Consider the following 55425-nt stretch of genomic DNA (forward strand, 5'->3'; position numbering starts at 1 on the left):
ATTTCTACTCACGTCCAAGGGCTCGGCCGGTGTGGCGGGAGCAGGGTTTGTGACACTTGCGGCCACCCTCACTACCATTCACTCGATACCGCTGGTGGGGCTAGTGTTGCTGCTGGGCATTGACCGCTTCCTCAACGAGGCGCGAGCCGTGACCAACCTGATCGGTAACGGCATCGGCACCATCGCCATCGCCAAATGGGACAAGTCGTTCGATGTCGAAGCGTGCGAGCGGGAAATCGCCGCCATGAAGCAGGACAAGGCAGCGCGCAAGTCGCTGCTGGTGCACAAGTAATTCGCCAAGCGTGCGGTGTTCCTCTGTTGGCGATCCGGATCGCTGACAGAGGCACTGATCGATACCGTATTGGATTCCCCAGGTTGACACTCGAATCGGACGTCGACGTGATCATCTTGTCGATTCCTTTCGCCCTGATTTGAAGCAGACGCTGAGCCAGGTTCCTGAGCAACTCGTGGTCATCGACACCTCCAATTACTATCCGCAGCGCTTGCTGCGTGCAGCCTTCCGGACTCATGGCGTCAACAACCCGGGACACCGGCTTACTGCACCGAACTGACTTTGCCGGAACTGAAGCAGGCGCTCGAAGCTGCGGACAAGGCCCGCGCGCCGCTGAACCGTGATGCCTTGATGGCCCGATTCATGGCGCCAAACAGTGAGTTCACCCGCGAGCAGATGGTTGCGATCAATCGGGAAATGACTGCCTGATTAGCCAGCCGACACCTTCAGGTCTGAAGTCGATGAACTTCAACGACCATCCCCTCCGAAACATCCGGGGCACGAAAGTAGTTGGTGATCAGATCGAACTCGGCGTCGGTCGCCGCGAACTCATGCTCGGCGCGTGCATTGCGCTGATGCAGTCGGCGCCGGCAGGTGTCATCGTCGACTTCGAGGTAGTGCAGCCGATGAGCAACCTGCGCCGCGTCTGCGAGGCCGCGCAGCCATTGCCGGTCAGTCGGGGTGTTGGCCGGGAAATCCAGCACCACGGCAACTCCCGCAGCGAGCATGTCCGTTACCAGCGGGCCGAGAACCTGACGGATCTGCTTCGCATGGCGGACGTAGTCGGCAACCGAATTGATCTGCTCAGGGTAAAGCCTGGCCAGCCAGTGATCTTCGCTGAGCAGGATGGCTGAGTGTTCAGCCTGTAATGATCGGGCCAGCGTGGATTTTCCGGCAGCGATTTTGCCGCACAAGAGATGGAGCACAGGTGTTGGCATCGGACAGGTCCTTCTTCCGAGGTGGGTATCACACAGATACAGGCTTGGCGAAATGGGGTGACTGGCCGAACGATTCAATCAACAGTTCGGCCAGGGCGTGAATCTTGCGCGCCGGATGCGGCCCGGGTGGGCGGACCACGTAGGCGCCGGCGGGCGGCGGTGGGAATCGGGTCATGATCGGCACCAGCGCACCGGAGATGACATGTTCATAAGTCAGGCAATCCGGCAGATAGGCGACACCCAGCCCCGCTCTTGCCGCCGCGACCAGCGCCACCCCGTTGTCCGCCTTGAAGCGGCCTTGCGGACGCACCGAGATAACCTTGTCGCCATCCATGAATTGCCACGTTTCGGTCGCTTGCATCAGCGCTTCGTGGTCGCCCAGCGCCTGCGGCGATTCGGGTTCGCCGTGGGCTTTTAGGTAATCGGGGCTGGCGACGAGTTTGGTGAAAATCGGCCCGATGCCTCTGGCGATCAGGTTGGAGTCGGGTAGATAGCCAACGCGGATCGCACAGTCATAACCTTCGGCAATCAGGTCAACGAAGCGATCGCTGTAGCAGGTCTGTATTTGCAGCTGCGGATGACGACGAGCCATTTCCGCGAGCATGGGCGCGAAGTGGGTCGGCCCGAAGGACAGCGGCGCGGCGATTCTCAAACGCCCACGGAGAGCGCCGGAAGGCAATATCGTTTCCTTCGCCAGGTCGATTTCGGCACAGACCCGGGCGGCATGCTCGCGGAAGGCTGTTCCGGCCTCGGTAAGCGCCGCGCCACGTGTCGTGCGCGCCAGCAATTGAATGCCCAACTCGGCCTCCAGCCTCGCGAGCCTGCGGCTGACAATCGATTTGGACACGCCCAGCCGGATCGCAGCAGACGATATACCGCCTGCATCAGCGACCTCTACAAAGGTTTGCAGCTCTTCGATATCCAAATCGGCGTTCCTCAAAGTGCGACACAGCAACGCACGGGATGCTACTACTGCGACGAGTCCCGCAACAGCACAATCCTGCTTTCGGACAACTCGGCAAACGGCCGTGGTCCGGAATGAAGTGATCCTCCCGCGCCAGCGAAAGCGGTGAGCGCCCGCCAAGTCATCAAGCGGACTTTCACGTTTCGCTACGCGTAAAAAGACAACTAGAAGCAGGAGCAACACATGACAAGCGAAACGATCCGCAACCCGCACACCGATCAACTCCTGTCGCCGGAAAACGCGGCGCTGATCATCATCGACTACCAACCGATCCAGGTGTCTTCGATCCGCTCCATGCCGCGCGATGAGTTGGTGTTCAACATCACCAGCGTGGCCAAGGCGGCCGTCAACTACAACCTGCCCATCGTGCACTCGACGGTCAACGTTGCGACCGGGCGCAACAAGCCGCCGATTCAGCCATTGCAGGATGTGCTGGGGCATCTGCCGACCTACGACCGGACTTCGATCAACAGCTGGGAAGACGTCGAGTTCAAACAAGCGGTCAAGGCCATGGGCCGACGCAAATTGATCATGACCGCGCTGTGGACTGAGGCGTGCCTGACCTTCCCGGTGCTGGATGCGATCCAGGAAGGTTATGAAGTCTACGTGCCGGTCGATGCGGTCGGCGGTACCTCGGTTGCCGCGCATGAAGCCGCGTTGCGGCGGATGGAACAGGCAGGGGCAAAACTGATCAGCCGGGTGCAGATGTATTGCGAACTGCAGCGTGATTGGGCGCGTGAGGCCACTGTTCCGGGCTTCATGGGGGTGTTTGAAAACGCCGATGGTTTCAACGCAGAAAAGCACGCTTAAGCCAGTCGCAAGAGACGGTTCACGCCGTTGATAGGAAAAAGTGAGGCCTGTGATCAGGCCTCATTGGCGTTTTACCAACTCACCTGCAACGTTTCAACGCCGCGCCGTGCGCGTACTCACATCCACCCAGACCGCGAGCACCAGAATGCTGCCCTTGACGATCATCTGCCAGTAACTGTCGACGTCGAGCATCGACATGCCGTTATCCAGGCTGGTGATCACCAATGCGCCGAGGAGGGCGCCGTAGACGGTGCCGGAGCCGCCGCGCATGGAGGTACCGCCGATGAAGCAGGCGGCGATGGCGTCGAGTTCGCCCATGCTCCCGGCCGACGGTGAGCCGGCTGCGAGGCGTGCGGTGTTGACCACGCCGGCGAGGGCGCACATCACGCCCATGATGCCGAAGATCCACAGCTTGACCGCTTGCACATTGATCCCGGACAGGCGCGTCGCTTCCATGTTGCTGCCGACCGAATAGACCCGGCGGCCGAACACGGTCTGGCTGGTGACGTAGCTGAACACGCCGAGCAGAATCAGCAGCAGCAGGACCGGCACCGGAATGCCGTCATAGCTGTTGAGGGTCTGAACGAAACCAGCGAGCACCGCGCCGATCAACAGCACGCGCACAACATCACGCACCAGTGAATGCGCCGCCAGGCCATGCAGGGCGCGATTGCGCCGTTGTTTCCAGGTCAGAAAAATCGTCAGCACGAACAGCAGCACACCCAGGCCTGTGCCGATCGCGTGGGGCAGATAACCCTGGCCGACATACACCAGCTCCGGCGATACCGGGGCGATGGTAGTGCCGCCGGTGATCCCCAGCAGAATGCCGCGAAACGCGAGCATGCCACCGAGGCCGACGATAAATGACGGTATGCGCAGGTACGCAGCCATGTAGCCATTGGCAAGCCCGATGACCAACCCGCACAGGGCAACCAGGCTGAGATTCGCCAGCAGCGGAATGTGATAGACCACGTCGAGTATCGCCGCGAGCCCACCGAGCAGGCCGAGCAATGAGCCGACCGACAAATCGATCTCGCCGCTGATGATCACCAGCACCATGCCGCAGGCGAGAATTCCGGTAATCGACATCTGCCGCAGCAGGTTGGAGAGGTTGCGCGGGGTGAGGAAGCCGCCCTCGGTCTGCCAGCTGAAGAACAGCCAGATCAGCACCACGGCAAATACCAGCGCGAGCATCTTGTAGCGGGTGAAAAGTTGTTTGACCTGATTCATTTACGCGGTTTTCCGATCATTATTGTTATGGCTGCCCGGCTGGCTGAGGGCGGCGGCGAGCACCTGTTCCTGGGTCAGTTCATGGTTGACGAAATCGCCGCGCAACTGGCCTTCGCCGATCACCAGCACGCGGTCGGACACGCCGAGCACTTCGGCCAGTTCCGACGAAACCATGATGATCGACACACCCTCGGCGGCCAGCGCGCCCATCAGCTTGTAGATCTCATACTTGGCGCCGACGTCCACGCCTCGGGTCGGTTCGTCGAGAATCAGCACGCGCGGTTTCGCCAGGAGCATCTTGGCGAGTACGGCTTTCTGCTGGTTACCGCCCGACAAACTGGTGATCGGCAGGGACGGACTTGCGGTCTTCAGATGCAGGCGGGAGATTTCCCGGTCGATGCAGCCCAGTTCGGCTTCGGCATCGATGCGGGTCATTTTCGAATAGCTTTCGAGTACGGCGAGGGTGATGTTCTGGCCGACACCGAGGTCGGGAATGATGCCCTGGCGCTTACGATCCTCGGGCACCAGGCACAGGCCGGCGCGGATCGCTTTCAGCGGCGTGCGCGTGTCGATCGGTTGGCCGTGCAGCCAGACTTCGCCTTCGTGACGACCGGGATAGGCGCCGAACAGTGCGGTGACCAGTTCGGTACGGCCGGCGCCGACCAGTCCGGCGATACCGAGAATCTCGCCACGTTTGAGGCTGAAGGAAATGTCGTCGACCCGTTTGCGCTTGGGGTTGTCGACGTCGTAGCAGGTAATGTGGCGCGCCTCGAAAATCACTTCGCCAATCTCGTGCGGCTCGCTGGGATAAAGGTTGCTCATTCCGCGGCCGACCATTTGCGTGATGATCTGCGGGATGTCCATGTCGGCCATGGCGGTTGTGGCGATGTGTTTGCCGTCGCGGATCACCGAAATGGTGTCGCACACCGCGGCAACTTCATCGAGCTTGTGCGAGATGTAGACGCAAGCGACGCCCTTGGCCTTGAGGTCGCGGATGATGTCCAGCAGCACCTCGATTTCCGAACGGCTCAAGGCCGAGGAAGGCTCATCGAGGATCAGCAGACGCGCCTGTTTGTTCAGCGCCTTGGCGATTTCCACCAGTTGCTGATAACCGCCGCCGTATTGCGAAACCGGCAGCGAGACATTCATGTCCGGCACTTTCAGCTCACGCATCAAGGCTTCGGCACGGTGGATCATCGCCGGGTAGTTCATGCGCCCGCCGGGCAGCGTCAGCTCATGGCCCATGAAGATGTTCTCGGCCACCGACAGGTCGGGAACCAGGGTCAGTTCCTGATGAATGATGACGATGCCGGCGGCTTCGGTTTCGCTGATCGATTGCGCCCTGAGCGGTTGCCCGTCCCAAAGGATTTCACCGTCCCAGGTGCCATGGGGATAGACCGCCGAGAGGATCTTCATGAGCGTCGACTTGCCGGCACCATTCTCGCCACACAGGCCCACGCATTCACCGGGCCTGACCTTGATGTCGATGCCGTTGAGCGCTTTGACACCGCCGAAGGTTTTGACGATGCCGTTCATTTGCAGCAGATAGTCGGACATGGAAAAGGCTCGTATACCAAGGACTCACACACCAGACCTGTAGGAGTGAGCCTGCTCGCGATAGCGTCAGTTCAGATACTGCTCAGCTGGCTGACCCGCCGCCATCGCGAGCAGGCTCACTCCTACAAGGGTTTCGGACAAACCGTCCGGATCACTGCCCGGCGATCTGCGCCTTGGTGTAGAAACCGTCCTGTTCGAGCAAGTCGATGTTGTCCTTGGTCAGCGGGGTTGGCGTGAGCAGGATGGTGTCGACTTTTTTGCTGCCGTTGTCGTACTGCGAGGTGTAGGCCGGTTTCTCGTTGCGCGCCAGTTGCACGGAGAGCTTGGCTGCCTCGGAAGCGATGAGTTTCAGCGGCTTGTACACGGTCATGGTTTGCGTGCCGGCGATCACTCGTTTGACGGCTGCGAGGTCGGCGTCCTGACCGGAAATCGGCACTTTGCCGGCCAGTTGCTGCGCGGCCAGTGCCTGAATCGCGCCGCCGGCGGTGGCGTCGTTGGAGGCGACGATGCCGTCGATTTTGTTGTTGTTCCGGGTCAGGGCGTTTTCAACGATGCTCAGCGCTTCGGTCGGGTTCCACTCCTTGACCCACTGTTGGCCGACGATCTTGATATCGCCCTTGTCGATGGCCGGTTGCAGCACTTTCATCTGGCCTTCACGGAGGATCTTGGCGTTGTTGTCGGTGGGCGCACCACCTAACAGAAAGTAATTGCCCTTGGGCGCGGCTTTCAGCACGCCACCGGCCTGCATCTCACCGACCTTTTCGTTATCGAAGGAAATGTAGGCGTCGACGTCGGCGTTGAGGATCAGCCGGTCATAGGACACGACCTTGATCCCGGCTTTCTTCGCCTCGGCCACGGCGTTGGTCAACACGGTAGCGTTGAACGGCACGATGACGATCACGTCGACGCCGCGAGAGATAAGGTTTTCGATCTGCGAAATCTGCTTCTGCTCGTTGGCATCGGCTGATTGTACAAAGACCTTGGCGTCCATTTTTTCCGCCGCCGCGACGAAGTAATCGCGATCGCGCGACCAGCGTTCCAGACGCAGGTCATCAATGGAGAAACCGATTTTCGGGTGGGTAGCGTCAGCCATGACCGGCAGGGCCAACAACGCCAGGGCACTGGCCAACAGCGTACGTTTCAAGTTCTTCATGGTGGTGCGTCCTTTTATTTTTGTTGGAAAGACACGGCCTGACGATGAATCGGGCTGGTAGAACTGTAGAGAATCTGCCGACGCCGCAGGCACAGAATTGTCGTGCAATTGTCACAGCGTCGTGGCGTCGGCAGCGCTCCTTGGCGATCAGCGATAGAGGTAGCGATTGACGATGTTTTCGAGCATTTCCTGACGTCCACTGACGGCTTGCGGGTTCAACTCGTTGGTGAACGCGTGCTCGGCCAAAGACTCGAGATTGAAGTCGCCCGCCATGACCGCTTGCCCGAACGGCTGACGCCAGCCGGCGTAGCGTTGGTCCTTGAGGGTTTGCAGGTGATCGTTCTCAATCATCGCAGCGGCGCGTTCCAGCGACAGGGCGAGGACGTCCATAGCACCGACGTGGCCGTGGAACAGGTCGATCTCGTCGAGACTCTGACGGCGCACTTTGGAGTCGAAATTGAAGCCGCCATTCTTGAACCCGCCGGCCTTGAGGATTTCATAGGTGGCCAGGGTCATTTCCTCGACGCTGTTGGGGAACTGGTCGGTGTCCCAGCCGTTCTGCGGATCGCCACGGTTGGCGTCGATGCTGCCGAAAATCCCCAGCGAGGCGGCGGTGGCGATTTCGTGATGGAAGCTGTGACCGGCGAGGGTCGCGTGGTTGGCTTCGATGTTGACCTTGATTTCCTTTTCCAGACCGTACTGCTGGAGAAAGCCGAATACCGTGGCGCTGTCGTAATCGTACTGGTGCTTGGTCGGCTCCTGCGGCTTGGGCTCGATCAACAGGTCGCCGGTGAAACCGATCTCGTGCTTGTGCTCGACCACCATGCGCATGAAGCGCCCGAGTTGTTCGCGCTCGCGTTTCAGGTCGGTGTTGAGCAGGGTTTCGTAACCTTCGCGGCCACCCCACAGAACGTAGTTGGAACCCTTGAGGCGATGGGTCGCGTTCATCGCGCTGAACACTTGCGCGGCGGCGCAGGCGAACACTTCCGGATCGGGATTGCTCGCGGCACCGGCAGCAAAGCGTGGGTTGCTGAAGCAGTTGGCGGTGCCCCAGAGCAGCTTGATGCCACTCTGTTCCTGATGCTGTTCGAGGCGATCGACCATTTGCGCGAAGTGTTCGCGGTACTCCTTCAGCGAGTTGCCCTCGGGGGCGACGTCCGTGTCATGAAAGCAGTAGTAATCGATGCCCAGTTTGCTGAAAAACTCGAACGCCGCCTCAGCCTTGCCGATGGCCAGCTGCATCGGCTCGCCGCTGCCATGCCATGGGCGTTTGAAGGTGCCGGCGCCGAACACATCGGAGCCCGGCCAGACGAAGGTGTGCCAGTAGCAGGCGGCCATGCGCAGGTGTTCGCGCATCGGCTTGCCGAGGATCAGTTTATTGGCGTCGTAGTGACGGAAAGCGAGGGGCGAATCACTGTTCGGGCCTTCGTAGCGAACCGGCTCGATATTGGGGAAATACTGCATGGACCTTGTCCTTGTTGTTCTTGGCGGTGTCTCGATACTAGCAACGGCCCCGTGCCTGCTTATTATGAAAAGCCTCAACAGCGAGTGCGATTTTGCGTATTGAGCTTCAGCGGCTTCGCGCCTAGTCTGTGTCCATCGTCGCCGCGACAAGGCGGCCCGGAACAGTACAAAAAAATTTGAGACCGCTTTCGCGAGCAGGCTCGCTCCCACACTGAATGTGTGTCGTTCATAAAACCGTGGGAGCGAGCCTGCTCGCGAATGGCCTGACGCAAACTCCGGATCCTGAATGAAAAGCCTACCGCCCGTGCACCGCATCGCCCTGTTGTTCAACGGCAGCAAGATCTATGACCGTGGGATCATCAGCGGCATCGGCAACTACCTGAGCAGCACCCGCGCTTCCTGGGACTTGTTTCTGGAAGAGGATTTTCTCTGCCGCTTGAAGGGCATCGAGCGCTGGCAGGGTGACGGCATCATTGCCGACTTTGACGATCCGCTGATCGGCGAGGCGCTGGCCGACATTCACTTGCCGGTGGTGGCGGTGGGCGGCTCCTACGAGGATGCGCGCGCCTATCCGAAAGCGATTCCCTACGTCGCCACTGACAACAACGCATTGATCACTCTGGCGTACTCGCATCTGGTCGAGGCGGGGTTGCAGCGCTTTGCCTGTTTCAGTCTGCCGCAGGCGCAGGCCAATCGCTGGGCGCAGGAGCGGGAAAAAGCCTTCCGCAAACTGATGCAGCGCGACGGCCTGCACGCCGAGATCTATCGCGGCATGGGCACCAGCGCACCGCTGTGGGACAGCGCCGTCGAACAACTGATCGCCTGGCTGCACAGCCTGCCCAAACCGATCGGCATCATCGCCGTCAGCGACGCCCGCGCCCGGCAATTGCTGCAAGCCTGCCTGACCGCCGGCATTGCCGTGCCCGAGCAGGTCGCGCTGATCGGCATCGACAACGACCCGCTGACCCGCAGCCTGACTCGCGTGCCGCTGAGTTCGGTAATTCAGGGCACCGAAACCATGGGCCGCACCGCCGCGCAGTTGCTGCACCAGATGCTCCACGGCATGCCGTCCACCGGCACGCAAATCCTGATTCCGCCGGACGCGGTCAACGTACAGGTATCGAGTCTGCACCAACCGCTGGGCAATCCCTACGTCATGCAAGCGCTGCTGTTCATCCGTCAATATGCCTGTCAGGGCATCAAGACCGCGCAAGTGGCGGCGTATGTCGGCGTGTCGCGCTCATCGCTGGAAGCGCATTTCCGCGCCGAGCGCGGTTGCAGCGTGCATGACGAGATTCTGCGTTTCAAACTCGCAGCGGCCACCAGCGGCTTGAAGAATACCGATGCGGCGATTGCCGACATTGCCCAGGCCTGCGGCTTCAAATCGGCGCAATACCTGCACACGGTGTTCCGTCGCGAGTTCGGCTGCACGCCCCGCGAGTATCAGCAGGGCGGGGCGTAGCGCTGCAAATGGCTCACGCCAGCGCAGCGGCACTGGCTCTGGAGCGCCAGGCGAACGCCAGTACCATCAGCAGGCCCAGACCGGCCATCGCCGCGCCGGCCAGGGAAATCGCCGGGTAACCCAGGCCGGCGTTGATCACCGCGCCGCCCAGTGCTGCGCCGATGGCGTTGCCGAAGTTGAATGCACCGATGTTTACCGCCGAAGCCAGATTGGGCGCGTCCTTGGCCGCGTCCATCACGCGCATTTGCAGCGGTGGCACCAGGGCGAAGCTGGCGATGCCCCAGATCAGAATGGCCACTGCGGCCGGCAGTGGCCAGCGCATCAGCACAGTGAACGCCAGCAACACCACAATCAATGCGCTCAGCGACACGATCAGAGTCCGATCAATCGAACGGTCAGCGGCCTTGCCGCCCCACATGTTGCCCAAGGTCAAGCCGATCCCGAACAGCACCAGCATCGCCGTGATGAACGCGGCGGAGGCGTGGGTCTCGCTGCTGAGGATCGGCGCGATGTAGGTAAATACCGTGAACATGGCACTTGAACCGACCACTGTCAGGGCCAGTGCGGCCAACACCGGACCTCGGCCCAATACACGAATTTCCGCCAGCGCACCCGCGCCTTGCTCTGCTTTCAGATTGGGCAGGGCGAACCACAAGGCGATCATGGTCAGCACACCGAGGCCAGTGATGCCCCAGAACGCTGTGCGCCAGCCGAACAGCTCACCAAACCAGGCCGCCAGCGGCACACCGCCAATGGTCGCCAGGGTCAGGCCCATGAACATCGCGGCCACGGCGCCGGCGCGTTTTTCCGGCGCGACCACGCTGGCGGCGACCACAGAGCCAACCCCAAAGAATGCGCCGTGATTGAGCGAAGTGATCACTCGGGCGACCATCAGGCTGTAGTAATCGGTGGCCAGCGCCGACATCAGATTACCCAGGGTGAAAATCGCCATCAGGCCAATCAGCAGATAGCGCCGGGGAATTTTGCCGGTGGTCAGGGTCATCAGCGGCGCGCCGAGCAGTACGCCCAGGGCATAAGCGCTGACCAGCAACCCCGCAGCCGGAATGGAAACGCCGAGATCGGCAGCGATGCCGGGCAACATGCCCATCGGCGCGAATTCGGTGACGCCGATGCCAAAGGCGCCGACGGCGAGTGCAACAAGGGGTGGATTGATACGCATGGAAAGTCTCCTCATCTATGCCGCCAATGCTACGATCCATCGTTTTCAGGCGGTAGATGGCGATTTTGGCAATCACCTTTGCGTAAGAGGCACGAATGGACTTCAACGGCAGATCAGGGGAAATGAGCGTGTTCGTCACCGTGGCGCAGGAGGGCAGCCTTTCAGCGGCCGCGCGTGCGTTGGGCCTAACGCCTTCGGCGGTCAGCCGGATCATCGCCCGCGCCGAACAGCGACTCGGCACCCGCTTGCTGCTGCGCACCACCCGCGCGCTGACTTTTACCGCCGAGGGTGAGGCGTTCCTGCGCGGTGCCCGGCGGATTCTGGCCGACATGGACGAAGTCGAAGAGGCCATCACCGATCAAGGCGTACCCAAGGGCCGCTTGCGCGTCAGTGCCGCCCTTGGCCATGGACGGCTGGCCATTGTGCCGCTGGTCGCAGCCTTCACCACCCGTTACCCGAACATCGTCGTCGACCTCAGCCTCGGCGACGAAGTAGTCGACATCCTCGCTGGCCAGGCGGATGTCGCCATACGCTTCGGCCATCTGCCCGACAGCCCGTTGACCGCACGCCGGCTCGGCCACACCGGCCAGGTCGTGGTGGCATCGCCCGACTATCTGCAACGCCACGGCACGCCTGTCGAACCGGAAGACCTGCTCAAGCACAACTGCCTGCGCTTCAACTTCCGCCGCGCCGAAGCCAACTGGCCGTTCATCCGCGACGGCAAGGAGTTTGCCCTGAAGGTCAGCGGCAACATCGAATGCAGCAGCGGTGAAGCACTCGCCCAGTTCGCCAGACTCGGCGCCGGCATTGCGCGCATTGGCGAGTTCAGCGTCAGGGAAGACTTGCAGCGCGGCACGCTGATCCCGCTGCTGCAGGCCTGGAACGCCGGTGATGAGGAACCGATTCATGCGGTGTTCGTCGGCGGCGCGGCGATGCCGGTACGGGTGCGGTTGTTTGTGGATTTTTTGCTGGAGCAGCATCGGATGTAAGAGGTGGCATCTTTTCATCGGATCTGATTCTGTGCACGCAAATGCAATCATATTGCTATCATTTGCAGCTCTTCATTTTTCAGTCTGAATACAGTGAGTACCGATGTTTGTGAAAACGCTGAATGGATTGCTTGTCTTAGTGGTTTGCGGCGTGCTGGGCGCTTGCGGAAAAACAGACCGTTTTGCCGACGGCTGGGATCAAGGCGGCAACCTGCATGACGTGAGTCTGCGCGAGTGGGCCTTTGCAACCGATGCCAACCGGCTTGCCAGTGCTGCCGATTTTGTCCGGGAATTTATTCCGTCGTTGCCAGCAGTGTCTTTGCCGCTCGCGAGCGCCCTGGTTGAAAAGTGCCTGACCGAGAGCGCGCAAATCGCCGCTATCGAGGAAATTCGAGTGCGAAGCAGAATTGAACCCTGTATTGAATATGCTCAACAAACCGCCCAGAGCCTCTCGCAGGAATATGCCAAGCGCCAAGGTGTTTCCAGCCAGTAAACGGTCGCCAGCGAAGTATTGTCGAGTGTCGGCTCCCAGCTACAAAGGGCCACCGCAGAATGATGGACCACGATGTTCTTTACTGGGCGCCGAGCGAGGCAGGTTGTTGTTTTCACTCGACGAATCTGAGGCATGCAAAAGCGGTTTTGATACGCAGTTGCTTGATGGGTTCGATGCTTTCCTGAGATCCGATTTTTTTGACTACGCCCAGGCCGCAGTATTGTTGATTGAAGGTGAAGATCGGGAGAAGGCCAGCCTTGGGTTCAGTCCAGTAGCCCGACTTCAACGTATAGCTGGCCCCAGCCTGAGGGGTGAAAGAGAAGGGTATCTGGCAAAACTTTCCACCAACTGTTTGCCGGTAAGTCAAAACCAGCTCTTTGTCGACAGCTACCGGCGATTGGATAAAACCCTCGGTAAAGGGCAAAGGCGTGAAGCCCGCGTAACATCCCGATTCGTTGAAGGTCATCGCATCGAGGTTAGTGCCGCTTTCATATTTAAGCCTGACCGTCGCCGAGGGTTCATCCGGCCGGGGAAATTGATACTGTTTACCCTGAAACAGTGAAGTACAACCGCTCAGTGCCAATGCTCCAGCCAAAAGCGTCAAGCCAAATCTGCCATTCCCGTACATGTACTGCTCCTGGATACCATCGGACTTTTCAAAAGCAGATGATACCGAAAAGTGGCCACATGCTACTAAGCTTTACGAGGTTTCAGACAGCCCAAGATTTTCCCTCGCCCACTGCTCAGCCGTCGTGGCCTGAATCGCCCGCTGCTCATTGAACGTGCCCGCTTTCGGCCACGCCACACCTCGACCTTGGGCAAACACCGCGCGGTATTTTTTGATGTGGTGAGTGGGGTCTTTTTCCAGTTCCTGCATCAGGTGTGGCACTGTCCAGACGTTACGCTTGAAGGGCCGTCCGAGCACGCGTTCGAGAAGGCCCGCGACCTGTTCATAGGTCAGCGTGTCGCCCGACAGATACACGATCTCGTTGCGAAAACGCGGTTCGAAGAAAACGATTTTTGCGGTCAGCTTGCCGATGTCGTCCGGGGTCGTCAGCGTCACGCCGGTGTCCAGGCTGCCCAGGGCGTTAACGGTGTCGTTGTCGAAATCAACGACTTCAAATACTGGCTCAAACAGGAAGCTGGTAAACATGCCGGTCGAGATGATCACCCATTCGGTTTTGTCCTGCGCGCGCAGCAGTTCGCGCACGTCGAGCTGAGCATCGAACAGATCCTGCGGACTGCCCCGGCCGATCACTTCGAAGTCCACGCCAAACTGCCAGGGAAAGTAGCGTTTGATGCCCGACTTGAGCGCAGCAGTCGCCAGCTTCATCGGCGTCTCGCGACCAGCGACCATGCCGGCGCAGCCAATGACGGTATCGAACGGTGCGAAGACTTCGGCCAGTTCGTCGATTGAATCGTTGACCAGATCTGCCGCCACCATCTGCACGCCGAGACTGCGCAGTTCATCGATTTCGGCTTTCTTTTCCGGCACCTGACTGTTGATCGTCGAGGCCCTGAGCAGGACGCTGATCGTGCTGCCGGGCAAGCGCTTTGCTGCTCGCGCAAGGTTGCGCAAAACCGGCAGGCCGAGCTCGCCTGCGCCCAGGACGAGAATGGATTGCGCGGAAGGGTGGTTCGATTCGGTCATGATGTCTCCTGAGATCTGCATGTAAGATCGCCAAATGCTGGCACGATCGGGCAGCACTCAGAAGAAGGCACACGCGTGATACCAAGTGAAGAAATGACTGATCAGCAAGCGCTCAGTGAGGCAGAAGCGATCTGCCAGACGCTCAGACGAGACGATGATGGCGTGCGCCGCGAAGTGCTTGCACACGCCGGTAGTCGCTGGTCTTTGGGCATCCTGCATGCCTTGGGTGTCTACGGCACCATGCGTCACGCCGAGATCAAACGGCAGATGACCGGCGTGACTCAGCGCATGTTGACCAAAACCCTGCGTGCGCTTGAACGCGACGGCCTGCTGACCCGGCGCGAGCTCGACCAGGTGCCGCCGCACGTCGAGTACGAACTGACGCCATTGGGCATGGGATTGCTGGTGCGGATGTCGCCGATCTGGACTTGGGTGGTGGAAAACGTCGAGGGTTTCCGCGAAGCGCGACGCACCTTCGATAGCCAGATCGGCAAGAAACCCTCGTGGCAAATCCCTGTGCCGGCGCGGGACGATCCTGAAGCCTCAGACTGAGGTTTCGCGCTTCAGCTCAGCGGCACCGCGAATACGGCACTGGCGCGCGCGACCGTTCGCTCTCCGACGTGCAGACTGACGCCAGCAAACGCCAGTTGACGTCCCTTTTTGGAGTGTTCAAGACGCACTTCGAGCCATTCGTTGATTTGCACCGCACCGAGATAATCCAGGGTCATGCTCGCCGTGATCAACGGCTGCGGCGGATCGCTGGCAAAGGCCATGGCGTAACCCATCCCCACATCGGCCAAAGTCGCCAATACACCACCATGCAAAGTACCGCGTCCCTTGGCGTGGCGGGAGTCGGTCAGTAAACCCAGTTCCAATTGCAGCCCCTGACCCCTGGCGTAGATCGGGCCGAGCAGATCCAGCAACGGACTGCTGCGGGTGAATGGAGTGAAGCCTTCGGGAATGGCCGTGGTGTTCATGATCCCATCCTGATGCAGGTGGCTGACCTGTGTGATTGGGCGAGGAAACACAGAAGGGGGCAAGCACTATGCGGATGGGGAATTTGCTGCGATAAGTGCTGTACACGGAACTGACAAGCAAGGAGCTCCTGGGTGGATATTCAAATTCACATCGCGAGCGATGCGGATGCATCGGCTATCAGTGAAACGATCATCAAGACGCTCCGTGAGAGCAATGCCCGCGACTATCCTCCCGAAATCATTGATCGAGTGATTGAAAGTTTTTCGCCCTCGAAGATCCTTCGTTTTTTGACTGAGCGTCAGGTGCTGGTCGCTACGCTCGACAGTCAAATCGTCGCAACGGCAAGTCTCGATCGAGACGTTGTTCGAAGCGTTTTTGTCGACCCGGGCTTTCAAGGAATGGGTGTCGGAAGACAGCTGATGAAGAGCATACAATCACTCGCCATGGACGCAGGTTTCCACCTACTGCGCGTTCCTTCCTCAGTCACCGCAGAAGGCTTCTATGCTTCGCTCGGCTTCAAGAAAGTCAGAGATGAGTTTCATCAAGAAGAGCGCACGATCATCATGGCGAAAACGTTGGAGCGGTAGCGTTCACCTAACGGTTGTGCCTGCCGAATGAGGCTTCCATCGCTGCGCGGTCATGGTCGAGCAGCCAGGCATGGTGTCGTTGATAGAGCTGCGAAAGTTGCTCGGTGTTGGTCCCAACCACGTCCATGCCTCTGTCGTCATAGGGAAAGACCATGACTCGCTTGTGCAGATTGAACAGGTAGACAGCACAGTTCGCACGCGGTTGGATGTCGGCGAAATCCTTGGCCAATGCGCACCAGAGTAATGCTTGAATGCGGGCGGCAGACGCTTCGAAGGCGACGTTGACCCAGTATTCCGGCTCTTCCTCACTGAACCATTCCTCGTTATCTATTTCTTCGCTCCAGATGCACAGCGCTGATGGAGTGTCGATGCCAGCAGATTTAAGGGCGCGAAGAGTGCTGCGATGGGCGAATCGATTGCGACCGGAATGAATGCGCAGGCATGCGACAAACGATGCGTCCCCCTGGAAAATGTCGCCGCAGATGGTTATGGATTTGCGCATAGCGGTCAAAAATTGCTCGATCATTCCGCCCGTTTCGGAGAGTTCGAAACGCAATCCTCCGGGCCAGGAATAGAAAAGCGGGCGGGCGAATGCCTGGGGTCCAAATGCGTTTTCAATCTCAGCTCTCAGATTCACTTTCTTCCCTTCAATGTGGATTTCTGTGTGTTCAAGACGCGGGTGAAGTCAGTGCGAAGACACAAACGGCGACGCAGTCGCCGGTGCCGGCAGCGCATAGGCCTGTTTCATCCACGCCACTTCCGCTAGCGGTGTGCGGCCGAAGAGGCGTTTGAAGTCACGGCTGAATTGCGAGGCACTTTCGTAACCGACCAGAAATGCCGATTTTGCCGCGGTCAGGTCATTGCGCAGCATCAGCAATCGCGCCTGGTGCAATCGCGTCGACTTCAGGTACTGCATCGGCGAGGAGTCGGTGACCTTGCGAAAGTGCAGATGAAAATTCGGCACGCTCATCTGCGCTTCTTCCGCCAAGGCTTCTACGTCCAGATGCTGGTGATAGCAACTGTGAATCTTGTGGATGGCACGGGTCACTTTGCCGAACTGGCCTTGCTGGGCGATGGCGGCGCGCAGGGTGCCGCCCTGTTCGCCGGTGAGGATGCGGTAGTAGAGCTCACGCAGCATCGCCGGGCCGAGGATTCGCGCGTCGGCATCGTTGCTCATCACTTCAAGAAAGCGCAGGGTCGATTGGCGTAGCGGTTCGTCGAGAGGCGAGGCGTACATGCCCATCGGCTGGGACGTGGGGAAATCCCACAGCTCATCCACTGGCTGAATCAGCTCGGCAGCCAGGGCGAAATCCAGACGCACGTACACCGCGAGCATCGGCTCGGCTTCGCTGGCGTCGGTTTCCATGGTGAAGGGTACCGGTACTGACACCACCAGATAATGCTGAGCGTCGTAGACGTAGACTTCATCGCCGAGATAACCGCGTTTGCGCCCCTGACAGAGGATCACGATGCCCGGTTCGTACAACACCGGCGTGCGTGTCAGCGGACGGTTGGAACGCAGGAAACGCACATCGTCCAGCGGGCTGAGGTTGTAGCCTTCCAGCGGGGCGAGCTGGCTCATCAACTGGACCATGCGTGTTGTGAGCGGGTCTTTCGGTTTCGGCATGGGTTGTGGGTCTCCTCTTGTGAAAAGGCGAGTTTGAACCTGTCTGGCTAATTGGCGGGGTGTCAGACAGAGCCCTCACCCTAGCCCTCTCCCAGAGGGAGAGGGGACTGACCGTGGTGTTTGGTCGGGATATGGCGACCTGAAAAATCGCGCCGAATGCTGACCGCGCTGTTCTGGCGCAATAAGCCCTGCGGAAATCGTCGAGGCAGGCTCAGGATTTGAATCCACCGAGATCGGCTCCCTCTCCCTCCGGGAGAGGGCTGGGGTGAGGGGCTCTTGATCTTCGTGCCTTCAGCCATCCGTCGAGCGGCTAAGGTCTTCCCATTGCTCAATACTCTCCGCCGTGCGCTGCAACTTGTCACGCACCAACGCCAGAGCATCACTGCCAAGCAGCAAGTGAGCCGGCGGGTTTGGACTGTCGATTACCGTCAGCATGGCGCGTGCAGCTTTCTGCGGATCGCCCAGTTGGCGGCCGTTTTTCTCCTCGCGGGCCTTGCGCACCGGATCGAAGCTTGCGTCGTAATCACTGATACTGCGCGGCGTGCGCTGCATCGAGCGGCCTGCCCAGTCGGTGCGAAATGACCCCGGCGCTACGGCGGTGACAAAAATACCGAAGGGCGCAAGCTCCTTGCTCAAGGTGTCGGAGATGCCCTCCAGGGCAAATTTGCTGCCGCAATAATAGGCGATCCCCGGCATGGTGATATGGCCGCCCATGGAGGTGATATTGAGGATATGTCCCGCACGGCGCTGGCGAAAATACGGGACGAATGCCTTGGTCACCGCCACTGCGCCAAACACGTTGACGTCGAACTGCCGGCGCATTTCCTCCAGTGAGGACTCTTCGAAAATCCCCTCATGACCGTAACCTGCGTTATTGACCAGCACATCCACCGGGCCGTGACGATCCTCCACCGCCGCAACCACCGCATCGATGGCAGCGAAATCGGTGACGTCCAGCAGCACGCCATGTGCGCGCTCGGCCGACAGCGCCTCGAAGTCTGCCAGCGCGGATTCACTGCGTACTGTGCCGATCACGCGATGGCCCTGGGCGAGTGCTTCCGCGGCCAGCGCTTGGCCGAAGCCGCTGCTGACACCAGTGATGAAAAGGGTCTTCATGGATCTTTACTCCTGCAGGCGATGAGAGAGGCCATGCTAGGGCGGATATCGCTGGCGGACGATGCCGAATCGGATCTTAGTATTGCCTGTTCCTATCAATTTGGTTGCGATCAAGTGGTTCAGCGCTGGTCCCAAAAAGCGGAAAAGTCCTGCAGGTTTCAAACCCGCAGGACTTTTCTGTTCTGGGCATCACGCGCTTAGGCTGCGCGACGACCCGGGGTGCGGTCCGATCCGTCAGCGGCGAGCGCCTCACCCAGTGGGGTGCGGTCTGAACCGTCGGCGGCAACAGTCTGCTGTGGCTCGCTGACCTGGGTAAAGAAACGATCTTCCTGATTGCTCGGTACGGCGAATGCGCTGGCGCTGAGGGCGAAAGTGGCGACGGCGATCAGTTGGCTTACAGTTTTCATGGCGGTGACTCCGGTCAAATCGAGATTGAGGTCCGGGTCGTTCAGATCAGCATCTGGTTAACCCGTTTGCAGAGGTGTGTTCTGCATGGGTTCAGATTAGGGGGCAGGGTGGTGTTGGCGTTAGGCAGATCCTGTTGGCGAGTTGCCTGATTCTGTTGCGCTGAAGGGGGGCTCGTCAGCGTTCACTGAACGAGCCCAGCGCGCTTTCTATCGACGCAACAAGTCATCGACCGCCCGTATCGCCAGCGCATAACCGTCGGCGCCCATGCCGCAGATCACGGCATTGACCACCCCGGACATGATCGAGTGGCGATGCAATTCATCACGTGCGTGGATGTTCGACAGATGCAGTTCGATCAGCGGTGTGCTGAGCAACTTCAGCGCGTCGAGTACCGGGATGGAATGAAACGACAGGCCGGCCGGGTTGATGATCACTGCTGCGCCTTGTTCGAAAGCTTCCTGAATCCAGTCGACTATCACGCCTTCGTGGTTGGTCTGGCGAAACACGCAGTGCAGATCAAGTTCCCCGGCCAGTTGCTCACTGCTCAGACGAATTTGCTCAAGAGTGGTGTGCCCGTAGATATGCGGTTCACGGCGGCCTAATAGATTCAGATTCGGGCCGTTGAGAATAAAGACAGTGCGGTTCATGGTCGTCCTGCAGCGTTATTTGGAGAGAGGGCGGGTGTGGCCGTTGTGTCGGCGTTGTCTGGCGTCACGGCGTTCAGGTCGATGCCGCGGGTTTCCGGGCCGATGAGGATCATCGCCAGCGAAATCAGATTGATCACCGCGCACAGCGTCACCAGAGGCCATGGCGAATTGTCGGACTGGCTCATCAGCCACACGGCAATCATCGGCATCGGGCCGCCGATCACCAGGTTGGCGCCGGTATAGGCGAGGGCCGAGCCGGAATAGCGCACCTGGGTGGGAAAGGCTTCGGCAAACGCCACTGGCTGGATGCCGCTTTGAAACTGGGTGAAACCGAGGAACAGACCCATGATTGCCATGATGGCGGCGACGTTCAGCGTGTTGAGAATCGGGAAGTAGACGAACAGGATCAGCAGGGTCATGCACGAGCCGAACGCCAGCGCTTTCTTGCGCCCCCAGCGATCAGACAGATAGCCACCGGCCAACGCCCCGACAATCGCGAACACGTTGGCGACCATCAGCGACATGAAGCCTGTCGACTGGCTGAAGCCCAGATGCTTGGTCAGGTAGCTGAGGGAAAAAATCACGATCAGGTAGAACAGCGCCGCGGGTGAGCAGAAAAACAGCATCAGACGCAGGATGGTCTTGTAGTGGCTGCCCATGGCCGATTTGAGCGGGCTTCTTTCCTGTTTGACCGGGTTCTTCTTCAACGCGACGAAGGCCGGGGTTTCATCGACCTTCAGGCGGATATAGATCGCGACGATCACCAGCACGAAGCTCAGCAGGAAAGGAATTCTCCAGCCGAAACTTTCAAACTGTTCGCTTGAGAGGGTAGCAGCCAGACCCATCAGCACGCCGTTGGCCAATATCTGACTCAGCGGTGAACACAGACCGAGCAGCCCGGAATAGCGCCCGCGACGATCGGGCGTGGCATGTTCCAGCGCCATCAATTGCGCCCCGGTGGATTCACCGCCGAGCGCGAAGCCCTGGATGATGCGCAGCAGCACCAACAGAATCGGCGCGAGAATCCCCACTTGCGCATAGGTGGGCAACAGCCCCATCAACACCGACGCCAGGCCCATCAGGGTGACCGTGGCGAGCATCAGGTTGCGCCGGCCCAGTTTGTCGCCGAGGTAGCCACAGGTAATCGCGCCCAGCGGTCGGGCGGCGAGTCCGACGCCGAATGTGGCAAGCGATGCCAGCAGCCCGGCGGTCGGCTCCATGGCCGGGAAAAACAGCTTGGGCAGGATGGTTGCCGACACCGCGCCGTACAGGGTGAAGTCAAACCATTCCAGCGCAGTGCCGATGGTCGCAGCGGTCACCGCTTTGCGAGGCATGCGCAAATCGTGTGTCTCGTGACTGATTGTGCTCATTGAGGGGCTCGTCATTATTTTTATGGTTACGGGGTCCCCGTACGATTGCGCTCAGCGCTGGCCTGGGCAGATCGTCGAAGTCAGTAGACAGTAGCCCATTCGCTCTAGAGAATAATTATCGAAATCACGATAAATAGATAAGCCAGCCTTATGGATCATTGAAATGGAATTGCGTCATCTGAAAGCCTTCGTAGTCGCCGCCGAGCTTCAGCATTTCAGCCGGGCAGCCGAACAACTGGACATCGCGCAACCGGCGTTGAGCCAATTGATGCGTACGCTGGAAGCCGAATTGGGGTTGGCATTGTTCCGCCGGGAAAACCGTAGCGTGGTGTTGACGGCCGCCGGCGAGGCATTCCTGCCACACGCGCGGCAGTCGATAGAGGCCAGTGAGCGGGCGACGGCGGCCGCGCGACGTGCACGGCGCGGTGAGGTAGGCGAAATCAACATCGGTTATCACTCGGCGTTGTTCGAGGCCAACCTGCCGCAATTGCTGCGGCATTACTTCAGCACATTCCCTGAAGTCAAAGTGTCGCTGGTGGATGCCGGGATCCGCGCGCAGTTCGACATGTTGCTCGATCACAAGCTCGATCTGGCATTTGCCCGCGTGTTCAAGGATCACTTGCCGGACCGTCTTCGCACCCATCATTTCAGCCAGTCACGGCTTGTCTTGCTGATCCCGGACAACCATGAACTGGCGGACAGCTTCAGCGGTGAGCTGGCGACACTGCGCCACGAGAAATTCGTGCTGTTGCAGGACAGCGCCGGCATCGGCCTGACCTCGCATACACTGCAGGCGTGCCGACAGAACCAGCTGCATCCCGAGAACATCATGTACGTGCCGTCACTGATGAGCATCCCGGGCCTGGTGGCGGCGGGCATCGGTTTGAGTATCGTGCCTGAGGCCGTCACTCGTTTGAGCATGCCGGGCATTCGGATCATCCCGCTGAATCAGGCGGAAATGGTCAGTGAGCTGTCGCTGATTTCCCGCATCGACGAGCGCTCCAGTGCAGTGCTGCACTTTATCGAAGAGGCGCACGGCTGGGAGTGAGGAGGCCTGACTTCAGTCCTGCACCCACGCTGCGTGCAACTGCACAAACCGCACCTGCAACCATTCGATGAACACTTGCACCTGCGCCGGCAGATGCGTGCGGCTTGGATACAGCAGCGACACCGGTCGAGGCAGCGGACGCAGCGGTTGCAGAATTTCCACCAGCGCACCACTGGCCAAATGCTCGGCCACCGCAATACCCGGCGCCTGAATAATGCCGAAGCCTGATACGCCGCACTGCACATAGGCGTTCGACTCGGTGACGGTAATACCCTTGCGGCTGACGTAGGTTTTCTGTTTGCCCTCAACTGTAAACTGCCAGGGCAAGGTGCGGTTGTTCTGGCCCGAGAGAAAGTTCACGCCTTGATGATTCGCCAGATCTGCAAGCGTTTCCGGTGTGCCGTGCTCGCGCAAATACTCGGGCGCGGCGCAGGTGACCATGGTCGCCAAGGCGATAGGGCGGGCGATCAGGGTTGAGTCGGGCAGTTCGCCGATGCGCAGCGCGCAGTCGATGCCTTCGCCGACCAGATCAACCGCGCGATCGGTGACGCCCAGCACCATGTCGATGCCGGGGTAGGTGTCGGTGAATTCGCGCAGGCTTTTGATGAATTCCAGCTGCGCGAACGCCGTGGGAATGTCGATGCGCAGGCGGCCGGACAGCGTGGCTCCGGTGCGATCGAACATGGTGGTGGCGGCGGTGATCTCGGCCAGAATTTCCTGGACCCGCTGATAGAAAAGCTCACCCTCGGCAGTGAGTGCCACTTTCCTTGTCGTGCGCTGGAACAGGCGCACGCCCAGCGACGTTTCCAGTTCCTGAATATAGCGAGTGACCTGCGGCCGGCCGATGTCCAGCGACTCGGCGGCTTTGGTGAAACTGCCCAGCTCCGCGAGTCGGGCGAACAGGCGCATCGATTGCAGTAATTCCATGACTTTCCCGGTGAGCTTCAGTGTCGGGTTTTGTTGCCTGAGAATAGAACAATCATGTCTGTTTCCAAGCATTTATTGCGCTGCTGTTAAAGCCAATCATGGGCTCAAGGCAAACCTGCTGAGGGTTTGCGGCCAATAACGTGTATTTGGAGGCTCACCATGAAAGCGTGGTTACTGAAAGATTTCGGGCTCGACAATCTACAACTGGGCGAGACGCAAACGCCGCAGCCCAAGGCTGGCGAGCTGCTGGTCAAGGTCGGCGCGGTATCGCTGAATTTCCGCGACAAGGCCATCGTTGACGGCATCTACGAGCCGCACCTGGTGCCGAAACCCCTGATTCCGGTCAGCGATGCCGCCGGTACCGTGGTCGCCATCGGTGACGGTGTGACTCGTTTCAAGGTCGGCGACCGGGTCAATTCGCATCTGTACTCGCGCTGGCTGGACGGCGAGCCGGGGACGAACGAACCGGATTATTGCTTCGGTTCGCCGCTGCCGGGCGGCTTGGCCGAGTACATGATCATCCACCAGGACAGCGCCGTCGGCGCGCCGGCCAATATGAGCGATGAAGAGGCGGCGACGCTGCCAATCGCTGCGCTCACCGCGTGGTACTCGCTGGTGGATTTCGGCGCGATTCAACCGGGCCATACCGTGTTGGTGCAGGGCACCGGCGGCGTATCGATCTTCGCCGTGCAGATCGCCACCGCGCTGGGCGCCAAAGTCATCGCAACCTCAAGCAGCGATGACAATCTGCACGCGGTAAAACGGCTGGGCGCGGTCGCCGGCATCAACTACCGCAGCACGCCGAACTGGGCGGACGAGGTGCTCAAACTTACCGAGGGCAAGGGGGTGGATCTGCTGCTCGATGTGGCGGGAGGCAATGGCATCAATCAGTCGGTAGCAGCGACCAAGGCCTCGGGGCGGATTGCGCAGATTGGCTTTCTGACAGGGCAGACCGTCGAGCTGAACCTGATGCCGCTGATCTTCCGCCAGACCACCATTCGCGGCATTGCGGTGGCACCGCGTTCATCGTTCGACCGGATGAACGTGTTCCTCGCCGAGCACGACATTCGCCCGGTGATCGACCATGTGTATCCGTTCGAACAGGCGCGCGAGGCCTATGAGCATCTGGCGAAAGGGGCGTTTGGCAAGGTTGTGATCAAGGTGAGCTGATCAGCGCAAACGTCAGACAAACCAAGGCCAGTCAGCTCAACTGACTGGCCTTTTCTTACGTCTGTCTTAGCGCAAATCCTCCGGCTGCATCGTCAGAATAATCTTCCCGACATTCTGCGAAGACTCCATCCGCCGATGGGCATCGGCTGCGCGAGTTAGCGGGAAGGTGCTGTCCACCACCGGTTCCAGACTCGCAGCGCCGGCGAAGCGTTTCAGCCAGTGGTCGCGAAAGCGCTGGATCATCGCGTGCTTCTCCGGCTGGGTGCGCGACTTCATCACCGTGCCGATGATTTGCAGATGTCGGTAGAGGATGTGCTCCAGCTCCACGTCGACCTTGCCGCCGCCGCCAAGAATGCCGACCTGCACCAGGCGACCACCGTGGGCCAGCGAGGCTATGTTGCGCGCGAAGTAGGGCGCGCCGATGAAATCAATGATCACATCGACGCCGCGCCCTTGGGTTTTGTCGGCGATGACTGCGGCGAAATCCTCGGTTTTGTAGTCGATGGCCACGTCGGCGCCCAGGTGTTCGACGCGCGAAAGCTTGCTGCCTTCGGTGGTCGCGTACACCGTGGCGCCGGTGGCGTAGGCCAGTTGCACGGCAGCGGAGCCGACGCCACCGGCGGCGGCATGGATCAGCACTGAGTCGCCTGACTTGAGTCGGGCCAGGTGCAGCATCGCTTCGTGGGCGGTGACGAACACTTCGGGAATCGCCGCGGCGTGCACATAGTCGAGCTGCTCCGGAATCGGCATGGCCATGCGGTAGTCGATGCGCGCCAGTTCGGCGTAGGCGCCGCCGCCGACCACGCCCATCACCCGGTCGCCGACGGCGAATCCGCTGACCTCGCTGCCGGTCTCGAGCACTTCCCCGGCAATCTCCAGACCGATGATCAACGAGTCGCCGAAGTTCGCATGGCCGTAGCCGCCGGTTCGGTGAGTCAGGTCGGCACGGTTCACGCCGGCCGCATAGACACGCACCAGCAGGTCGGTCGGGCGTACTTCAGGGTTGGGCGCTTCGCCGAGTTGCAGCACTTCTGCCGAACCGAATTCTTTCAGCTTGATGGCTTTCATCTCAGCGTTGCTCCGTGTCGGCAAGCGTGGCATTGGCGATGGCCGAGGCGGTGATGGCGCCCGGGAAACCGACGTAAAAGGCCAGGTGCGTGATCGCCGCCGACAACTCTTCATGGCTCACGCCATTGCCGACGGCACGGCGCAGGTGCGCGGGTAATTCTTCGCAGTGGCCGCCGGCAATCAGCGCGGCGACAGTGATCAGGCTGCGCTCGCGGGGTGACAAGGCGGGGTCGCTCCAGATCTGCGGGTACAGCGTTGAGTCCACGAATTGCGCCAGTTTCGGGGTGAAGGCGCGGGCGGCTTCGCGTGGGCTGCTGAAATCGATAGTCGACATGGAAATCCCCTTAAACCTGGCTGATGAATTTGTTGGTGAGATAGTGCTCGATGCCTTCGATGCCACCTTCAGAACCGTGGCCGCTTTCCTTCATGCCGCCGAAGGGCAGTTCGGTGGCGACGATGCGGTACTGGTTGATGCCGATCATTCCGGCTTCCAGGCCATCGGCGACGTCGATTGCGGTGCGCGCATTGGAAGTGAACGCGTAGGCCGAGAGGCCGTAGGGCAGGCGGTTGGCTTCTTGCAGGCCGTCGCTCAACTCATCGAAAGGCATCAGTATCGCGATGGGGCCAAAGGGTTCTTCGTGCATGATTCGCGCACTCATCGGCACATCGGCCAATACGGTGGGCTGAAAGAAGAAGCCTGCGCCCGGCAACGCTTCGCCACCGGCCAGCACCCGCGCGCCTTTCTCGACGGCGTCGGCGATCAGTTGCTCCATCTTCGCCAGTTGCCGTGTGTTGGCCAGAGGGCCGACCTGGGTTTGCGGATCCATGCCATCGCCGATTTTCAACGCCTGGGTGGCCGCGACGAAGTGCTCGACAAACTCGGCGTAGGCCTCACGCTGGATAAGAAAACGAGTCGAGGAAATGCACACCTGACCGGTGCCGCGAAAGCGATTGGCGACGCCTTCCACAGCAGCCTTTTCGATGTCGGCGTCGGCAAACACCAGCACCGGGCCGTGGCCGCCCAGTTCCAGAGTGATCGGCTTGACGCCTTCGGCAGCGCGGGCCGAGAGCAGCCGACCGATCGGCACCGAACCGGTGAAGGTGACTTTGCGAATGATCGGTGAGGCAATCAGATGGCTTGAAACTTGATCCGGCACGCCGAACACCACTTGCAGCACGCCTTTGGGCAAGCCGGCATCGTCCAGCGCCCGGGCCAGGGCCAGCGCGGTGGAAGGGCTTTCCTCGCCGGGCTTGAGCACCACACTGCAACCGGCAGCCAGCGCTGCCGAGAGCTTGCGCGCCGGGGTGATGGCCGGGAAATTCCACGGTGTGAACGCTGCGACGGGGCCGATGGCTTGGCGTTTGACCAGTTGCAGTACACCCGGACGATTGGCCGGGACGACACGGCCGTCGATGCGTCGTGCGCTTTCGGCGAACCACTCGAAATATTCCGCCGCACGGGTCACTTCATCGAGGCTTTCGCGCAGTGGCTTGCCTTCTTCCAGCGTCATTTGCGCAGCGATGTGCGGGGCGCGTTCGAGGATCAGGTCGGCGGCGCGCTTGAGGATTTTTGCGCGCTGGTCCGGCACGGTCTGGCGCCATTGGTCGAAGCTCAGTCGAGCGACTTCGAGGGCGTGATCCAGATCGTCTGCGGTGGCGAGTGGCACCTGACCGATTTCCTCGCCGGTTGCCGGGTTGACCACGGCAGCGGTAGCGCGGTCTTGGGCGGTGAGCCATTGACCACCGATGAAGAGATAGAGCGGATCGTAAAGAGTGTTCATGGATGTCGCCTTCATGGTTAAGGATTCATTCGGCGCCTTGTACGCAGTGGTTCAGGCGTCCCGTGGAATCCAGTCTATGGAAGGCGTGCCGTTTGATTTAGCCGGCCACGAGGGAATCATTGTTGTCCCAGAAGGTAATATCGAGCGCAGGGGCGAGCGTGTAGCATCCGTCCTTATCCGCAGTGAGTGGCAGTTCTACAGGACGATCAGGATGGACAAACTTTCAAACATGTCGGTGTACATCAAGGTAGTCGAGATGGGCAGTTTCACTGCCGTGGCCAACCATCTCGACTCCACCGTCGGTAACGTATCGCGTGCGGTCTCGGCGTTGGAAAACGTGCTCGACACCCGCCTGTTGCAACGCTCGACCCGGCGTCTCTCGGTGACCGATGCGGGCCGGCGGTTTTATGAACGCTGCGTGAAGATTCTCGCTGACCTGGAAAGCGCCGAAGCCGAGGCGAGCAATGCCGCCTTGCAACCACGAGGGACGTTACGGGTGCACTGCGTGCCCGGACTGGCCAGGCAACTGGTGACCGGCGCGGTGCTGGAATATCGCCAGGCGTTTCCCGAAGTGACCGTCGATTTGATGCTCTCCCAACGCATGCCCAATCTGCTTGAGGATCAGTTGGACGTGTCCATTCTGATCGCGCGAACGCTGCCGGATTCGGCGTATGTCAGCCAGAAGATCGGCGTCAGTCACTGCGTACTGGTGGCCTCCCCGGAATACCTGGCGCGGCATGGCGCACCCAAAACGCCGGAGCAGCTTTGCGATCATCAATGCCTGCTGCTCGGTACGGTGGATTACGTGCGCGATGAATGGCAGCTCAAAAGCAAGGCGGGCGATGCGACTTTCATTCCGAGCGGGCCGAGTTTCAGCGTGAACGATATGGACGCAATGGCCGTGGCCATTCGCGAAGGGGCGGGGATTGGTCTGTTGGCAGGCTTCACGGCGATCGACGATTTGCGTACCGGCAGGCTGGTGCGGGTGCTGCCCGATTACCACACCTACGAGCGCAATGTTTACGCGGTCTACACGTCTCGCCAGTTTGTCGATGCGAAGATCACGCGATTCATCGATACCTTGAAAACCCGGGTCGGCGCGCAGTTGGCGAGCACTGCTCAGGCGCTTATCGATTGAAGCGGTAAAGCATTTGCGTCTCAGCGAGCCAACTCTGAGACGCAATGGGTGTGCGAGGTATTGGCCCGATCAACCGTTGCTGCAGCCGCTGCCCATGACCTCGTATTGCAGGATGTGCTGTTTGCCTTGAGAGTCCTGATAAGTCATGTGCATCGGCACTACGGCGCAGACATCCGGCACGGGATCTTCCGAGATGATTTTGGCGACGTCGAGGTGACTGGCGTAGGTGTATTGCTCGACGGGAGGCGTGGTAGTCGAATCCTGAGCCATGACCACCGAGCTGAAGCCGAAGAGTGCGAGGACGAGCATTGAGACTTTCATGGGTGTTTTCCTTTGCCGAAGTTGAGTGTGCTGCTGGAACGAACTCTATGCGGCGGCTGGCGGGGGAAACAGGCGCGGATCGGGTAAAGACTGTTTACGGTTTGAGCCACAATCGGCATGGGGTGAACGAGCGCGCAGGGTTCAGCGCAAACAAAAAAAGGCGCCGGTGAGGGCGCCTTTTGCTTGTCTCGGTTTTTTACGGCTCGCCATGCAATCGGCAGCTACGAAAGCGCCGGGCTCATTTCGGCGGATTTCACTGAGTAGCTTGCCACTCGCGCCGAAATCCACTCCCGACTGTAAGCCAGCACATTCTCAGCAGTGGCCGTGGGAAAGTGAATAAACCCATGCGGACACTCCGGCAGCACATGCATTTCCACCGGTGCGGCGTGTCGCCAGCGCTCGGCGATGAGCCGCGTGTCATCCAGCAGCGGATCGAGCTCACCGGCAAACAGCAGCGCTGGCGGCAGTCCGCTGAAATCGCCATACAGCGGCGACAGCGGTGGCTGGCGTCGTTGTTCGTCGCTGATATCCGGCGTAAGCAGGCGTAACGCTTCGACCATCCCGGGGCCGTCGAGCACCAGAGTATCGGCGGGTGCGGTGCGCACGCTGGGCGTGCCGGTCAGGTCGTAGACGCCGTAATACAGCAGCGCGCCGCAGATCCGTTGCAGCAGTTGCGGCGAAGATTCAAGGGCGAGCAGGGTGGCCGCCGCCAGATGCCCACCGGCCGATTCGCCGACGACTACTACGGGCAATCCGGCGAATTCAGCATCGTTCAAGATACCGCGCGTGGCACGCAGACAGTCTTCCAGCAAGCCCTCGATTGGCGTCGACACCGCCAGCCGATAATCCACTGACACCACCGCCACGTCGCAGGTGTTGACGATGGCGATGTTGAAGTGGTCGTTCATCTGCGCATTGCCGATCACCCAGCCGCCGCCGTGGAAATCCACGACAACACCTTTGGCTTTGCCCTTGGGGCGGATGATGCGTACCGGCACCGTGTCGATGATCATCCGGTCGGCGGTCAGCCCATGCTGGCGCAGCTTGCCAGCGCCGCCGATCTGACCCGCCCGCAACAACGCCTGAATCAGCCGTGGGGTGACTCGATTGCGCACCTTGAAGCGCGGCAGCCAGGCGAGCTTTTTGTTGAACGCGCGCACCTGCGCCAGCTCGCGCTCGCCTTGCGGCCAGGGAAAATCGCTCACAGGCGATTTTTCATCAGGATCGAGCAGTTCAGCGCCAGTGCAACGCACAGCCACGCCAGGTACGGGAACAGAATCAGCCCGGTGACCACGTCCAGTTGCAGCGCGAGCACGACCATCACCGCGACGACCACCCACAGCACCGCCAGAATCACCAGCGCCGCCAGCACCTGATGCGCGCCGAAGAACACCGGTGTCCACAGCGTATTCAGAGCGATTTGCGCGGCCCACAAGGCCAGCACTGTTTGGCTGCCGGGGATCAGGCTCAGGCGATAACCGGCCCAGGCCAGCAGCAGGTAAATGATTGTCCAGGCCACGGGAAAGGCCCAGTTGGGCGGCGTGAACGAAGGCTTGGTCAGCGATTCATACCACGGGCCGGGTTTGAACATCACGCCAGTGGTTGCCGCCGCCGCGCAGGCCAAGAGGAAGATGAAAAAGGTCATTGCCAGTCCTTAGCTGTGATCAGCTGTTATGGAGAGTTAAGAAGAGGACGCTTCGCTGCGCAAAAAGTTTGTTTGCAAACGCAAAATGGCAGTCAGGTTGAACTAAAAGCTGACCGTCGCGTCAGGATAAACAGTGCCTTTTCCCACCGACGCGGACGACAACATGTACACCTATCACATCGAATACCGTTTCAACGGCGAGCCTCGTACTTATCTGCTCGAACTGAAGGACGCGCAACTGACCGAGCACGACGCGGCGATGCATCTGCTGCAACTACATCTGGGCGATGCCGAAAACAGCCTGGTCATGCCCACGGCGGATTCGACGCCAGAGCAGATTCTTGAGCAGGCCGAGCGGGTAGGGATTACGGATATCCGGGTGGTCAGCCGGACTAATTGACCTTCAACTGCGGCGCAGGCGGCGGCAGGACCTGACCCGGATTCACGCCATGCGCCGCAGTGCAAGCGCCATCCCCGCGCCCACGAGACCCATGCAAGCGATCAGCACCGGGAAAGACATCCACCATGGAACGCCGGACGTCATCATGCTGAACTCCGACATGCCGCCGATGCCGGCAATCAGGTTCAACGGAAGGAACACGACGTTGATCAGCGTCAGCTTGCGCAGCGCCCGGTTCATGCTGTTGTTGGCGAGATTGCCATGGGATTCGATGAGGTTGGCGAACACCTTGGCGTGAATTCTGGCCTGCTGGAAGCTTTGTTCGTTTTCCACGATCAGGTCGTTCAGCGATTCCAGTTGACCGTCACTGAAGCCTTGGCGTTGGCCGTGGTTGCGCAGCAGCGTCAGCACCGCGCCGTTACTTTGAATCGCATTCACGTAGTACACGAGGCTTTCGCTCAGGTTGTACATCTGCGCCAATTGCTGATTGTCCATCGCACGGGTGAACTGATGCTGAATCTCCCGAGCGATCTGTTTGACCACGCGCAGATGCCCGAGGTAGTGATGAACGCTTTCAGCGAGCAACGCCATCAGCACATCCAGTGGCCCGGTCATTTGCGCATCTTGCTCAAGGCTGGAGAGCAGCGAGTTGCTCGCACAAATAACCACCAGGCGCTTTTCGCTCAGCACCACTCCGAATGACGAGACGTTGAATGCTCGCCCGTCGAAGCTTTCCGGGCGCTTCCAGATCAGGAACAGGTGATCCGGTTTGATTTCGATCCGGGCCACCTCGTCCGGATCCAGTGACGACTCCAGCACTTGAGCGCCAATGCCCAGACGTGTTTGCAACGTCGATTGCTCGACGGCGTTCGGGGCGACGGCCAGCCAGACAGTCGTCTCGTCTTCGGTGCCCTGGCGCAGTGCACCGCAATCAATGCAATAGCGTTCAATCATCGCTCACCACGCCTGGCCACGGTGTTTGAGCTCGAGCCTCTGCGTGAACGCTTGCAGCACGCGCCGATACAGTTCGTCGCCCAGCACCGCGTCTTCGATGCCGGCGTCGAGGTTGGGGTTGTCGTTCACCTCGATGACCAGAACCCGATCGCCCGCCTGCTTGAGGTCGACGCCGTAGAGGCCATCGCCGATCAGCCCTGCCGTCTGTACTGCGAGTTGCACGACGTCGGGCGGTGCTTGCTCGACGGGCACCGCCTCGCACATGCCGTTGATCTCGCCGGGCAGGGCCTTGTGGTTGTAAATCTGCCAGTGCCCCTTGGACATGAAGTACCTGCAGGCATACAGCGCCTCGCCATTGAGCACGCCGACGCGCCAATCGTATTCGGTGTAGCAGTACTCCTGGGCGAGCAGCAGAACCGAGTGCTCGAATAATTCCTGTGCAGCCGTGGCCAGCGCTTGCGCATCGGTGACCTTGATAACCCCCCGTGAAAAACAGCCATCGGGGATTTTCAGTACCAAGGGAAAACCCAGGCGACGCCCGACGTTTTCAAGTTCCTGCGGACGATCCTTGTAGAGAATTTCCGTTACGGGCATGCCCAGACCTCGGCGCTTCAACAGGTCGGCCAGATAAACCTTGTTGGTGCAGCGCAGGATGGACGACGGATCGTCAATCACCACGAGGCCTTCGCTTTCCGCCTTCTTGGCAAACCGATAGGTGTGATCATCCACTCGCGTGGTTTCGCGGATGAACAGCGCATCGAATTCGGCGAGCCGCGCATAGTCCTTTTTCTCGATCAGCTCGACATCGATGCCCAGCTGTTCGCCCGCTGCGATGAAACGCTGCAACGCCTCGGGGTTCGAGGGCGGTAGGGCTTCGTCAGGATCATGCAGGATGGCCAGGTCGTATCGGGCCACACGTTTGGAGGCTGGCTGACGCCACGTCCTGCGATTGAAAGCATCCAGTGCATCAGCGAAAACGTGCTGCTGTTCGTCGCGAAGCCTGTGCAGCGCCCCGGCTTTGATGCCCGCTATCTGCCAGGTCTCACCACGGCGAAACTCCACCAGCAGGATAGGGCAGGGGAACGCCTCGAACAGCTGACGGCCGATCTCTTGCAGCGGCTCGATCGAGGCCTTGCCGAAGTACAGCGACAGCGTGAAAGCCTCGGTTTCGCCGTATGGATGGTTGGCCAGCGCCCGCTCCAGGGTGCGTTCCAGATCATTCAGCCCGACCCCGTAAAGCGCTTTGCGCGCCAGCTCGCTGACGGTGCGAACCGAGGGGAATACCTTGTGCCCGCGCGCCTCGGCCAGCAATGAACAGTAGTAGCCCTGACCGAGGTATTTGTAGTTGCGGCAGAGGTTGATGACTTGGGTGCGATGAGGAAAATCGTCGCTGTGTTCAAGGTAATCCTGAGCGAGCATCAGGCTCTCGCTGGGCAAGTAATCAGCCCAGTCATCCTTGCGTTCGACCAGTATGAGCAATCGACTCCCCGAGGGCTTGATACTGGGAGGTTCCTCGCTGAGGGAGATTGTCGAATGCTCGGTTTTGTCTAATACTTCGTTCACGTTGGCTTGCACCGCTGACATGAGTAATGAATCCCTGTTGAAGAAGACGCCGCTTCAATAAATCACGGGCCACTGGGCCTGTCCCGGTTCGTTACTCAAACTTTACGGTGCGGTCATGTCTTTTGATTTTCGCTTTGCGTCGATGGACGATATCGACGATCTGCTCGAACTGGAGCGGGCGTGTTTTGCCCTCGACAGATTGAATCAGCGCAACTTCAGCTGGATGCTCAGTCGAGCCAACGCGGCGCTGATCGTCGCTACATCGGACGCAAGACTTGCCGGTTATGCCTTGGTGCTTTTTCACCGCGGCACTTCGCTGGGGCGCTTGTATTCCATTGCCGTCAGCCCTGTGTGGCGTGGACACGCGCTTGGCCAGCGTTTGCTGGAGGAAGCCCAGGCCTGCGCATTGGCGCGCAATTGCGCATGGCTGCGCCTGGAGGTGCGCGCGGACAACAGCGCTGCCATCCGCCTCTACGAAGCCAACGGCTATCAGCGCTTTGCCAGCGTCGAGGACTATTACGAAGACCACTGCGAGGCGTTGCGCTACGAGAAGCGCATCCTGTGCGAAGCGCCCGCACCCGCCCGCCAAGTGCCGTACTACCAGCAGACCACCGAATTCACCTGCGGCGCGGCGTGCCTGCTGATGGCGATGTCCGCCATCGATCCGACCCGTGCCATGACCCGAGCGGAGGAAATCCAGCTATGGCGCGAGGCAACCACCATTTTCATGACCGCCGGCCACGGTGGCTGCAGCCCTCAGGGCCTCGCATTGGCCGCCTGGCGGCGCGGTTTCGATGTGCGCCTGGAGGTCAGCCACCAGGGCTCGCTTTTTCTTCACGGCGTACGCAGCACAGAGAAAAAGTCGATCATGCAGCTGGTCGAGGATGGTTTTGCCCAAGACCTGGCGACCACGCAAGTGCAGCAGGTGCTGGCGTCCAGTCTGGATGTCGGTGCGGCGTTGGCGGCCGGCTACAAACCGGTGGTGCTGATCAGCAGCTACCGATTCACCCGCTTGAAAGCGCCGCATTGGGTGATCATCACCGCGTGTGACCAGGACTTCGTCTATTTGCATGATCCGGATGTCGATCACAGCAAACTCAAGCGCGGCCTGGACTGCCAGCACTTGCCGGTCAGTCACCAGGAATTTCTGCGCATGACGGTGTTTGGCGTACAGCGGGTTCGCGCAGCGGTGATGCTGCGCTCCCGTTGAGGCGCGGTGGCTAGGCGCCGAGCTCTTGATCGCCGATACAGTAGCGATCCCTACCTTTTTGCTTTGCTGCATAAAGCAGCTTGTCAGCCGACTCGATAAGAGTGGCGGGGGTCACTTCATGTTCGGCCGGTTTGCCAACCGCAATACCTGCACTGGCAGTGACGTGACCCTGCGGATGGGCTCTGTGCTCCAGCCGCAAGGAGCGAATAGCCTCAAGTATTTCTTGGGCCACAAGCGCGGCCCCGCGAATATCCGTGTTGGGCAGCAACACGGAGAATTCCTCGCCGCCATAACGCACGGCCAGATCACCGGGCCGTTTTACCGCTTGCGCAATCGCTTGGCCGACAGCGCTGAGGCAATCGTCACCCGCCGCATGGCCGTAGGTGTCGTTGTAGAGTTTGAAGTGATCAACGTCGAGCATGATCAATGAAATCGACGACCCCTGACGTCTGGCCAGGCGAATCTCGTCGGCCAGTGCGGTGTCCAGGCGGCGGCGGTTGGCCAGGCCGGTCAGGCTGTCGGTCAACGCCATGTCCTTCATGGCCTGGTGGGCCTTGCGCAGATCCTTTTCCATCACCATGCGTTGGCGCAATTGCCTCAAGACAATCAGCCCGAAGACCGTGAACGCCGTGATTACCGACATCAACACGAATCCGGTTTTGATCAGGTCCCAGCGCCACGGCGCAATGATCGATTCCCGGGAAAGTCCGGTTTCAACCACCAACGGGTACGTGGTCAAGGCGCGGTAACCGTACAAACGCTGGGTGCCGTCGACGATGGCTCGGACCTCGGCGATACCTTGGTTGGAATAGGGCAGGTAATTCTTGAAAACCTCACTGTCGGCGAGGCTCTGACCGATCACCGAAGCGATGAAAGGGCGACGTACGAGGATGGTGCCGTTGCGTAGCGCCAGGACCAGCGCACCTTTGTCGTCGATCTTGAAATCCCCGTAATAGTCGACGAAGTAACTGACCTTGATCGTCCCCAGCAGCACGCCGGCAAAGGAGCCGTCCGGGTTATTCAAGCGACGCGAAATCGGGATGATCAGGTCATCGGTGGATTTGCTCTTGACGACATCGCCGATGCGCACGTTTCGATCGGTGTGGGTGCGGTGATACTGGAAGTAATCGCGGTCGGCGTTGTTCGCCGGGTCCGGGATGATTTCCTTGTCGGTGACGATCCAGTGCCCGTCCGGGCCGTAAATGAACAGGCCGTGCAGCTGCGGCATCAGCTTGGCCTGCTGGACCAGCAACTTGTGGATGCGCGGCACGTCAATGTTCTGCAAGCCATCGCCTTCGACGCGCTCGCCCAGCGCGGCGGTCAATACGTCGACCTGGCGAATGGCGTCCTCGGCATGCTGTGCTGTCGCCCGAGCGAGGTTGGTGACCGAATCCCGGGCGGACGAAAACGCGGAGTGGTAGTCACGCCACGTCCGCCATCCTTCCACTCCCAGAAACGCCAGAATTACCGTCAGCATGAAGATCACGGTCAGGCGGAAAGCGGCTATCTCGCTGGCAGCTTTGATGGGAGCGGTTTCTGCGGCGTCATGCCCTTTGCTGTCGGGCAGTTTACGACCGAGCATTTGAAGGTCCTTATGCTTGTCATCTCTCATCTCCTGAAAGATGACCATCCGTTTCCACTGGGGATTCAATTTATTGCCTTGGGCAAGCGGCGGCCATTGGATCGTTCAAAGCGGTGCCGGGTCAACATCTGTAACTGAAGCGCGCTTTAAGGTGAGACTTGTGAGTGAAATCATCACGGCCGGTGACTTGAACATCGATCTGCACACCGCCAACGAAAGCGGCCTGTTCAAATGGCTGCTTGCCAGTTTTCTGATGGGCAAAAGGATTCAGGGCGCCATCGCCGCCAAGGCGTACCAAGTCATAGTAGAGCAGCATCAGAAAGACACGCCGCAAAAACTCGCGCAGTGTACGCATCGGCAACTGGTGTCGATGCTGGGGCAGGCGCGTTACGTGCGCTACGACGAGAGCACGGCGGCGCGCTTACTCGCGTTGGCCAACAAGCTCAACCGCGAGTACGCCGGCAAGGTCAGTAACATCGTGGCAGCGAGTGCGGATCGTAAGGCGCTGGAGAAGCGCCTGTCCGAGTTCGAGGGGATAGGGCCGAAGACTGTCGAAATCTTCATGAGGGAAGCGGCTGCGGTGCTGTTTTGAGCTTGCGGTTTGCCGATGCACAAGGCAGCTACCCACCGCTCACATCGCAACAAACCTTCCCGCCAGTTCGCTCATCATGATCAGCGTTCCGCCGGCAAAAATTGCACAGCCCAGCAGAAACTGAATTCCAGGGGCGATGGTCAGGCCTGAGGTGACGCTCGGATTTTTATGCGTTCTCATGTCGCGCTCCTGTCACCGATGAAAACGTTCGGCCATGTCCACTGAGCCGCTTCGCTGTGCGGATGCGCGTTTGGCAACCATGGGCATCATGGATGGGGTGTCATCGACTGGTGGCTGCTCGTCCGATGGCTGGACAGTAGTCTCGTCGGCGAAATTATTCGGGAGCAGGGTGCCCAGACCGAAAACATTCACCGCCATGCTGACTTTCAACCCGCGACAGGCCTGTCGGCAGTCCAGTTCGAAACCCGCGGAGGCCTGCTCCATCAAGCGTTGAAAATGTTCAGAGGTCAGTGCCAGAACTTCGCTGCTTTTCATGTTGTTCTCCTTGAGCAAGTGGCGACCCCGGGACGGGGCCGCCGGACTGGGTTCAGACATCTCTGCCTTGCACATAACCGGAACCCAGATCAGCACCGGTCACCGGTTCGCTGAGTGGGTCAGAGGCTGTGCGGGTCTTCATCGCTTCCAGCACTTGTTCGTCTTCAGCAGGAAGGTTGACGGTCGCCAGACCATCGCCGCCGTCGACCGCCGGCTCTGGGTTTTCCACGTACTCCCACGCACCGCCCTCGTTCCACGGGCCACGAACGTTTGGCTCGCCAGACATGTTGAAGTACTTGTTGGTGAACTCCGGCATGCCTGGCAGTTTGCCCTGCGGGAAGTTTGGCTGGATCGAATGCAGGGCTTTTTCGAACGACTGTTGATGGGCAATTTCCCGCGTCATCAAGAAACCAAGCGCCTCTTTCACGCCAGGGTCATCGGTGATGTTGATCAAGCGTTCGTAGAGAATTTTCGCCCGCGCTTCAGCTGCGATATTGGAACGGAAATCGGCGGTCGGCTCGGTGATCGAATCCACATACGCCGCTGTCCACGGCACACCGGCCGAATTGACCAGAGGCGCGCCTGCGCCATAGAGCAGGCTGGTGATGTGCGAGTCATTACCGGCGCCATTCAGCGCGCGATACAGCTCGCCTTCTTCCTGAACACCCTCGGCAAGTTGGCCCTTGGCACCTTTGTTGAGCATTACGATGATCGAGCCGACCACCTCCAGGTGGCTCAATTCCTCGGTGGCAATGTCCAGCAGGAGATCTTTGCGCCCCGGATCTTCCTCGGCCAAGGCTTGAGTGAAATAGCGCGCTGCCGCGGCCAATTCGCCATTGGCGCCCCCGAATTGTTCCAAAAGCAGATTGGCCAGACCCGGATTTGGCTCGGCCACTCGAACGGTGTACTGAAGTCGCTTGTTATGTATGAACATTCAAATTTTCCTCAGACCAGGCTATCGCGCAGTCACCCTTGTGGGTGTGAGCGCATGCATAGTTGTGAGGAGCGGGTGCGGCGGAAATTTCGTTTATTGCGAGGCGGCAGGACGGACGGCAGAGGGCGGAAAGTTCCGGAAACAGGACGGTTGGCTCAGGGTCAGGGTTCACCCGTGACATCTAGAATCAAAAGCCCCTCACCCCAGCCCTCTCCCCGAGGGAGAGGGAGCAGACCGGGTCGTTCTGTGGAGATAAACAGACCCGATTTAAGCGTCAAGCGATCTTCAACGCCCTCAGCACCACCAGCGTTTGCTCGGCAAACACCTGCGCCTGTGCGGTCAGTGCGGCAATATTGGCTTCAGCAGTGAGCAGCGGCTGGCCGTTGTCGACCAGCACTTCACCTTGTTCGCTGATTACCCCCCACGCCAGTTGTGCCCACTCGGCTGGTTGCTGTTTGCCTTGTTTGATCGAAATCAGGAACAACTGCTGGAAGCGGCTGACCGTGACGCCACCACCCGTGACCGGGCTGGCCAGGGTCTGGATGTTGGCGCCGTACAGCGAGCGTTTGCATAGTTGCAGATTGAGTGCGGCGCAGCGTCCGCTGACCTGCGACTCGGCAGCTTCGCTCTGGCACGGCGCCACAGCGCCCATGCCGATCAGCACCGCGAGGGCTTGTTCGAGGTCGTCGTAAGCCAGCGCAGCCTCGGACAGCAGCTGACGCATCGATTTGGCGGCATAGTCCTGCGCCGCCAGCGCATCGAGTACCGGGCCGTAAATCTCCGGTTGCAGGGTCGCTTCGCCGGCAGGACCGGTGACCGAGCCTGCCACGGTCTCCCAAGGTTGCAGCAGCACAAAACGCGTGTGGAGCATTCGCGCGCGGCGTTCGGCAGCGGACAGGCGGGTCGCGCCACGCACGTAGAGATCGCGGCGGAAGTGCTGGTTGACGAAGTAGTCCCGCGCTTGCTCGCGCATGACCGGGTGTTCGATGGTTTCCAAAAAATCCATGCCTTCAGCGCTCAGGTTGAGCGGGTCGACCGAATCCAGCGGCACGGCGGTGGTGGCGTAGTCGAGTTTGGCCGGGGCCAGCGCATCGACCATGTCGGCGAAGTACATGCAATTCCAGTCGCGGTTGAAGTATTCGTGGGCGACGTAATGACGATCCTGGCCTTTGATGCTCTGCAACCGCGCGCCGAGGCTCGGCGCCGCAGCGGCGTATTTCGGGTTGGCCGCGAGCAATGCTTCGGAAAATTGCAGCGCGGCGTCGATGCGCTGATCGGAGCGCGAGGAGGCATTGGCAAAGCGGTCGTGCAGGCTGAACAGGTTGCGCAGCGGCGCTGACGGCGACCAGCCCGGAAAGCAGTTGTAGCTGACGTAGAGCATGCCGCCGGGTTTCAGGTGACGGCGGGCGAATTCGACGATGAGTTTCTGGTTGTCGCGGCTGACCCAGGTCCAGATGCCGTGCAGGCTGATGCTGTCGAACTGCGGCAGATCATGGCGCGTCAGCAGCTGTTCGAAACTGTCGTCATACAGACGGGCGCCGTTGTTGGCGGCAGTCGCGAGGTCGATGGCATGGGCCGCCATGCCCGGGTGAAAATCCGTGCCGACAAACGAGCCCGGGTTGGCCGTGGCATGGATGTTGATCGATACGCCCTGACCAAAGCCCAGTTCGCAGTGCACGCCGTCGTTGCTGTCCAGCGTGGCGAAACCGCGCAACAACAGGCAGTAACGCAGGAATACCGGATTGATCTCCCGGCTATAGCTGTAGGTGTAGCCTTCGTCGGTGAAATAACCTTCGTTCCAGGCGTTGCTCATGGGGGCGGTCTCTTGTTCTCGGAAGTGATGGCAGTCTTATAAGGGGTTGTCGCTGCGCGCGACAAGTAGAAAAACCGGATACTTTCCTGACACACCAGATCTCCTGTAGGAGTGAGCCTGCTCGCGATAGCGGTGTTTCAGTCACCATCAATCAACCTGAACCACCGCTTTCGCGAGCAGGCTCACTCCTACAGGGGATTTGTGCCGGATTCGAGATTTTTGGACAAATCACGCACCCCACGGCCCGTTCGCGCAGGCATTTCGTGGCCGCCCGAAACTGTCATATTGCCTCCCACTCGCCTGCCCATAGTGACCAGCCCAACGCTGATTTCATGAGGCTGCACCGTGTTCCAACGTCTTCTGTGTTCGCTGTCCGTTCTGAGCCTGTCCATCGCCGCTGCCAATGCGGCCGAGTCTGTCGCACTCGACACGCCGCACTTGTCCGGCATCGACAACTTTCGCGACATTGCCGGCATCACTACCGCCTATTCCACGACCCACGACGGGACCATGCGCAGCGGTGTGTTCTATCGCTCCAACGCATTGACGCCGTCGGCGGCGGATCTGGCGACGCTCAATGGTCTGGGCATCAAAGCCATCTACGACTTGCGCACGCCCAGCGAAATCGCCGCTACGCCGGACACGATGATCACGGGGGCGGCCTATCGCAATATCGACATCATTGGCAGCACCACCTCGGGTGCGGACATCACCAGCATCTCGTTGCGCAGCGCCGCCGAAGTCGTGGCGATGATGGAACAGACCAACCGTACGTTCGTCAGCGATGCCGGCATGCGCGGGCAGTTCGGCCAGTTGTTCAATGAGCTGGCGAGTGTCGACGCCGCGCAGTTGTTTCACTGCACCGCCGGCAAGGATCGCACCGGCTGGACCGCCGCTGTGTTGCAGAGCATCGCTGGTGTCGATGAGGCGACCATCATGGCCAACTATCTGGCGACCAACGACTACACCGCCGCCCGTGTCGCTGCGACTCTGAAAGCCTTGCCGCCGAGCATGGCCGCCGTCTACGAGCCGCTGCTCGGCGTGCAGGCCAGTTACTTGCAGGCCGGGCTCGACCAGGTCGCCGCCGAGTACGGCAGCATGGACAACTACCTCAAGCAGGGCCTCGGTCTGTCCCAGGAAACCATCTATGTGCTGCGCGGCAAACTGGTCGAGTACAACAGCTTGCCGGGGCAGGCCGGGATGATCGGCAATGCCGCCGCTGGTGCCGAGTTGCTGCGGCAGTTGCAGAACTCTGAGCTGTCCGGCACCTACAGCGCCTACAACTATTACCTGCAATCGGCGATTGACGCCGGCACCTTGGGCGGTGTCGAAACGCAAGTCGGCGGTCAGGTGCATGCGGATGCGGCCAGCTATCTCTTGCGGCAGAACGCGATGATCGAACAAGCCGCCGCAGCTTTTGCCAGCGGCAGCGATCTGAAGGTCGGCCAGTACCGCCTCTGGAGCAGCGCACTCGCGAGTTACCTCGGCACCGACGGCTCGGCGCACGCCGACAGCAGTAACGAACACAGTCAGGGCCTGATGCTTGGCATTACCCAGCGCTTCAGCGAACAACTCAGCGCGCGGGCCGGTTTCGGCTACAGCAAGGGCAGCGTCGGCGGGGCGGGCGGCGAGGCCGATACTGATTTCACCTTCCTCAACCTCGGGGCGCGTTATGGCCTCACCAGCCTCGAGCGCGGTGTGTTTGTCGACGCCAGCGCCAGCGCCGGTTACGTCGACTACGACAGCAAACGCGAGCTTGGCGGTGGTCTCGGCACAGCCAAGGGCGACACTCACGGCAATCTCACTGGCGCGACCTTGGCGTTGGGATACCGCGCACCGCTCAGCGGGGTGATTGTCGAACCGAGCCTGGGCTTTCGCGTCAGTCATCTCGACTTGCAAGGTTTCAAAGAGAAGGGCAGCGAACTGGCGCTCGACGTCGACGGCATCCAGCAGACCCGCCGTAGCGCGGTGGCCAGTCTCGACGTTTCATTTGCCCCAGTAGCGATGGGGGCGTGGCAGTTGGTCCCGGGCGTTCGCGTTGGCTATGAACGTGCGCTCGGCGATCAGCAGGTCGACAGTCAAGGCCACTTGCTGGGGCTGGATATCGAGCAGCGCGCGGCGTTCGATAACCGCGATCAATTCAGCGGCGGCGTTAATCTGATGGCCAACCTCGGCGCCCTGAGTGTGGGCGCTGAAGTCGGCGCCAACGGTGGCGGTGACAGCCACGGATTTAATGGCGGGCTCAAGGCCAGTTACGCGTTCTAACCCCGGCGAACATATCACTGTGGCGAGGGAGCTTGCTCCCGCTGGGTCGCGAAGCGGCCCTGAAAAAGACGGGACTGGTGCCCAGTCCAGCGGGAGCAAGCTCCCTCGCCACAGGTTACTTTCCGCCTCAGGCATGCTGCGCACGCGACGATTGCTGGGTGCGTGCCGGCTGCGCGGCGGGCTCGGGCAGCGAGGCGACATGCACCGTGCGCGCCGGGAAGGCGAACGTCGCGTCCAGCTCGGCGACCGCTTCCATGATTGCCAGGTTGATCCGTTGCTGCACGTCCATGTAGACGTTGTAGCTGGCGTCCAGAACGATGTACACCGTCTCGAATTCCAGCGCGCTCTCACCAAAACTGCGGAAATGGCAGCGGTCGAAGCGCGCCTGTTTTTCGTTCTTGATGATGCTTTCAACGCGCTGGGTAATCTGGCGGATCTGTTCTGTGGAGCACTCGTAAGTCAGGCGAAACTCGAACACTACTCGGCGCTCCTGCAAGCGTTTGTAGTTCTGAATGGTGCTGCCGATCATGTCGGCGTTGGCCATGACAATCTGCTCACCGCCGAGACTGCGGATACGCGTGGTCTTCAGGCCGACGTGCTCGACCGTACCGGCCAGCGTGCCGACGACGATGAAATCGCCCACCTCAAACGGCTTGTCCACGGCAATCGACAGTGAGGCGAACACGTCGCCAAGAATGTTCTGCACCGCCAGCGCCACGGCGATACCGCCAACACCGAGGCTGGCGACAAACGCAGTGATGTTGACGCCCAGGTTCGACAGCATCGCCAGCAGAATCACCGCCCACAGCAACACCTTGACGCCCCAAAGACTCAGGGTCGCCAGCGCGCTCGCCTGAAAGGTGCCGGTCGCGTTGTGCCGCGAGAAATAGCGATGCAGCCCCAGCGCCAGCGCGCGGTTGGTCCACAGGCCGACCTGCAACGCCGCGACCACGAACCACAAACTGCTCACGCGCCCGAGCCAGCGCTCCGGCAAATCCAGCAACCCGATGCCGACCAGGATCGACGCCAACAGCAGCAACGTGGTGCTGGTCGCCGCCAACACTTCGCTGGCCATGTACGTCAGATGCCCATTGCCGGCGCTGGCCCGCGCCTGCACCTTGCGGAAAACGAAACGGATCGCGGTGGTGGTCAGCAGATAACTGAGTGTCGCGGCGAGAAACGCCAAGACCCAGTTCGCCAATGAAATGCCTAAAATGGTGTGCGTCGTGAAAAAGCCGATGAAATCCTCGGTCATTGAAACCCCCTTGCGAAGCCTGCGACGACGCGGCACCGAAGCCCACCGCCGGCCGCAGCCAGGTAAACGCCGCTTGAATGGCTGTGCCGCCAAGCGACCTGTCTGGGGTTAGTCGCCATGAGATGCCTGCTGTTCAATCAAATGCAGTTTTCACCGGAGCGAATGGTCAACGCCTGGCCTTCAACTCCGCCGGGCTTACGCCGTAAGCACTCTGAAAATACTGACAAAAGCGCCCGACATTGCTGAAGCCAAAGCGCAACGCCACCTCCGTCACAGAGCCCGCATGCCCCCGCACCAACGCCTCATAGGCGCGCTGCAAACGCACCTGCCGCTGATACGCCACGATCGACATCCCGACAAAGCGCCGAAAGCCTTCCTGCAACGCGCGCTGGCTGACATGGCTCAACCGCGCCAGGTCCACACCACTGACCAGCTGCTGCGGATGCGCTTGGATAAACTCCATCGCCACCTTCACATGCCGCGGCGCTACACACGGCTCCGGGCGGCGCAGCGCCTCGGTGAAATTGTGCGGCCACGCCTCCAGCACCGCATCGATCAACATCTCGCGCAACCGCGACGGCATCAGCGTACCGCTGTTGATCAGTGCATCGAACTCAGTGCCCGTCGCCAGATCGATCAATGCCTTGAGGCCATGAAATGCGGGCGTATTCAGATCCACGCTCGGCTCAAACACGATCTTCTGCATTATCGGCTTCTCCAGCAGCGTCGACAAACGGTCGGTGAGCTGAAGACGGTTGATTGAAATCCCATGGTGCGCGTGATCATCAATAAAGCGCATCAAACGGATATCCGCCTTGTCGATCGCCAGACCGACGTGCGCCATGCCGATGGACTCGGTGGCGTGGTTGAAAACGATCTTGCCGGCGGTGGGAATGACGAAGGTGATTTCGTTGTGCGGATCGGGGAGGGTGACGCTGAAGTTGCCGTGGTAATGCATACGCCGGAAACTCACCCCGTCATGCCGCCCGTAGACCCCGCCGATGATGATGTTGGAGGGCGGTGGTGGAGTGTCGGCGTAACGATTGCCGAAAAGCCTGGAGAAGAGCGCGCCGAAGTCGGAGGAGGTGAGATTGTCGGAGCGCAGGATGATGTTTTGCCGGGTTGGGGATGCGATGGCGATTGGCGGCATGTTGGAGTGCGGGCTCAGGGTCAACGGTGGAGATTGGTAGAGCCTAGGGGGCAGGCGTGACGGTTGAGTGACAAGGCCGGGAGCATGGTGGGCTTTCGACGAAGCCACGTATTTACCTGAGACCTGTCGCATGAGTAGAATGCGATTCATTATCAATCATGTATGTCCCGGGATGCCGATGCGTAGCGACGAAACACTAGGTACTGCAGATCCAGGGCTGCTCTATCGCACCCACCACTCCTGGTTACAGGGCTGGCTGATGCGACGCACTGGATGTCGCGATAATGCAGCAGATCTGGCCCAGGACACCTTCGTACGGGTGCTCAAGGCGCGTCAATCCAGCCCCTTGCGCGAACCACGCGCCTATTTGAGCAGCATCGCCCGTGGACTGATGATTGATCAGTATCGGCGTCGCGAACTCGAACGTGCCTACCTGGAAAGCGTCATGTCGCTCCCTCAACACGAGGTTCCCTCGGAAGAAAGCCGGCTGATGATTCTGGATGCGCTCGAGCGGATAGACCGCATGCTCGGTCTGCTTAAACCGAGAGTTCGCCAAGCGTTTTTATTTGCCCGCCTCGACGGTCTGACGTGCGCGCAAATCGCCGAAAAACTGAGTGTTTCCCGCGCGACGGTGGAACGCGACCTGGCCACGGCCCTGCAACACTGCTATCGCTTGCGTTATGTCGAGTCGTGAGCCGCAGGCGCTGGATCCGGCCATTGTCGACGAAGCGATCCGATGGCAAGTGCGCCTTCGCTTCAATGAAGCCGATGAACAGACGCAGCGCGCTTTTGAGCAATGGCTCCAGCAGCGCCCAGAGCATGTGTTGGCGTGGCAGCGTGTGGAATCGCTTGGGGATGAGTTCGCAGGCGTACCCACTCAACTGGCCCGACAAACCCTTGAAGGCAGCAACCTTGGAATGCGCCGGCGGGAAAGCCTGAAGCTCCTGGGCGTATTGGCGACGGTCGGCGCGGCCGCCTGGCTTGGCCGGGACTACACGCCCGTGCCCGCCATGCTTGCCCAGCAACGCAGCAGCACCGGCGAGCAACGACGCTTCCAGCTCGACGATGGCAGCCTTGTCCAGCTCAACAGCGATAGCGCCGTCGACAGCGAATTCGACGCCCAGCGACGCCTGATCATCCTGCGCCGTGGTGAAATCATCGTGAATGTCGGAGCGGATCAACACTCGCCTCAAGCGCGACCGCTGTGGGTGCAATCCCGTGACGGGCTCATGCGCGCCCATGGTTCGCGCTTTCTGGTACGCGAGCGTGACGATGGCACGCTGGTCGCGGCTCAGCAGGGATCAGTCACGGTTTTCCCCGGCTCCAGTCAAACCCCTGCGAGCGCCAGCGCCCAGGCGGGCAATCCTCTGCTGTTCACCTCAAGTGGCGCCCGAAAGTACAGGGACAACGGTCTGGATCTATGGAGCTGGGGTGACGGGGTGATCAGTGCGCGCAACATGCGCCTCGATGATTTCATCGTGGAGTTGTCGCGTTATCGCCCCGGGGTATTGCGCTGCGCCGAAGAGGTCGCTGATCGCCGCGTTTCCGGCACCTTCCAGCTGACTGACAACGATCAGGTCCTGGCATTGATCGCGCAATCACTGCGCTTGCACGTTGACTACCGAACCCGATATTGGGTAACCGTGTCCGCTGCGACCTGAGGCCATCAGGATTTTTGCGTGACGTGAAAAATAATGAGGTGGTTTCTCATTCTCGTTCGACCTCTAAGGAAGGCCGGAATACAGGCCAGTCTGCCGATGTCCTTTCTTGGAGCGAGAAAATGAGTTCGTCCCCGGTTTCACAGCGCCATCCATTGAATCGTGCCATGCACGCTGCGATTTTCGGTTTGATCGTGAGCAGCTACGCGTTGCCATCGCTGGCGCAAACCTCGAGCGCTGACCACAGCAATCAGGTCAAGCAGTGGAACATTGCTGCCGGCCCATTGGCGCCGGCGCTCGACCGCTTTGCGCGTGAGGCCGGGATCAGTCTTTCCTTCGACGCGGCGAGTGTTGCGAACCGCAACACTGCTGGCGTGAATGGCACGCTCGAGACTTCGACAGCGCTGTCATCGTTGCTGCAGGGGAGCGAATTGCAGATCGAACAGCAAGGCCCGAATGCTTATCTGCTGGTCCCTCAAGCGAAGACCGCCGGCCCGCTGGAACTCGATGCAACAGATGTCGAGGATTACCGCCTCGCACCCCTCATCATCAATGCCAAGGTCAGGGTCAGTGCCGACGACGACACCAACTCGGTGGTTGCCAAGGAGCTCTGGGTGGGTGGCAAAGTGGCGACCAGCATTCTCAATACACCGGCATCGGTATCAGTCGTTACCAACAAGGAAATGCAACAGCGCAGCGTCAGCACCACGGAAGAGGCGCTGCAATACACGCCCGGCGTGGTCAGTGATTTCTACGGGACGGATGACCGCAACGACTATTTCCAGATCCGCGGCTTCCAGGCCACCACCTACCGTGACGGCTTGACCCTGAGTTCGATGCGTGGCGTACGCGAAGATCCATTCGCCTATGAGCGCATCGAGATTCTGCGTGGCGCCAACTCCACGCTGTTTGGCCCAGCGGACCCGGGCGGTTCGGTGAACTTCGTGACCAAACAGCCGCGCTTCGAAAAATTTGGCCAGGGCTATGTGACCTACGGTTCCTTTGACCATGTCGAGACAGGCATCGATGTGGGGGATGCGCTGAACGACGAGAAGACCCTGGCTGGCCGCTTTACGGCCAAAGGCCAGAACAGCGATCGCGAGTACGATCACTCACAGGACGACAACCAGTTGTTTATGGGCGGTCTCACCTGGGCCCCGACCGATTACACGTCGGCCACGGTGATCCTCGACTACCTGAAAACCGAAAGCTCGCCCAACAGCGGCGGCTATCCGCTCGACAAGGAATACGACCGCAGCAAGTTTTACGGTGAGCCCAGCTACAACTTCCACGATGTCGAGCGCACCAGCCTCAGCGGTAACGTCACCCATGACTTCGACAACGGCTTCGTACTGCGCAGCAATCTGCGTTACAGCAAGCTGACCGATGATTTTGGCTACGTGTACCTCAGCGACAGCGCCGCCCGTGTCGGTACTACTGTCGATCGATACCTGTTTGGCACGGACACTGATGCCGACCAGTTCAACGGCAATCTGATGCTGCAATACGATGCCCGCTTCGAGAACATCGACAGCAGCAGCCTGGTGGGCGTGGAGTATCTCGATTCGACCACCAAGGAGAGCTCGGTCTACGCCCTGACGACCCCGATCGACATCGCCAATCCCGTGTTTACCGGCGTTTCACGCTCGATCACGCCGTACGCCGTGAACAAGCGAGACGCGACCACCAAGGCCGTATTCCTGCAGCAGAACCTGTCGTTCTACGAGCGGTTCATCGTCACCGGTGGTGTGCGCAACGACTCGATGGACCTGACCAGCAAAGGCTTGCAATCCACCGAGAAAGACACCTTTTCCGAAACCTCCTACCGAGGTGCGTTGACCTATATCGTCAACGATGAGGTGTCCACCTACGTGAGCATGGTGGAATCGGTATCGCCGCCGCAGGTTGGCGTAACACCGCAGACGGGCAGGCAGTACGAAGTGGGCGTGAAGTATGCGCCGATGGGGATGGACGCACTGTTCTCCGCAGCCGTGTATGACCTGACCCAGGAAAACGTCACCATCGCCGTGGTGCTGCCGAGCGGCATCATTGAGCAGCAGACGGTGGGCGAGTCGCGGGCGCGTGGCCTCGATCTTGAGGCCAAGGCGCAGGTGACGCAAAACCTCAGCCTGATCGGTGGCTATTCCTATATGGAGTCCGAGGTACTGCGCGGTTCGTTGTACGACGGCAGTTCCCTCAAGGGGAACGAGTTCTCCACCGCGCCCAAGCATTCCGCTTCGCTCTGGAGTTACTACGATGTGCCCGCCACTGATGTCAGCGTGGGCTTGGGTGCACGCTACGTCGGCTCGTATTACTTCGATGCAGCCAACTCCGGCAAAAGCGACGGCACCACGCTGTTCGACGCCGCTTTCAACTACAAGATCGCCAAGGGCACCGACCTCGCAGTGAACGTCAGCAACCTGCTGGATGAGCAGCATGTGGTCGGTTCCGGCACAGCGAACTTCTACAACCCGGGTCGCGAGATTACCGCCAAACTGAGTTACAACTGGTAAGCAGGTACAGGATGCGGTGCCCGCTGTGTTGCGGGCACCTGGCACCTGCTTTCGGCCCGAAGCGCAGTTCCTGCCAGCGTCATGGGTGAGTCGCTGAGCGTCGCCACTGACCGGGTGAAACATTTTCTCGCTGCCGGAAGGCCCGATAGTACGAGTTGACGTCTTCATAACCGAGAAGATAGGCCACCTCTTTTAGCTCCAGGCTTGTATCAGCCAGTAGCTGAAATCCCACTTGACGCCTCGCCTCGTTGAGCAGTGCATTGAAGGTCGTACCCTCGGATGCCAAGCGGCGTTGCAGTGTCCGCTCGCTCTGCAGCAGTTCTCGGGCGAGATGTTGCAGGCTGGGCCGTCCGTTCGCCAGTGCGCGTTTCAGTATTTCGATGACCTGCTCACAGAAGCCTGGCGGCGCTTCGATCGCGCGTAGTGCGGCATCGAGGCCGGGACTCATCATGTGCAGCACCTGCGGATTGTGTTGCAGAAACGGCCGATCAAGATCAGAGGCGCTTACGATCATCTCGTCATGGCTGGCGCCGTAGCGGATGGGACATGCGAAATAATCCGAGTGAGTTTCCAGCGGTGGCTTTGGCCGTCTCAAGCGTAATGACAGAGGCGCAATGTGTTCACCGCTGCCTCGTCGACCGAGCTCCAGTACCAAGGCAAAACACGCTTCCACAGAAAGACAGGGCGCCGGCCCCGTGCCGGAAGGCCACTGAATCGTGAATGACACACTCTCCTGGCGCTCGACCATGGATAACTTGTCGGGACTGCACAGGCGCTGCAAGCGCGCCAACCGCGCAAGTCCGTCGCGAAAATCAGCCGCATATAACGCCGTGATGAACGCCATTTTGTGCTTCGCACTGGGCGTGTCGCGAACCATTTTTATCGCAAAAGCGGGGTCTGCCGAAAGCGCCTCAATGGCGTTCCAGACAGCGAATAACTGCTGTGTGCTGACAAAGGTCGATTCGTTCAGGTGCAGGTCGCGGGGCAATTGAGCGTGTTGCTCAATCGACGAGGGATCCAGGCCCAGCTGCGCTATCGATTCCCAGAAGACCCTGGGCAATTTACACCGCTCGGCGCTGGTGTGAAGGTACGACATTTCCAGGCTCCGAACCGCAGGATAGCGGTGATGCGTGATGCAACGCGCCGCCAATGGCGCGTTCTGCAAGTATTCTGGCGCAAGGCGCCCACAGGCTGATACCGCTGCGCTCTTACCATTGTCGTCAACACACCGAGCCAAAAGGAGCTCACGATGACGATGACGTTCTATACCAACCCCAATTCTCGCGGGCGCATGGTGCGCTGGATGCTCGAAGAAATCGGCTGCACGTATGAGACGGTGGTCATGGATTACCAGTCGACCAGTCAGGCTGACCGATGGGGTGGTGCCGCGCTGGCAGTGCCAACGATGGCCGACGCTGATGATCGGCGCGTCAGTTTTTTTCGCGACGTGAACCCGATGGGAAAGATCCCGGCCCTGGTGCATAACGGGCAAACCATAACAGAAACTGCCGCCATCTGTGCGTACCTCGCGGAGGCATTTCCCGAAGCCGGGCTGGCCCCGGTGGCAGCGGAGCGCGCCGCTTATTTACGGTGGATGTTTTTCGCTGCCGGGCCGCTGGAGCAGGCGGTCACCAACCACCGCGCCGGTTTCAACCCGACGCCGGATCAGGAGTTCTTCTTTGGCTACGGCAGCTACGAGCGCACGGTCGATCAGCTCGAACGCGCGGTGCTGGCGCATCCGTTTATTGCCGGCGAACGCTTCACCGCTGCAGACGTTTATGTTGGCTCGCACATTGGCTGGGGGTTAGGCTTGCAAACCTTGCCGCCCAGAGCTGCATTTCTCGCCTATGCCGAGAAGTTGATCAGCCGCGACGCCTATCAACGTGCGGTGGCGAAGGATGAAGCGCTGCTGGGTGCCAGATGACTGACGTGCCTGCCATGATTTTTCGCAAAACTCAGGGAATTTGATAATGCCGCTCAACCGACTCGACTTCACCACACGCTTGCTGATCGACGCGGGCATCGGCAAAGGAATGCGGATCCTCGACGTAGGCTGCGGTTCGGGTGATGTTTCTTTGCTGCTGTGTGATCTAGTGGAAGACGGTGAGGTCATCGGCGTTGATCATGACGCCGCTGCGATTGCCATTGCTCGCCAGCGCAGCGCAGGACATGCGCTGACTTTTCTCGAGGCAGACCTCCAGGAATTGCCCGACTCTGTCGGCACTTTCGACGCGATTGTCGGCAGGCGCGTCCTGATGTATCAACAGGATGCGGTGGCGACGATCCGAGCACTGTCGAAGTGTCTGCGCCCCGGCGGAATCATGGTCTTCCAGGAACACGATACGACGCTGGCGCCTGCCAGTGTCGAGCCGTTCCCTTTGCATGAAAGAGCGCAACGCTGGTTACAGCAAATGCTTGCTCGCGAAGGAGCGGATTTGCACATCGGTTTTAACCTGCACGGCATTTTCAGCCAGGCAGGCTTGACTGTTGAAAGCGTACGCGCCGAGTGCCTGGTACAAACGCCTGATGCGCCCTACAGCCTTGGCGCCATCGTTCGAGCGTGCTTGCCGCGAATCATTGCGTTAGGGGTGGCCAGTGCAGAAGAGGTGGACATTGAAACGTTGCAGGCGCGTCTGGATCAGGAGCGTTCAGGCTCTTCAGGCGTCTATGTTGGGGATGTGATGTTTGGGAGTTGGGCTCGGAAAAATTGACTTCGGTCTTTTTTTATCTGATACGAAGAGCGGCAGTCGGCGAGAGTAATTGGCACTTTGTAAAGGCGATGTCATAAAGCTAATCATGAAACTGGCGATAACCTGTCGGGCGACTCGGCCCCGAGCGTTGTCCTCCCATTCATGAACGGATTCAAAATTGCGCAAGCTCTCGATTGCTCTATGCCTCAGCCTCTTGGCCTTTCTTCTTGTTACCTTCGTGATCGCACTATGGCGAAGCCCTTATAGCCTTACTGCCTTGATCGCCTCAGCCTATGAGGGGGGGCTGATAGTCAGCCGCAACCCTGGCAAAGCCGCAGACTGGTACTTGAGCGCTGCCGAAAAAGGCGACCCTGTGGCGCAATACAAGATTGGCATCATTGAATATTACGGTCGCGGCGTCGAAGTTGATCGACCAAAAGGTCTGCAATGGATAACTGAGTCGGCCGATCAGGGATACGCCGACGCACAATATTACATGGGGGTTGCAAGCATCGCAGGCGGAGAGGTGGCCAGTGATTTTGTCCAAGGTGCGCAATGGTTCAGCAAGGCAGCAGAACAAGGTCATACCAAGGCTCAACGACAACTCGCTATCTTCTATGACAAAGGTTACGGCGTTGAGGCAAACGACCAACAGGCTTTCAAATGGGCTAGCAAGGCAGCCGATCATGGAGATGCCGAGGCTCTGACGCTATTAGGCACACTCTATTTTTCCGGTAAAGGAATTCCAGCCGACCCTCAACACGCCGTCAAATTGCTCACCCAAGCGGCCAATGCGGGCGATAGCTTTGCATTTGAATTATTGGGGGCGGTCACTTTACAAGGCACTGGTACTCCTAAAGACGTACCCGCCGCATTGCGTTGGTATACCCGTGCCGCCGATCAGGGGCGGGTCAACGCCCAGTACGTCCTCGGCTATCTCTATAGCAGTGGCGGGGATGTACCGGTGAACTATCCACTTGCCAATCACTGGCTGTTGCAGGCGGCGGTTCAAGGTCACGCTGTGGCGCAGATTACTCTCGCCGTTCATTTCGATAATGGACAGGGCGTCACCCGTAACAAGCTCAAGGCTTGCGGATTGCTGCGTGTGGCGCTTAAACAGTCGCTGCCGAGCGATATTGCAGACCCCATGCGCGAGCAGCTTGAGAAAGAAGAGAAAACACTTTCGCCGCAGCAACTGGCTGAGATATCGGCTCTGGAGAACCTCTATTCAAGCCCGTCGGGTCTCAGGGGACTCAAAGGTGATCTGACAAGCGAACAGTAAGCTGCAGGGGTGGCCCGCCTGGTATCGCGTTTTTCATTTATCATGCACGCCGCCTGTTCCGGCGGTTCCAGCCAGACGGCTGCATTGTGAATTTCAAATGGAAGGATTCCCGCGTCATGTCCAATACGTTGTTCGGCACACTGGCTTTGTCCAGCCTGTTCGTGCTCGCCAGCTGCACCACTGCAACGCCAACCGCACCGACACCTGTCACCTCCAAAGCCATTGAAGCTTTTATCGACATTTGTCTGAAAACCGCCCCGTCGTTCGCCGGCTCGGCTGAAGCGGCCAAGAGGAACGGCATCACCGAGCTTGTGGACATGGGCTTCACGCGCATCGGCTTCACCGCAGACAAAAATCTTTCCGTGCAACTCTCCGAAAAGGAATGCGTCGTCGCCACTGCCAGTCAGTCGGATGACAGCCTGACCCGACAATTGCTGAGTGCCGCGCAGATTTACTCGCAAACGCCGGTTGCTGATCGTGTGCCGTCGAAGGTGCGTATTCACGACAACAACTTCATTCTTCAGCATGACCGCAAGGGCGGTGAGACTTATGTGTTGTTGAGGAACAAGTAAGGCATGCTTGGTCGATGCCTGAAGAAGCCCGCTTTGCGGGCTTTTTCGTATGGGAAATTGGCTGAGTTGGGCAGCCCCGCGCGACGGCGATTCAGTTCCTGGGTACACATTTCGTTTTAATCGTAAGCAAACTGATCAATCAACCCCAGACGAGGAACACGTGTGTGGGGCCGCAACAAAGCTCCAGGAGCGATCACGGCATTTGCGCCAATCTTGCAGCCGTCACCCACCAGCGCTCCGAACTTGCTGACGCCTGTGTCGATCACCTGATCTTCGTGACGGATCTTGATATCAGCCCCGTCCAGTTCGTTCCGGTAGTTGGCAATGATCGCGCCGGCTTCAATATTCACCGCTTCGCCAATCACTGAGTCGCCGACGAGTTGAAGTGGGCAAGTTTGCTGCCATCGAGCATGAAGGTACTTTTCAGCTCGCAGCTGGGGCCAACGATGCAGTTTCTGCCGAGGTATACACCTCCCCGTAGATAAGCCCCAGCCGCTACGAAACAGCCTTCGCCGATGATGATTGCGCCTTTCAGGACAGCGCCTTGCTCAACGATGGCGGTCTCATGAACGGCGCAATTGCCTTGACGCCGGTAGCCGGCGCCGAGCGTTTCAAGCAATGCGAGGATTCGGCTCTCGCAATCCTGAGTCACCGCCCAAGGGGCAGTCGAGCCGACGCCCAGTAAAGGCCAGCTGGCGATGTAGTCGTCGATTTTTGCTGATTTCATGAGCATCTTCCGAACAAGTGAGATTGGTATGCGATCTGCTGCAACATCATCGGCGCGGTCAAACTGTCGACGGTTGGAACGACACGCTGTGCCTGCCAGTCGTACCTGTTTACGAGCATTCTTCAGGTACGGCGCAATGGATAAGACAATTACCGTGGATCAACTGGCTACCACTGATCTGGGATCAATCAACGAGATATGGCTCGGCGGAACTCATACCCAGTTATGCCTATGGCGTGCTGAACAGGTCTTCACCCACGAAATGCTCAGCGAGGGAACCCATGATCAGAATGTCCAACGCCTGTGTTTGCAACTGGTGGATCCTGACGATCAGGCCGCAGTGGCTCGCGTTGAAGTGATCGCGCGCGAACGACTGGAAGAACTGGGCAAGCAGGGTGAGTTTTATCCCGCCGAAGAGGCGGACACTTATCAATAATTGCTCTGTATCCGATGAAAAGCGCTGCTGCTAAAGCAGCGCCTCAAGCGGGCTCTTCAAGCCTGCGCACATCACCCAAGGAATCACGCTGCATCGACTGCAAGTTCTTTTCAATGGTTTCGCACAGCGCTTCCATTTGAATCTGGTGTTCGCTGTGGCGGAACGGGCTTTGCAGATCGGTGCCGATGCGTTCGATGGCCAGCAGCATGAACCCGACCACGGTCGACGCCAGCGGCGTGAACCAGCCCAAAGATTCAACCAGTCCCACCGGTACGATCAGGCAGAACAGCGAAATGAACAGCCGTGGAAAATACACGTAAGGGTAGGGCAGCGGCGTGTTGGCGATCCGCTCCATGCCGCCCTGGCTGTTGGACAGGTCCACCAGCGTCGACTCAAGTCGCGCCAGGCGAATACTGTCCAGATGCCCGGCCTTGTATTCCTTGGCGAGTAACGTCGCCGAGCCGGTGAGGATATCGTTGGCAAAGTTATTGGTTGTGCCACTGCGGGCAAACTCTTCGGCGGGAATAAACGCCCGCACCTCGTCAGGACAAGGCTGACCTTGCAGATGCGCGGCAAGGCAATTGACGTAAGCGACGTGGCGGCGCAACAGCGTGGATTTGACCGGATTCACCTCGCCACCCGCATCGTCCAGCAGCGTCAGCACCTGCCGGGCGAAGCTGCGGGAATTGTTGATCATCGAGCCCCACAACGTCCGCGCTTCCCACCAGCGGTTGTAGGCGCTGCTGTTGCGAAAACTGATCAACACGATCAGCGCCGAACCGAGCAGGGTCAGCGGCATCAGCGGCAGATTCAGCTTGGCGTTGAGAAACAGCATGAAGTCCACGGTGACGGCAATGTCCCAGAGCAACAGCCAGAACAAAGACCAGCCCACGTAGCCCAGGGTCTTGATGATCAGACGGTATTTTTTGACGATGGCAGCTTTCAAACGGAAACCTCGTGGCGAGCAGTTTGCTTAAACGCTTAAGCTCGGACGATGCCTGGCACCGGCAGTTCCCTGGTGAAGCGGCCAACCGTCAGTCAATCTGCGGAGCCGGGCTAGCTGAACGGCTAATATTTTCGAGATAAATCCTCGTCTGCCGATTCGACTGCAGATGAACCACCCGGCAGGCTAACGGCGCCGTCGACACGAAATGGCGGATTTTCGCTCGCGAGGTTTTTCTCGTCTGCCACATGAACCGGAGGAACTCCGGCAGGTTCCCCAGCAATTCGGGGCAGTTCTCCGGCAAGTCAGGCCGAGACTGACCGCGGTTGAGCAGGGTCCTGCGCAGTACGCGCAAGAATCGAAGCGTCGCCGAACGA

At 59.7% G+C, this 55425-nt stretch carries 58 protein-coding genes and 1 pseudogene (2 of these 59 only partly in view); 23 read left to right on the plus strand and 36 right to left on the minus strand.

Translation table 11 applies throughout. The features are described 5' to 3' along the window. A protein-coding gene (dctA, locus tag LIS66_RS11350) for a C4-dicarboxylate transporter DctA (RefSeq protein WP_227974283.1) crosses the window boundary here: on the plus strand, nucleotides 1–292 show its 3' end. The gene continues 1016 nt to the left of window position 1, outside the view; 292 of the gene's 1308 nt are visible here — the last part of the coding sequence; its start codon lies beyond the left edge, outside the window; it ends in the stop codon at nucleotides 290–292. Nucleotides 293–574: 282 nt separating this feature from the next. Further along, a complete protein-coding gene (locus tag LIS66_RS27945; RefSeq protein ID WP_416220751.1) occupies nucleotides 575–721 on the plus strand; it encodes a hypothetical protein in 147 nt (48 codons plus the stop codon). A gap of 17 nt (nucleotides 722–738) precedes the next feature. Here the strand turns inward: LIS66_RS27945 and LIS66_RS11360 are convergent, their stop codons facing one another. Beyond that, a complete protein-coding gene (locus LIS66_RS11360) occupies nucleotides 739–1230 on the minus strand; it encodes an AAA family ATPase (RefSeq protein ID WP_227974284.1) in 492 nt (163 codons plus the stop codon). A gap of 28 nt (nucleotides 1231–1258) precedes the next feature. After that, nucleotides 1259–2155, minus strand: a complete 897-nt coding sequence (locus tag LIS66_RS11365; RefSeq protein WP_227974285.1) for a LysR family transcriptional regulator — start codon at nucleotides 2153–2155, stop codon at nucleotides 1259–1261. 222 nt (nucleotides 2156–2377) lie between these two features. Here LIS66_RS11365 and LIS66_RS11370 point away from each other — a divergent pair, with 222 nt between their 5' ends. Then, a complete protein-coding gene (locus tag LIS66_RS11370; RefSeq protein WP_227974286.1) occupies nucleotides 2378–3004 on the plus strand; it encodes a hydrolase in 627 nt (208 codons plus the stop codon). Nucleotides 3005–3097: 93 nt separating this feature from the next. Here LIS66_RS11370 and LIS66_RS11375 read toward each other — a convergent pair whose 3' ends face one another. From LIS66_RS11375 to xylA, 4 genes are all read right to left on the minus strand, one after another. Continuing rightward, nucleotides 3098–4234 carry a sugar ABC transporter permease gene (locus LIS66_RS11375; RefSeq protein ID WP_227974287.1) on the minus strand — a complete coding sequence of 379 codons (1137 nt, stop codon included), beginning with the start codon at nucleotides 4232–4234 and terminating at the stop codon, nucleotides 3098–3100. Beyond that, nucleotides 4235–5791: a D-xylose ABC transporter ATP-binding protein gene (gene xylG / locus LIS66_RS11380; RefSeq protein ID WP_227974288.1), complete on the minus strand. Its 1557-nt coding sequence runs from the start codon at nucleotides 5789–5791 to the stop codon at nucleotides 4235–4237. A 151-nt stretch (nucleotides 5792–5942) separates the two neighbouring features. Next, the gene (gene xylF / locus LIS66_RS11385; RefSeq protein WP_016774327.1) at nucleotides 5943–6944 is read right to left on the minus strand and encodes a D-xylose ABC transporter substrate-binding protein; all 1002 of its coding nucleotides are present in this window, start codon (nucleotides 6942–6944) and stop codon (nucleotides 5943–5945) included. A gap of 147 nt (nucleotides 6945–7091) precedes the next feature. Continuing rightward, complete coding sequence (gene xylA, locus LIS66_RS11390; RefSeq protein ID WP_227974289.1) at nucleotides 7092–8408, minus strand: xylose isomerase; 1317 nt, start codon at nucleotides 8406–8408, stop codon at nucleotides 7092–7094. 286 nt (nucleotides 8409–8694) lie between these two features. Between xylA and LIS66_RS11395 the strand changes: the two genes are divergently transcribed. After that, entirely contained in the window at nucleotides 8695–9870 is a 1176-nt protein-coding gene (locus LIS66_RS11395; RefSeq protein WP_042610203.1) for a XylR family transcriptional regulator, read from the plus strand. A 13-nt stretch (nucleotides 9871–9883) separates the two neighbouring features. On the opposite strand, the gene LIS66_RS11400 is transcribed toward LIS66_RS11395, so the two are convergent. Continuing rightward, complete coding sequence (locus tag LIS66_RS11400) at nucleotides 9884–11050, minus strand: MFS transporter (protein ID WP_123418474.1); 1167 nt, start codon at nucleotides 11048–11050, stop codon at nucleotides 9884–9886. A 95-nt stretch (nucleotides 11051–11145) separates the two neighbouring features. Between LIS66_RS11400 and LIS66_RS11405 the strand changes: the two genes are divergently transcribed. Together LIS66_RS11405 and LIS66_RS11410 are read left to right on the plus strand one after the other, a co-directional pair. Beyond that, nucleotides 11146–12039, plus strand: a complete 894-nt coding sequence (locus LIS66_RS11405) for a LysR family transcriptional regulator (protein ID WP_227974290.1) — start codon at nucleotides 11146–11148, stop codon at nucleotides 12037–12039. A gap of 103 nt (nucleotides 12040–12142) precedes the next feature. Continuing rightward, the gene (locus LIS66_RS11410; protein WP_042610206.1) at nucleotides 12143–12532 is read left to right on the plus strand and encodes a DUF2694 domain-containing protein; all 390 of its coding nucleotides are present in this window, start codon (nucleotides 12143–12145) and stop codon (nucleotides 12530–12532) included. A 112-nt stretch (nucleotides 12533–12644) separates the two neighbouring features. Here the strand turns inward: LIS66_RS11410 and LIS66_RS11415 are convergent, their stop codons facing one another. After that, the gene (locus LIS66_RS11415; protein ID WP_227974291.1) at nucleotides 12645–13160 is read right to left on the minus strand and encodes a hypothetical protein; all 516 of its coding nucleotides are present in this window, start codon (nucleotides 13158–13160) and stop codon (nucleotides 12645–12647) included. A gap of 72 nt (nucleotides 13161–13232) precedes the next feature. Then, on the minus strand, nucleotides 13233–14183 hold the full coding sequence (locus LIS66_RS11420) for an aromatic alcohol reductase (protein ID WP_042610208.1): 951 nt from the start codon (nucleotides 14181–14183) through the stop codon (nucleotides 13233–13235). 93 nt (nucleotides 14184–14276) lie between these two features. On the opposite strand from LIS66_RS11420, the gene LIS66_RS11425 reads away from it, so the two are divergent. Then, nucleotides 14277–14735: a winged helix-turn-helix transcriptional regulator gene (locus LIS66_RS11425; protein WP_042610209.1), complete on the plus strand. Its 459-nt coding sequence runs from the start codon at nucleotides 14277–14279 to the stop codon at nucleotides 14733–14735. An 11-nt stretch (nucleotides 14736–14746) separates the two neighbouring features. On the opposite strand, the gene LIS66_RS11430 is transcribed toward LIS66_RS11425, so the two are convergent. Then, entirely contained in the window at nucleotides 14747–15160 is a 414-nt protein-coding gene (locus LIS66_RS11430) for a PaaI family thioesterase (protein ID WP_227974292.1), read from the minus strand. Between the two features lie 132 nt (nucleotides 15161–15292). On the opposite strand from LIS66_RS11430, the gene LIS66_RS11435 reads away from it, so the two are divergent. Continuing rightward, a complete protein-coding gene (locus LIS66_RS11435; protein ID WP_065617104.1) occupies nucleotides 15293–15748 on the plus strand; it encodes a GNAT family N-acetyltransferase in 456 nt (151 codons plus the stop codon). 7 nt (nucleotides 15749–15755) lie between these two features. On the opposite strand, the gene LIS66_RS11440 is transcribed toward LIS66_RS11435, so the two are convergent. From LIS66_RS11440 to LIS66_RS11465, 6 genes are all read right to left on the minus strand, one after another. Further along, a complete protein-coding gene (locus LIS66_RS11440; protein ID WP_227974293.1) occupies nucleotides 15756–16304 on the minus strand; it encodes a DUF3885 domain-containing protein in 549 nt (182 codons plus the stop codon). A gap of 129 nt (nucleotides 16305–16433) precedes the next feature. Next, a complete protein-coding gene (locus LIS66_RS11445; protein WP_227974294.1) occupies nucleotides 16434–17375 on the minus strand; it encodes an AraC family transcriptional regulator in 942 nt (313 codons plus the stop codon). Between the two features lie 291 nt (nucleotides 17376–17666). Then, complete coding sequence (locus LIS66_RS11450) at nucleotides 17667–18491, minus strand: oxidoreductase (protein WP_042610214.1); 825 nt, start codon at nucleotides 18489–18491, stop codon at nucleotides 17667–17669. Between the two features lie 197 nt (nucleotides 18492–18688). Then, a complete protein-coding gene (locus tag LIS66_RS11455) occupies nucleotides 18689–18898 on the minus strand; it encodes a hypothetical protein (protein WP_042610215.1) in 210 nt (69 codons plus the stop codon). 207 nt (nucleotides 18899–19105) lie between these two features. Further along, the gene (locus LIS66_RS11460; RefSeq protein WP_227974295.1) at nucleotides 19106–19546 is read right to left on the minus strand and encodes a type II 3-dehydroquinate dehydratase; all 441 of its coding nucleotides are present in this window, start codon (nucleotides 19544–19546) and stop codon (nucleotides 19106–19108) included. Then, nucleotides 19543–20916, minus strand: a complete 1374-nt coding sequence (locus tag LIS66_RS11465) for an MFS transporter (protein WP_227974296.1) — start codon at nucleotides 20914–20916, stop codon at nucleotides 19543–19545. The genes LIS66_RS11460 and LIS66_RS11465 overlap by 4 nt, the downstream gene beginning before the upstream one ends. A gap of 163 nt (nucleotides 20917–21079) precedes the next feature. Here LIS66_RS11465 and LIS66_RS11470 point away from each other — a divergent pair, with 163 nt between their 5' ends. Next, nucleotides 21080–21964, plus strand: a complete 885-nt coding sequence (locus tag LIS66_RS11470; RefSeq protein WP_123418467.1) for a LysR family transcriptional regulator — start codon at nucleotides 21080–21082, stop codon at nucleotides 21962–21964. 12 nt (nucleotides 21965–21976) lie between these two features. Here the strand turns inward: LIS66_RS11470 and LIS66_RS11475 are convergent, their stop codons facing one another. Continuing rightward, complete coding sequence (locus LIS66_RS11475) at nucleotides 21977–22891, minus strand: LysR family transcriptional regulator (protein WP_227974297.1); 915 nt, start codon at nucleotides 22889–22891, stop codon at nucleotides 21977–21979. A gap of 159 nt (nucleotides 22892–23050) precedes the next feature. On the opposite strand from LIS66_RS11475, the gene LIS66_RS11480 reads away from it, so the two are divergent. Beyond that, a complete protein-coding gene (locus LIS66_RS11480; protein ID WP_227974298.1) occupies nucleotides 23051–24061 on the plus strand; it encodes a zinc-dependent alcohol dehydrogenase family protein in 1011 nt (336 codons plus the stop codon). Between the two features lie 66 nt (nucleotides 24062–24127). Here the strand turns inward: LIS66_RS11480 and LIS66_RS11485 are convergent, their stop codons facing one another. Genes LIS66_RS11485 through LIS66_RS11495 form a run of 3 tightly spaced genes read right to left on the minus strand, consistent with a single transcriptional unit; the run spans nucleotide 24128 to nucleotide 26910 of the window. Then, complete coding sequence (locus tag LIS66_RS11485; protein ID WP_227974299.1) at nucleotides 24128–25129, minus strand: NAD(P)H-quinone oxidoreductase; 1002 nt, start codon at nucleotides 25127–25129, stop codon at nucleotides 24128–24130. A gap of 1 nt (nucleotide 25130) precedes the next feature. After that, nucleotides 25131–25463 (minus strand): carboxymuconolactone decarboxylase family protein, encoded by a 333-nt coding sequence (locus LIS66_RS11490; RefSeq protein WP_217850152.1) that lies wholly within the window; start codon nucleotides 25461–25463, stop codon nucleotides 25131–25133. A gap of 10 nt (nucleotides 25464–25473) precedes the next feature. Then, nucleotides 25474–26910, minus strand: a complete 1437-nt coding sequence (locus LIS66_RS11495; RefSeq protein WP_227974300.1) for an NAD-dependent succinate-semialdehyde dehydrogenase — start codon at nucleotides 26908–26910, stop codon at nucleotides 25474–25476. 211 nt (nucleotides 26911–27121) lie between these two features. Here LIS66_RS11495 and LIS66_RS11500 point away from each other — a divergent pair, with 211 nt between their 5' ends. Next, nucleotides 27122–28048 carry a LysR family transcriptional regulator gene (locus LIS66_RS11500; RefSeq protein ID WP_227974301.1) on the plus strand — a complete coding sequence of 309 codons (927 nt, stop codon included), beginning with the start codon at nucleotides 27122–27124 and terminating at the stop codon, nucleotides 28046–28048. Nucleotides 28049–28117: 69 nt separating this feature from the next. Here the strand turns inward: LIS66_RS11500 and LIS66_RS11505 are convergent, their stop codons facing one another. The 3 genes from LIS66_RS11505 to tspO form a co-directional block, all read right to left on the minus strand. Beyond that, a complete protein-coding gene (locus LIS66_RS11505; protein ID WP_227974302.1) occupies nucleotides 28118–28369 on the minus strand; it encodes a DUF2790 domain-containing protein in 252 nt (83 codons plus the stop codon). A 221-nt stretch (nucleotides 28370–28590) separates the two neighbouring features. Beyond that, on the minus strand, nucleotides 28591–29574 hold the full coding sequence (locus tag LIS66_RS11510; protein WP_227974303.1) for an alpha/beta hydrolase: 984 nt from the start codon (nucleotides 29572–29574) through the stop codon (nucleotides 28591–28593). Continuing rightward, a complete protein-coding gene (gene tspO / locus LIS66_RS11515; protein ID WP_039758892.1) occupies nucleotides 29571–30014 on the minus strand; it encodes a tryptophan-rich sensory protein TspO in 444 nt (147 codons plus the stop codon). The genes LIS66_RS11510 and tspO overlap by 4 nt, the downstream gene beginning before the upstream one ends. A 133-nt stretch (nucleotides 30015–30147) precedes the next feature. Here tspO and LIS66_RS11520 point away from each other — a divergent pair, with 133 nt between their 5' ends. After that, nucleotides 30148–30414, plus strand: a complete 267-nt coding sequence (locus LIS66_RS11520; RefSeq protein ID WP_123418460.1) for a hypothetical protein — start codon at nucleotides 30148–30150, stop codon at nucleotides 30412–30414. Nucleotides 30415–30456: 42 nt separating this feature from the next. Here LIS66_RS11520 and LIS66_RS11525 read toward each other — a convergent pair whose 3' ends face one another. Then, nucleotides 30457–31368: a magnesium transporter CorA family protein gene (locus LIS66_RS11525; RefSeq protein WP_227974304.1), complete on the minus strand. Its 912-nt coding sequence runs from the start codon at nucleotides 31366–31368 to the stop codon at nucleotides 30457–30459. Between the two features lie 3 nt (nucleotides 31369–31371). Continuing rightward, on the minus strand, nucleotides 31372–32952 hold the full coding sequence (locus LIS66_RS11530; protein WP_042610229.1) for a RimK family protein: 1581 nt from the start codon (nucleotides 32950–32952) through the stop codon (nucleotides 31372–31374). A 94-nt stretch (nucleotides 32953–33046) separates the two neighbouring features. Between LIS66_RS11530 and LIS66_RS11535 the strand changes: the two genes are divergently transcribed. Next, entirely contained in the window at nucleotides 33047–34141 is a 1095-nt protein-coding gene (locus LIS66_RS11535) for a GNAT family N-acetyltransferase/peptidase C39 family protein (protein ID WP_083353003.1), read from the plus strand. Between the two features lie 10 nt (nucleotides 34142–34151). Here the strand turns inward: LIS66_RS11535 and LIS66_RS11540 are convergent, their stop codons facing one another. After that, nucleotides 34152–35723 carry a sensor domain-containing diguanylate cyclase gene (locus tag LIS66_RS11540; RefSeq protein ID WP_227974305.1) on the minus strand — a complete coding sequence of 524 codons (1572 nt, stop codon included), beginning with the start codon at nucleotides 35721–35723 and terminating at the stop codon, nucleotides 34152–34154. A 160-nt stretch (nucleotides 35724–35883) separates the two neighbouring features. On the opposite strand from LIS66_RS11540, the gene LIS66_RS11545 reads away from it, so the two are divergent. Beyond that, the gene (locus LIS66_RS11545; protein WP_227974306.1) at nucleotides 35884–36315 is read left to right on the plus strand and encodes a DNA methylase; all 432 of its coding nucleotides are present in this window, start codon (nucleotides 35884–35886) and stop codon (nucleotides 36313–36315) included. 39 nt (nucleotides 36316–36354) lie between these two features. Here the strand turns inward: LIS66_RS11545 and LIS66_RS11550 are convergent, their stop codons facing one another. The 4 genes from LIS66_RS11550 to LIS66_RS11565 all read right to left on the minus strand — a co-directional run bounded on the left by LIS66_RS11550 (nucleotide 36355) and on the right by LIS66_RS11565 (nucleotide 39557). After that, nucleotides 36355–36495 (minus strand): hypothetical protein, encoded by a 141-nt coding sequence (locus LIS66_RS11550; RefSeq protein ID WP_227974307.1) that lies wholly within the window; start codon nucleotides 36493–36495, stop codon nucleotides 36355–36357. 12 nt (nucleotides 36496–36507) lie between these two features. Further along, nucleotides 36508–36810 (minus strand): hypothetical protein, encoded by a 303-nt coding sequence (locus tag LIS66_RS11555; protein ID WP_227974308.1) that lies wholly within the window; start codon nucleotides 36808–36810, stop codon nucleotides 36508–36510. Between the two features lie 52 nt (nucleotides 36811–36862). Beyond that, entirely contained in the window at nucleotides 36863–37744 is an 882-nt protein-coding gene (locus LIS66_RS11560; RefSeq protein ID WP_042610233.1) for a manganese catalase family protein, read from the minus strand. A gap of 274 nt (nucleotides 37745–38018) precedes the next feature. Then, complete coding sequence (locus LIS66_RS11565) at nucleotides 38019–39557, minus strand: class I SAM-dependent methyltransferase (protein ID WP_227974309.1); 1539 nt, start codon at nucleotides 39555–39557, stop codon at nucleotides 38019–38021. A gap of 345 nt (nucleotides 39558–39902) precedes the next feature. On the opposite strand from LIS66_RS11565, the gene LIS66_RS11570 reads away from it, so the two are divergent. Further along, nucleotides 39903–41822: a tyrosine-protein phosphatase gene (locus tag LIS66_RS11570; RefSeq protein WP_227974310.1), complete on the plus strand. Its 1920-nt coding sequence runs from the start codon at nucleotides 39903–39905 to the stop codon at nucleotides 41820–41822. Nucleotides 41823–41949: 127 nt separating this feature from the next. Here the strand turns inward: LIS66_RS11570 and LIS66_RS11575 are convergent, their stop codons facing one another. Both LIS66_RS11575 and LIS66_RS11580 read right to left on the minus strand, forming a co-directional pair. Continuing rightward, complete coding sequence (locus LIS66_RS11575) at nucleotides 41950–43077, minus strand: mechanosensitive ion channel family protein (protein WP_227974311.1); 1128 nt, start codon at nucleotides 43075–43077, stop codon at nucleotides 41950–41952. 166 nt (nucleotides 43078–43243) lie between these two features. Continuing rightward, complete coding sequence (locus LIS66_RS11580) at nucleotides 43244–44227, minus strand: helix-turn-helix transcriptional regulator (protein WP_227974312.1); 984 nt, start codon at nucleotides 44225–44227, stop codon at nucleotides 43244–43246. 178 nt (nucleotides 44228–44405) lie between these two features. Between LIS66_RS11580 and LIS66_RS11585 the strand changes: the two genes are divergently transcribed. The 3 genes from LIS66_RS11585 to LIS66_RS11595 all read left to right on the plus strand — a co-directional run bounded on the left by LIS66_RS11585 (nucleotide 44406) and on the right by LIS66_RS11595 (nucleotide 48398). Further along, a complete protein-coding gene (locus LIS66_RS11585; protein WP_123418789.1) occupies nucleotides 44406–44921 on the plus strand; it encodes a sigma-70 family RNA polymerase sigma factor in 516 nt (171 codons plus the stop codon). Then, on the plus strand, nucleotides 44908–45888 hold the full coding sequence (locus LIS66_RS11590; protein WP_227974313.1) for a FecR domain-containing protein: 981 nt from the start codon (nucleotides 44908–44910) through the stop codon (nucleotides 45886–45888). Before LIS66_RS11585 ends, LIS66_RS11590 begins: the two co-directional genes overlap by 14 nt. Before the next feature lie 119 nt (nucleotides 45889–46007). Continuing rightward, the gene (locus LIS66_RS11595; protein WP_042610239.1) at nucleotides 46008–48398 is read left to right on the plus strand and encodes a TonB-dependent siderophore receptor; all 2391 of its coding nucleotides are present in this window, start codon (nucleotides 46008–46010) and stop codon (nucleotides 48396–48398) included. Nucleotides 48399–48477: 79 nt separating this feature from the next. Here LIS66_RS11595 and LIS66_RS11600 read toward each other — a convergent pair whose 3' ends face one another. Continuing rightward, complete coding sequence (locus LIS66_RS11600) at nucleotides 48478–49494, minus strand: AraC family transcriptional regulator (RefSeq protein ID WP_227974314.1); 1017 nt, start codon at nucleotides 49492–49494, stop codon at nucleotides 48478–48480. A 153-nt stretch (nucleotides 49495–49647) separates the two neighbouring features. Here LIS66_RS11600 and LIS66_RS11605 point away from each other — a divergent pair, with 153 nt between their 5' ends. The 4 genes from LIS66_RS11605 (at nucleotide 49648) to LIS66_RS11620 (ending at nucleotide 52942) form a co-directional block, all read left to right on the plus strand. Further along, entirely contained in the window at nucleotides 49648–50322 is a 675-nt protein-coding gene (locus tag LIS66_RS11605; RefSeq protein WP_227974315.1) for a glutathione S-transferase family protein, read from the plus strand. 46 nt (nucleotides 50323–50368) lie between these two features. Continuing rightward, the gene (locus LIS66_RS11610) at nucleotides 50369–51109 is read left to right on the plus strand and encodes a class I SAM-dependent methyltransferase (RefSeq protein WP_227974316.1); all 741 of its coding nucleotides are present in this window, start codon (nucleotides 50369–50371) and stop codon (nucleotides 51107–51109) included. A 157-nt stretch (nucleotides 51110–51266) separates the two neighbouring features. Beyond that, nucleotides 51267–52370 carry a tetratricopeptide repeat protein gene (locus LIS66_RS11615; protein WP_227974317.1) on the plus strand — a complete coding sequence of 368 codons (1104 nt, stop codon included), beginning with the start codon at nucleotides 51267–51269 and terminating at the stop codon, nucleotides 52368–52370. Nucleotides 52371–52486: 116 nt separating this feature from the next. After that, nucleotides 52487–52942: a hypothetical protein gene (locus tag LIS66_RS11620; RefSeq protein ID WP_227974318.1), complete on the plus strand. Its 456-nt coding sequence runs from the start codon at nucleotides 52487–52489 to the stop codon at nucleotides 52940–52942. A gap of 116 nt (nucleotides 52943–53058) precedes the next feature. Here LIS66_RS11620 and LIS66_RS11625 read toward each other — a convergent pair. After that, nucleotides 53059–53669 (minus strand): annotated as a pseudogene (locus tag LIS66_RS11625) (transferase). 136 nt (nucleotides 53670–53805) lie between these two features. Between LIS66_RS11625 and LIS66_RS11630 the strand changes: the two are divergent. Further along, entirely contained in the window at nucleotides 53806–54105 is a 300-nt protein-coding gene (locus LIS66_RS11630; RefSeq protein ID WP_042610244.1) for a hypothetical protein, read from the plus strand. A 43-nt stretch (nucleotides 54106–54148) separates the two neighbouring features. On the opposite strand, the gene LIS66_RS11635 is transcribed toward LIS66_RS11630, so the two are convergent. Both LIS66_RS11635 and LIS66_RS11640 read right to left on the minus strand, forming a co-directional pair. Then, complete coding sequence (locus LIS66_RS11635; RefSeq protein WP_065617128.1) at nucleotides 54149–55051, minus strand: bestrophin family protein; 903 nt, start codon at nucleotides 55049–55051, stop codon at nucleotides 54149–54151. 88 nt (nucleotides 55052–55139) lie between these two features. Continuing rightward, nucleotides 55140–55425, minus strand: partial view of an AAA family ATPase gene (locus LIS66_RS11640; RefSeq protein ID WP_227974319.1) — the 3' portion only. The gene runs 257 nt beyond the window's last position; only the last 286 of its 543 coding nucleotides appear in the window; the start codon falls outside the window, past its right edge; its stop codon occupies nucleotides 55140–55142.

Source organism: Pseudomonas sp. HN2 (assembly GCF_020736465.1).
In the GTDB taxonomy this organism is placed as follows: domain Bacteria; phylum Pseudomonadota; class Gammaproteobacteria; order Pseudomonadales; family Pseudomonadaceae; genus Aquipseudomonas; species Aquipseudomonas moraviensis_A.

What these genes read in the sequence shown, in the direction of transcription:
- LIS66_RS11400 (WP_123418474.1), bottom strand. Translation starts at nt 11,050, where the DNA reads ATGCGTATCAATCCACCCCTTGTTGCACTCGCCGTCGGCGCCTTTGGC.
- LIS66_RS11630 (WP_042610244.1), top strand. Translation starts at nt 53,806, where the DNA reads ATGGATAAGACAATTACCGTGGATCAACTGGCTACCACTGATCTGGGA.
- LIS66_RS11600 (WP_227974314.1), bottom strand. Translation starts at nt 49,494, where the DNA reads ATGTCGTACCTTCACACCAGCGCCGAGCGGTGTAAATTGCCCAGGGTC.
- LIS66_RS11415 (WP_227974291.1), bottom strand. Translation starts at nt 13,160, where the DNA reads ATGTACGGGAATGGCAGATTTGGCTTGACGCTTTTGGCTGGAGCATTG.
- LIS66_RS11555 (WP_227974308.1), bottom strand. Translation starts at nt 36,810, where the DNA reads ATGAAAAGCAGCGAAGTTCTGGCACTGACCTCTGAACATTTTCAACGC.
- LIS66_RS11505 (WP_227974302.1), bottom strand. Translation starts at nt 28,369, where the DNA reads ATGAAAGTCTCAATGCTCGTCCTCGCACTCTTCGGCTTCAGCTCGGTG.
- LIS66_RS11575 (WP_227974311.1), bottom strand. Translation starts at nt 43,077, where the DNA reads ATGACCGAGGATTTCATCGGCTTTTTCACGACGCACACCATTTTAGGC.
- LIS66_RS11375 (WP_227974287.1), bottom strand. Translation starts at nt 4,234, where the DNA reads ATGAATCAGGTCAAACAACTTTTCACCCGCTACAAGATGCTCGCGCTG.
- LIS66_RS11580 (WP_227974312.1), bottom strand. Translation starts at nt 44,227, where the DNA reads ATGCCGCCAATCGCCATCGCATCCCCAACCCGGCAAAACATCATCCTG.
- LIS66_RS11525 (WP_227974304.1), bottom strand. Translation starts at nt 31,368, where the DNA reads ATGATTGAACGCTATTGCATTGATTGCGGTGCACTGCGCCAGGGCACC.
- LIS66_RS11610 (WP_227974316.1), top strand. Translation starts at nt 50,369, where the DNA reads ATGCCGCTCAACCGACTCGACTTCACCACACGCTTGCTGATCGACGCG.
- xylA (WP_227974289.1), bottom strand. Translation starts at nt 8,408, where the DNA reads ATGCAGTATTTCCCCAATATCGAGCCGGTTCGCTACGAAGGCCCGAAC.
- LIS66_RS11530 (WP_042610229.1), bottom strand. Translation starts at nt 32,952, where the DNA reads ATGTCAGCGGTGCAAGCCAACGTGAACGAAGTATTAGACAAAACCGAG.
- LIS66_RS11370 (WP_227974286.1), top strand. Translation starts at nt 2,378, where the DNA reads ATGACAAGCGAAACGATCCGCAACCCGCACACCGATCAACTCCTGTCG.
- LIS66_RS11560 (WP_042610233.1), bottom strand. Translation starts at nt 37,744, where the DNA reads ATGTTCATACATAACAAGCGACTTCAGTACACCGTTCGAGTGGCCGAG.
- LIS66_RS11540 (WP_227974305.1), bottom strand. Translation starts at nt 35,723, where the DNA reads ATGCTCGGTCGTAAACTGCCCGACAGCAAAGGGCATGACGCCGCAGAA.
- LIS66_RS11470 (WP_123418467.1), top strand. Translation starts at nt 21,080, where the DNA reads ATGGAATTGCGTCATCTGAAAGCCTTCGTAGTCGCCGCCGAGCTTCAG.
- LIS66_RS11565 (WP_227974309.1), bottom strand. Translation starts at nt 39,557, where the DNA reads ATGAGCAACGCCTGGAACGAAGGTTATTTCACCGACGAAGGCTACACC.
- LIS66_RS11395 (WP_042610203.1), top strand. Translation starts at nt 8,695, where the DNA reads ATGAAAAGCCTACCGCCCGTGCACCGCATCGCCCTGTTGTTCAACGGC.
- LIS66_RS11535 (WP_083353003.1), top strand. Translation starts at nt 33,047, where the DNA reads ATGTCTTTTGATTTTCGCTTTGCGTCGATGGACGATATCGACGATCTG.
- LIS66_RS11490 (WP_217850152.1), bottom strand. Translation starts at nt 25,463, where the DNA reads ATGTCGACTATCGATTTCAGCAGCCCACGCGAAGCCGCCCGCGCCTTC.
- LIS66_RS11480 (WP_227974298.1), top strand. Translation starts at nt 23,051, where the DNA reads ATGAAAGCGTGGTTACTGAAAGATTTCGGGCTCGACAATCTACAACTG.
- LIS66_RS11450 (WP_042610214.1), bottom strand. Translation starts at nt 18,491, where the DNA reads ATGAAGACCCTTTTCATCACTGGTGTCAGCAGCGGCTTCGGCCAAGCG.
- LIS66_RS11425 (WP_042610209.1), top strand. Translation starts at nt 14,277, where the DNA reads ATGACTGATCAGCAAGCGCTCAGTGAGGCAGAAGCGATCTGCCAGACG.
- LIS66_RS11445 (WP_227974294.1), bottom strand. Translation starts at nt 17,375, where the DNA reads ATGCCGAAACCGAAAGACCCGCTCACAACACGCATGGTCCAGTTGATG.
- LIS66_RS11430 (WP_227974292.1), bottom strand. Translation starts at nt 15,160, where the DNA reads ATGAACACCACGGCCATTCCCGAAGGCTTCACTCCATTCACCCGCAGC.
- LIS66_RS11605 (WP_227974315.1), top strand. Translation starts at nt 49,648, where the DNA reads ATGACGATGACGTTCTATACCAACCCCAATTCTCGCGGGCGCATGGTG.
- LIS66_RS11500 (WP_227974301.1), top strand. Translation starts at nt 27,122, where the DNA reads ATGGACAAACTTTCAAACATGTCGGTGTACATCAAGGTAGTCGAGATG.
- LIS66_RS11460 (WP_227974295.1), bottom strand. Translation starts at nt 19,546, where the DNA reads ATGAACCGCACTGTCTTTATTCTCAACGGCCCGAATCTGAATCTATTA.
- LIS66_RS11360 (WP_227974284.1), bottom strand. Translation starts at nt 1,230, where the DNA reads ATGCCAACACCTGTGCTCCATCTCTTGTGCGGCAAAATCGCTGCCGGA.
- xylF (WP_016774327.1), bottom strand. Translation starts at nt 6,944, where the DNA reads ATGAAGAACTTGAAACGTACGCTGTTGGCCAGTGCCCTGGCGTTGTTG.
- LIS66_RS11585 (WP_123418789.1), top strand. Translation starts at nt 44,406, where the DNA reads ATGCGTAGCGACGAAACACTAGGTACTGCAGATCCAGGGCTGCTCTAT.
- LIS66_RS11485 (WP_227974299.1), bottom strand. Translation starts at nt 25,129, where the DNA reads ATGAAAGCCATCAAGCTGAAAGAATTCGGTTCGGCAGAAGTGCTGCAA.
- LIS66_RS11590 (WP_227974313.1), top strand. Translation starts at nt 44,908, where the DNA reads ATGTCGAGTCGTGAGCCGCAGGCGCTGGATCCGGCCATTGTCGACGAA.
- LIS66_RS11420 (WP_042610208.1), bottom strand. Translation starts at nt 14,183, where the DNA reads ATGACCGAATCGAACCACCCTTCCGCGCAATCCATTCTCGTCCTGGGC.
- LIS66_RS11475 (WP_227974297.1), bottom strand. Translation starts at nt 22,891, where the DNA reads ATGGAATTACTGCAATCGATGCGCCTGTTCGCCCGACTCGCGGAGCTG.
- LIS66_RS11405 (WP_227974290.1), top strand. Translation starts at nt 11,146, where the DNA reads ATGGACTTCAACGGCAGATCAGGGGAAATGAGCGTGTTCGTCACCGTG.
- LIS66_RS11550 (WP_227974307.1), bottom strand. Translation starts at nt 36,495, where the DNA reads ATGAGAACGCATAAAAATCCGAGCGTCACCTCAGGCCTGACCATCGCC.
- tspO (WP_039758892.1), bottom strand. Translation starts at nt 30,014, where the DNA reads ATGACCTTTTTCATCTTCCTCTTGGCCTGCGCGGCGGCGGCAACCACT.
- xylG (WP_227974288.1), bottom strand. Translation starts at nt 5,791, where the DNA reads ATGTCCGACTATCTGCTGCAAATGAACGGCATCGTCAAAACCTTCGGC.
- LIS66_RS11595 (WP_042610239.1), top strand. Translation starts at nt 46,008, where the DNA reads ATGAGTTCGTCCCCGGTTTCACAGCGCCATCCATTGAATCGTGCCATG.
- LIS66_RS11455 (WP_042610215.1), bottom strand. Translation starts at nt 18,898, where the DNA reads ATGAAAACTGTAAGCCAACTGATCGCCGTCGCCACTTTCGCCCTCAGC.
- LIS66_RS11465 (WP_227974296.1), bottom strand. Translation starts at nt 20,916, where the DNA reads ATGAGCACAATCAGTCACGAGACACACGATTTGCGCATGCCTCGCAAA.
- LIS66_RS11620 (WP_227974318.1), top strand. Translation starts at nt 52,487, where the DNA reads ATGTCCAATACGTTGTTCGGCACACTGGCTTTGTCCAGCCTGTTCGTG.
- LIS66_RS11495 (WP_227974300.1), bottom strand. Translation starts at nt 26,910, where the DNA reads ATGAACACTCTTTACGATCCGCTCTATCTCTTCATCGGTGGTCAATGG.
- LIS66_RS11410 (WP_042610206.1), top strand. Translation starts at nt 12,143, where the DNA reads ATGTTTGTGAAAACGCTGAATGGATTGCTTGTCTTAGTGGTTTGCGGC.